This is a genomic window from Deinococcus sp. AB2017081 (assembly GCF_034440735.1).
GTDB lineage: Bacteria > Deinococcota > Deinococci > Deinococcales > Deinococcaceae > Deinococcus > Deinococcus rufus.
In genome coordinates this window covers 983,593-1,025,000 of the sequence record NZ_CP140098.1, presented here as the reverse complement: position 1 = coordinate 1,025,000, position 41,408 = coordinate 983,593, and the positions used below count along the sequence as shown (strand labels likewise).

General features: G+C 69.5%; 44 protein-coding genes and 2 tRNA genes (2 of these 46 only partly in view). 19 read left to right on the top strand and 27 right to left on the bottom strand.

All coding sequences use genetic code 11. The features are described 5' to 3' along the window. On the top strand, positions 1–519 hold the 3' portion of the coding sequence (gene moaD / locus U2P90_RS05020) for a molybdopterin converting factor subunit 1 (protein ID WP_322474046.1). 162 nt of this gene lie to the left of the window's left edge; the window shows 519 of its 681 coding nt (coding positions 163–681); its start codon lies off the left edge, out of view; its stop codon occupies positions 517–519. Positions 520–534: 15 nt separating this feature from the next. Here the strand turns inward: moaD and U2P90_RS05015 are convergent, their stop codons facing one another. From U2P90_RS05015 to U2P90_RS04990, 6 genes are all read right to left on the bottom strand, one after another. Then, a complete protein-coding gene (locus U2P90_RS05015; RefSeq protein WP_295822328.1) occupies positions 535–1,224 on the bottom strand; it encodes a PrsW family intramembrane metalloprotease in 690 nt (229 codons plus the stop codon). A 4-nt stretch (positions 1,225–1,228) separates the two neighbouring features. Next, the gene (gene ruvC, locus U2P90_RS05010; protein ID WP_295822330.1) at positions 1,229–1,726 is read right to left on the bottom strand and encodes a crossover junction endodeoxyribonuclease RuvC; all 498 of its coding nucleotides are present in this window, start codon (positions 1,724–1,726) and stop codon (positions 1,229–1,231) included. Between the two features lie 78 nt (positions 1,727–1,804). After that, complete coding sequence (locus U2P90_RS05005) at positions 1,805–2,737, bottom strand: ABC transporter permease (RefSeq protein WP_295822331.1); 933 nt, start codon at positions 2,735–2,737, stop codon at positions 1,805–1,807. 8 nt (positions 2,738–2,745) lie between these two features. Then, positions 2,746–3,744, bottom strand: coding sequence for an ABC transporter permease (locus tag U2P90_RS05000; RefSeq protein WP_295822333.1), 999 nt, complete (start codon positions 3,742–3,744; stop codon positions 2,746–2,748). Positions 3,745–3,878: 134 nt separating this feature from the next. Next, the gene (locus tag U2P90_RS04995) at positions 3,879–5,639 is read right to left on the bottom strand and encodes a peptide ABC transporter substrate-binding protein (RefSeq protein WP_295822335.1); all 1,761 of its coding nucleotides are present in this window, start codon (positions 5,637–5,639) and stop codon (positions 3,879–3,881) included. Positions 5,640–5,963: 324 nt separating this feature from the next. Further along, a complete protein-coding gene (locus U2P90_RS04990) occupies positions 5,964–6,386 on the bottom strand; it encodes a HesB/IscA family protein (protein ID WP_295822340.1) in 423 nt (140 codons plus the stop codon). A gap of 135 nt (positions 6,387–6,521) precedes the next feature. On the opposite strand from U2P90_RS04990, the gene U2P90_RS04985 reads away from it, so the two are divergent. Further along, on the top strand, positions 6,522–6,788 hold the full coding sequence (locus U2P90_RS04985; RefSeq protein ID WP_295822341.1) for a DdrH: 267 nt from the start codon (positions 6,522–6,524) through the stop codon (positions 6,786–6,788). A 56-nt stretch (positions 6,789–6,844) separates the two neighbouring features. On the opposite strand, the gene U2P90_RS04980 is transcribed toward U2P90_RS04985, so the two are convergent. The 7 genes from U2P90_RS04980 to U2P90_RS04950 form a co-directional block, all read right to left on the bottom strand. Then, positions 6,845–7,039 (bottom strand): hypothetical protein, encoded by a 195-nt coding sequence (locus tag U2P90_RS04980; protein WP_322474045.1) that lies wholly within the window; start codon positions 7,037–7,039, stop codon positions 6,845–6,847. Positions 7,040–7,105: 66 nt separating this feature from the next. Beyond that, a complete protein-coding gene (locus U2P90_RS04975; RefSeq protein WP_295822345.1) occupies positions 7,106–8,437 on the bottom strand; it encodes a cytochrome b in 1,332 nt (443 codons plus the stop codon). Continuing rightward, positions 8,434–9,102 carry a Rieske 2Fe-2S domain-containing protein gene (locus tag U2P90_RS04970; protein ID WP_322474044.1) on the bottom strand — a complete coding sequence of 223 codons (669 nt, stop codon included), beginning with the start codon at positions 9,100–9,102 and terminating at the stop codon, positions 8,434–8,436. Before U2P90_RS04970 ends, U2P90_RS04975 begins: the two co-directional genes overlap by 4 nt. A 31-nt stretch (positions 9,103–9,133) precedes the next feature. Next, entirely contained in the window at positions 9,134–9,991 is an 858-nt protein-coding gene (locus tag U2P90_RS04965) for a c-type cytochrome (RefSeq protein WP_322474043.1), read from the bottom strand. Between the two features lie 186 nt (positions 9,992–10,177). Continuing rightward, positions 10,178–11,038 carry a serine hydrolase gene (locus U2P90_RS04960; RefSeq protein WP_322474042.1) on the bottom strand — a complete coding sequence of 287 codons (861 nt, stop codon included), beginning with the start codon at positions 11,036–11,038 and terminating at the stop codon, positions 10,178–10,180. Between the two features lie 2 nt (positions 11,039–11,040). Next, on the bottom strand, positions 11,041–11,292 hold the full coding sequence (locus U2P90_RS04955) for a hypothetical protein (RefSeq protein ID WP_322474041.1): 252 nt from the start codon (positions 11,290–11,292) through the stop codon (positions 11,041–11,043). After that, positions 11,285–11,929: a response regulator transcription factor gene (locus U2P90_RS04950; RefSeq protein WP_184113694.1), complete on the bottom strand. Its 645-nt coding sequence runs from the start codon at positions 11,927–11,929 to the stop codon at positions 11,285–11,287. The genes U2P90_RS04955 and U2P90_RS04950 overlap by 8 nt, the downstream gene beginning before the upstream one ends. A 110-nt stretch (positions 11,930–12,039) precedes the next feature. Between U2P90_RS04950 and U2P90_RS04945 the strand changes: the two genes are divergently transcribed. Beyond that, positions 12,040–12,525 carry a hypothetical protein gene (locus tag U2P90_RS04945; protein ID WP_295821360.1) on the top strand — a complete coding sequence of 162 codons (486 nt, stop codon included), beginning with the start codon at positions 12,040–12,042 and terminating at the stop codon, positions 12,523–12,525. Here the strand turns inward: U2P90_RS04945 and U2P90_RS04940 are convergent. Continuing rightward, positions 12,485–13,471, bottom strand: a complete 987-nt coding sequence (locus U2P90_RS04940) for a DMT family transporter (protein ID WP_322474040.1) — start codon at positions 13,469–13,471, stop codon at positions 12,485–12,487. The two genes, U2P90_RS04945 and U2P90_RS04940, sit on opposite strands and share 41 nt — an antisense overlap. A gap of 204 nt (positions 13,472–13,675) precedes the next feature. Continuing rightward, entirely contained in the window at positions 13,676–19,858 is a 6,183-nt protein-coding gene (locus tag U2P90_RS04935; protein WP_322474039.1) for a beta strand repeat-containing protein, read from the bottom strand. Between the two features lie 418 nt (positions 19,859–20,276). Between U2P90_RS04935 and U2P90_RS04930 the strand changes: the two genes are divergently transcribed. The 4 genes from U2P90_RS04930 to U2P90_RS04915 all read left to right on the top strand — a co-directional run bounded on the left by U2P90_RS04930 (position 20,277) and on the right by U2P90_RS04915 (position 23,824). Further along, positions 20,277–20,999 carry a phospholipase A2 gene (locus U2P90_RS04930; RefSeq protein ID WP_295821353.1) on the top strand — a complete coding sequence of 241 codons (723 nt, stop codon included), beginning with the start codon at positions 20,277–20,279 and terminating at the stop codon, positions 20,997–20,999. A 101-nt stretch (positions 21,000–21,100) separates the two neighbouring features. Beyond that, entirely contained in the window at positions 21,101–21,763 is a 663-nt protein-coding gene (locus tag U2P90_RS04925) for a hypothetical protein (protein WP_322474038.1), read from the top strand. Between the two features lie 145 nt (positions 21,764–21,908). After that, positions 21,909–23,165, top strand: a complete 1,257-nt coding sequence (locus U2P90_RS04920) for a sensor histidine kinase (RefSeq protein WP_322474037.1) — start codon at positions 21,909–21,911, stop codon at positions 23,163–23,165. Continuing rightward, positions 23,162–23,824 carry a response regulator transcription factor gene (locus U2P90_RS04915; RefSeq protein ID WP_322474036.1) on the top strand — a complete coding sequence of 221 codons (663 nt, stop codon included), beginning with the start codon at positions 23,162–23,164 and terminating at the stop codon, positions 23,822–23,824. The genes U2P90_RS04920 and U2P90_RS04915 overlap by 4 nt, the downstream gene beginning before the upstream one ends. Before the next feature lie 3 nt (positions 23,825–23,827). Here U2P90_RS04915 and U2P90_RS04910 read toward each other — a convergent pair whose 3' ends face one another. After that, positions 23,828–24,157 (bottom strand): four-helix bundle copper-binding protein, encoded by a 330-nt coding sequence (locus U2P90_RS04910; RefSeq protein WP_322474035.1) that lies wholly within the window; start codon positions 24,155–24,157, stop codon positions 23,828–23,830. Between the two features lie 97 nt (positions 24,158–24,254). Then, positions 24,255–24,575, bottom strand: coding sequence for a hypothetical protein (locus U2P90_RS04905; protein ID WP_322474034.1), 321 nt, complete (start codon positions 24,573–24,575; stop codon positions 24,255–24,257). 127 nt (positions 24,576–24,702) lie between these two features. On the opposite strand from U2P90_RS04905, the gene U2P90_RS04900 reads away from it, so the two are divergent. The 4 genes from U2P90_RS04900 (at position 24,703) to U2P90_RS04885 (ending at position 28,838) form a co-directional block, all read left to right on the top strand. Next, the gene (locus U2P90_RS04900; RefSeq protein ID WP_295817004.1) at positions 24,703–25,761 is read left to right on the top strand and encodes a glucose-1-phosphate thymidylyltransferase; all 1,059 of its coding nucleotides are present in this window, start codon (positions 24,703–24,705) and stop codon (positions 25,759–25,761) included. A gap of 77 nt (positions 25,762–25,838) precedes the next feature. Further along, a complete protein-coding gene (locus tag U2P90_RS04895) occupies positions 25,839–26,444 on the top strand; it encodes a YceD family protein (protein WP_322474033.1) in 606 nt (201 codons plus the stop codon). Further along, entirely contained in the window at positions 26,441–26,926 is a 486-nt protein-coding gene (moaC, locus tag U2P90_RS04890) for a cyclic pyranopterin monophosphate synthase MoaC (protein ID WP_295816996.1), read from the top strand. The genes U2P90_RS04895 and moaC overlap by 4 nt, the downstream gene beginning before the upstream one ends. A gap of 241 nt (positions 26,927–27,167) precedes the next feature. Beyond that, positions 27,168–28,838 carry a polymer-forming cytoskeletal protein gene (locus U2P90_RS04885; RefSeq protein ID WP_380101627.1) on the top strand — a complete coding sequence of 557 codons (1,671 nt, stop codon included), beginning with the start codon at positions 27,168–27,170 and terminating at the stop codon, positions 28,836–28,838. 44 nt (positions 28,839–28,882) lie between these two features. Here the strand turns inward: U2P90_RS04885 and U2P90_RS04880 are convergent. The 8 genes from U2P90_RS04880 to U2P90_RS04845 all read right to left on the bottom strand — a co-directional run bounded on the left by U2P90_RS04880 (position 28,883) and on the right by U2P90_RS04845 (position 33,328). Then, a tRNA-Leu gene (locus U2P90_RS04880) sits at positions 28,883–28,968 on the bottom strand. 62 nt (positions 28,969–29,030) lie between these two features. After that, positions 29,031–29,107, bottom strand: a tRNA-His gene (locus tag U2P90_RS04875). Positions 29,108–29,182: 75 nt separating this feature from the next. Next, positions 29,183–29,605 carry a c-type cytochrome gene (locus U2P90_RS04870; protein WP_322474031.1) on the bottom strand — a complete coding sequence of 141 codons (423 nt, stop codon included), beginning with the start codon at positions 29,603–29,605 and terminating at the stop codon, positions 29,183–29,185. Positions 29,606–29,607: 2 nt separating this feature from the next. Next, entirely contained in the window at positions 29,608–31,341 is a 1,734-nt protein-coding gene (locus U2P90_RS04865) for a cbb3-type cytochrome c oxidase subunit I (protein WP_322474030.1), read from the bottom strand. Positions 31,342–31,344: 3 nt separating this feature from the next. After that, positions 31,345–31,881: a cytochrome C oxidase subunit II gene (locus U2P90_RS04860; protein WP_322474029.1), complete on the bottom strand. Its 537-nt coding sequence runs from the start codon at positions 31,879–31,881 to the stop codon at positions 31,345–31,347. 2 nt (positions 31,882–31,883) lie between these two features. Next, complete coding sequence (locus U2P90_RS04855; RefSeq protein ID WP_295816985.1) at positions 31,884–32,021, bottom strand: hypothetical protein; 138 nt, start codon at positions 32,019–32,021, stop codon at positions 31,884–31,886. After that, on the bottom strand, positions 32,018–32,437 hold the full coding sequence (locus U2P90_RS04850) for a CBS domain-containing protein (protein ID WP_295816982.1): 420 nt from the start codon (positions 32,435–32,437) through the stop codon (positions 32,018–32,020). Before U2P90_RS04850 ends, U2P90_RS04855 begins: the two co-directional genes overlap by 4 nt. Positions 32,438–32,506: 69 nt before the next feature. Beyond that, positions 32,507–33,328 (bottom strand): AfsR/SARP family transcriptional regulator, encoded by an 822-nt coding sequence (locus U2P90_RS04845; RefSeq protein WP_295816980.1) that lies wholly within the window; start codon positions 33,326–33,328, stop codon positions 32,507–32,509. Positions 33,329–33,445: 117 nt separating this feature from the next. Between U2P90_RS04845 and U2P90_RS04840 the strand changes: the two genes are divergently transcribed. After that, a complete protein-coding gene (locus U2P90_RS04840; protein ID WP_295816978.1) occupies positions 33,446–34,588 on the top strand; it encodes an acyl-CoA dehydrogenase family protein in 1,143 nt (380 codons plus the stop codon). Positions 34,589–34,604: 16 nt separating this feature from the next. Here U2P90_RS04840 and truA read toward each other — a convergent pair whose 3' ends face one another. Continuing rightward, positions 34,605–35,414, bottom strand: coding sequence for a tRNA pseudouridine(38-40) synthase TruA (truA, locus tag U2P90_RS04835; protein ID WP_322474028.1), 810 nt, complete (start codon positions 35,412–35,414; stop codon positions 34,605–34,607). An 88-nt stretch (positions 35,415–35,502) separates the two neighbouring features. Here truA and U2P90_RS04830 point away from each other — a divergent pair, with 88 nt between their 5' ends. From U2P90_RS04830 to U2P90_RS04800, 7 genes are all read left to right on the top strand, one after another. Beyond that, positions 35,503–36,423, top strand: a complete 921-nt coding sequence (locus tag U2P90_RS04830; RefSeq protein ID WP_322474027.1) for a M23 family metallopeptidase — start codon at positions 35,503–35,505, stop codon at positions 36,421–36,423. A gap of 35 nt (positions 36,424–36,458) precedes the next feature. Further along, positions 36,459–36,692 (top strand): antibiotic biosynthesis monooxygenase family protein, encoded by a 234-nt coding sequence (locus U2P90_RS04825; RefSeq protein WP_295816974.1) that lies wholly within the window; start codon positions 36,459–36,461, stop codon positions 36,690–36,692. 40 nt (positions 36,693–36,732) lie between these two features. After that, positions 36,733–36,969, top strand: a complete 237-nt coding sequence (locus tag U2P90_RS04820; protein ID WP_322474026.1) for a hypothetical protein — start codon at positions 36,733–36,735, stop codon at positions 36,967–36,969. A gap of 108 nt (positions 36,970–37,077) precedes the next feature. After that, positions 37,078–37,407: a PadR family transcriptional regulator gene (locus U2P90_RS04815; protein WP_322474025.1), complete on the top strand. Its 330-nt coding sequence runs from the start codon at positions 37,078–37,080 to the stop codon at positions 37,405–37,407. After that, positions 37,404–38,615 (top strand): permease prefix domain 1-containing protein, encoded by a 1,212-nt coding sequence (locus U2P90_RS04810; RefSeq protein WP_322474024.1) that lies wholly within the window; start codon positions 37,404–37,406, stop codon positions 38,613–38,615. Before U2P90_RS04815 ends, U2P90_RS04810 begins: the two co-directional genes overlap by 4 nt. Beyond that, on the top strand, positions 38,615–39,793 hold the full coding sequence (locus U2P90_RS04805; RefSeq protein ID WP_322474023.1) for a permease prefix domain 1-containing protein: 1,179 nt from the start codon (positions 38,615–38,617) through the stop codon (positions 39,791–39,793). The genes U2P90_RS04810 and U2P90_RS04805 overlap by 1 nt, the downstream gene beginning before the upstream one ends. 58 nt (positions 39,794–39,851) lie before the next feature. Next, positions 39,852–41,078 (top strand): DUF6624 domain-containing protein, encoded by a 1,227-nt coding sequence (locus U2P90_RS04800; RefSeq protein WP_322474022.1) that lies wholly within the window; start codon positions 39,852–39,854, stop codon positions 41,076–41,078. A gap of 15 nt (positions 41,079–41,093) precedes the next feature. Here the strand turns inward: U2P90_RS04800 and surE are convergent, their stop codons facing one another. Then, positions 41,094–41,408, bottom strand: partial view of a 5'/3'-nucleotidase SurE gene (gene surE, locus U2P90_RS04795; protein ID WP_322474021.1) — the 3' end only. It continues 468 nt past the right edge of the window; the window shows 315 of its 783 coding nt (coding positions 469–783); the start codon falls outside the window, past its right edge; the stop codon is at positions 41,094–41,096.

The window sequence follows — 41,408 nt, the reverse complement described above, 5'->3', positions numbered from 1 at the left end:
ACGTACGCCACCCCCGGCCACGTGATCCACGCCGGTGACGAGGTGGCGTTCCTGCCTCCGGTCGCTGGTGGAGCCGGAGCCAGTCCGGACACACACTGCGAGGTCACTGCCGATCCGCTCCGCCTCGAAGCGGCCGACCGTTACCTGGTGAAACCCGAATATGGGGCACAGGCATACTTCGTCGGGACTGTCCGCAGTCCGAATCACGGTCGGGTCGTCGAGAGTATCGAGTACGAGGGATACGCGCCCATGGCCCAGAAGGTCATGCACAGCGCAGCGGACGAGGCCCGCGCCCGCCACGGGGAGCTGCGCGTGTACATCCAGCACCGGGTGGGCCGCCTCCAGCCTGGCGAGGCCAGCATCCTGATCGGCGTGGCCAGTCCTCACCGCCGCGCAGCGCTGGAGGCCTGTGACCAGATCATTGAATACCTGAAGGTACACGTGCCGGTCTGGAAGCACGAGGCTGACGAGGACGGCACACACTGGGTGGATGGACAGACCGGGCATCCGACCCTCTGAACAGCCACGCCGATCTCAGGTGGGTTCGCGGCGACGCGACTCTGGCCTGGGATCGCCGTGCTGCCGGGCGAACGCCTCGAAGGTCAGGTAATACCGGCTGGCCAGAATGACCATCAGGGCGACGACCACTCCCAGGGCCAGCAGCATGGGCCACCCGGCTCCGTTGCCCAGGATGCTGTTGAAGGCGAAATGCAGCATGACGCTCAGGAGGGCACCCTGCACGACCCACCGCCGACCCCGTCGCCAGTGCAGCCCGCCCAGTGCGTATCCCTGGGGCGCACTGAACAGGGCGTGTGCCAGAGTGGTGACCAGCGCATGCCACGTCCCGGCCCTGGCCCCGAATCCCAGCGAGTAGGTCAGGTTCTCCATCAGCGCGAATCCGAGTGCAGCGGTCACGGCATACACTAGGCCATCCATCGGCTCGTCGAACGAGGCTTCCGTGATCGCGGTGCTGGCAGCCAGCAGCTTGCTGCCCTCCTCGATGACGGCGGTCAGGAGCGCCACGAACAGCAGGGCAAGGGGAAGTGTGGAATTCAGAACGCGCCCCAGGCTGGCCTCGAAGGCGGCCGCGATCAGCCACGCGAACATGCCCCACGCGAAGGTGCGGGCCAGCAGCCACGCGGGCTCCGGGTGCCGGTCGCGCCGCACGAAGAACCACAGCCACGCGAAGGTCAGCGCGGTCGAGGCCAGCAGCGGCAGCAGCATGGAGTCAGGTGACCAGCTGGGCGGCGCGGGCCTGCATGGGCGCATGCGCGAGGTGCGTCAGGGCCAGGGCCAGCGCGTCGGCGGCGTGGTTGTTGAACAGCTCGCGCACACCCAGGGTGGCCTTGACCATGTAGATGACCTGTTCCTTCTCCGCGCGGCCTGTGCCCACGAGGGAACGCTTGACCTGCATGGGGCCGTAGGCGTGGACGGGCACGCCGGCCTGGGCACACGCCAGCTGCACCACCCCGAAGGCCTGCCCCACCTTGAAGGCCACATCCGCCTGCTTGCGCAGAATCTGATCCTCGATGGCGACGGCCTCGGGCTGGTACTCGGCCAGGAGGCGACTGACCTCCTCGTGGATGTACTGGAGGCGGCGGGGCATGAGCCACGCGCTCTCGGTGGTCACGCAGACGTGGTGCAGGTGCCGGGCCTTGCGGACATCGCCCTCAATCAGGCCGAGGCCGAGGTTGGCGAGTCCGGGGTCGATACCGAGCACGATCATGCTGTCAGCATACCCGACACCCACGCCCAGCACAGCAAAAACCCCCGCACAGGCGGGGGCGGGCGGGAAAACAGCCGATTACAGGCGGCTTTTCGGGTCGAAGGCGTCCCGCAGACCGTCGCCCAGGAAGTTGAAGGCCAGCACCGTGATCAGGATGGCGAAGCCCGGCCAGAAGGCCACGAAGGGATGCTCCAGCACGACCTCGTTGGCGTTGGACAGCATGTTGCCCCACGTGGACACGGGCGGCTGGATGCCGAAGCCCAGGAACGACAGCGCCGCCTCGCCCAGGATGGCCCCGCCGACGGCCAGGGTGCCGTTGACGATGATGATCGCCAGCAGGTTCGGGACGAGGTGCCGGGCCATGACGCGGGCACTGCTGGCCCCCAGGGCACGGGCGGCATCGACGTATTCCAGATTCTTGAGCTTCAGCACCTCGCCGCGCACCAGGCGGGCGGTACCCATCCAGCCGAAGAAGGTAAAGATCCCGACGATGATGAACACGCTGGCGTTGGGGTTCTCTCGCAGCGCGGTCAGGACGGGCGCGTCGCTGGCGAGCAGCAGGCCACTGAGCGTGAGCAGGAGCGGCAGTTCCGGCACCGACAGCATGATCTCGATGAAGCGGCTGATCACCGTGTCGGTGCGCCCACCGAAGAACCCGGCCAGGACACCCATCAGCGTCCCCAGCAGGATGCTGAACAGCGACACGGAGAAGCCCACCAGCAGACTGATCCGGCTGCCGTAGATGATGCGTGACAGCAGATCGCGGCCCAGGCTGTCCTGGCCCATGACATGCGCGGCGGTGGGTGGCGCGTAGATGCCCGCCAGATCCTGGGCATTGGGATCGTAGGGCGCGATCAGCGGGGCGAAGATCGCCGTCAGGATCAGCAACACGATGACCGCCAGACTGACCATCGCAGCGCGGTGCTTGCGCAGACGACGCATGGCCGTCGCCAGGGTGGAGTTGCTGCGGGCGCGCCGGGGCGCCGGAGAAGCGGGCAGGGTGGTCGTCACAGGAAACCTCAGGTGTACCGGATGCGGGGATCGACGTAGGCGTACGCGATGTCGGTGAGCAGCTGGAACACGACCGTCAGCAGCGCCAGCAGCATCAGCGCGACCATCACCACATTGAAGTCCTTGGTGACCAGCGCGTCGAAGATGGCGCGGCCCATGCCCGGCCACGAGAAGACGGTCTCGGTGATCACGGCTCCACCGAACAGCCCGGGGATGCTCAGGCCCAGCAGGGTCAGGATCGGGGCGACCGCGTTGCGCAGCGCGTGCTTGTACAGCACCACGCGCCCGTTCAGGCCCTTGGCGCGGGCGGTGCGCACGAAGTCCTGGGTCAGCACCTCCAGCATGTTTGCCCGCATGAAGCGCATGGTCACGGCGATCTCGCGCAGCATCAGGATGCCCAGCGGCAGCAGCAGGTAGTGCACTTTATCCATGGTCGTCGCCCAGAACCCGGCGTCCAGCGGCAGGTCGGGACTGCCCAGCCCGCCGGGCGGCAGCGACACCGCGCCCCCGGTCACGCCCGGCAGGTACACCGCGAAGAAATACATGGCCATGGCCGCCACCCAGAACAGGGGCGCACTGAACGCCAGGAAGCTCAGAAAGGTCAGCACGTAGTCCATCCAGGAGTACTGGCGCACCGCGCTGAAGATCCCCAGCGGCACCGCGATCAGGGTACTGACCACCAGGGCGGGGACGGTCAGCAGCAGCGTGTTGGGCATGCGCTGCTGGAACACGAACTCCAGCGCCGGAATATTGAAGTCCTGAGAGTACCCGAAGTTCCCCGTGACGGCCTGTTTGAGCCAGAAGAAGTAGCGCACGTACCACGGCTGATCCAGGCCGTAAGCCTGCTTCAGACGGGCAATGTCCTCGGGCGTGATGTTCGTGTTGCCGAAGGTCAGCTGATCGACCGGGTCGCCGGGCTGCAGGGCGGTCAGCATGAAGATCATCAGACTGATCACCAGCAACAGCGGCACCATCTGAAGGGCACGGCGGAGGATGTAGGTTCCCATGATTCACCTTGTCGGACTGTGGACGACCGGGGCGGGGGCCGTTCCCGGAATGAAGGGAGGGGGAAAGAGCGCGGCGGCTCCCTCCCCCGTCGGGCGGCCGGGACAGGCGCGTGGCCCGCATCCCGTGCCCAGGCTTACTTCTGGGTGTACTCCTCGACCGCGCCACGGGAGGCCCAGCCGATCTTGTAGGCGTTCCAGCTCGGGTACAGGGTGTACGCGCTGAAGGTGTAGTTCACCAGTCCCGGCACCTTGGTGTACACGTTCACGCGGTAGTACAGGGGCAGCGCCGGCACCTCGCTGTTCCAGATGGTCTGCATGCGGTCAAAGAGCTTGATGCGCTGGTTGAGGTCGAATTCGACCTGCGCCTGCTTGTGCAGCTTGTTGAACTCGGCGTTGTTCCAGCCCGAGTTGTTCTGCCCGGCATACCCGTTCGCGGCGGTGGGAATGCCCTCGCCCTTGAAGAGGTTGCCTTCCTCGAAGATGGGGTTGCCGGTCCAGGCGTACATGGCCAGGTCGAACTTGCCGGCCTCGCCCTTGCTCAGGAAGTCCGGCCCGAAGATCACGCTGGCCGGGTAGTTCTGGATGTTCACCTGCACGCCTGCCGCCTTCCACTGGGCCTGCAGGATCTGCTGCACGCGCTCGCGAACCGTGTTGCCGGCTGTGGTGGAGAAGTTCAGGGTGAGCTTGCGGCCCCCCTTCTGGAGGATGCCGTCCGCGCCGGGCGTCCAGCCGACAGCCGCGAACAGCGCCTTGGCCCTGGCCAGGTTGAAGGCGTAGTCGTTGACATCCTTCTTGTACAGCTTGGAGATCGGATTCACCCACGAGTTCGACACGGCCTGACGGCCCTGGAACAGCGCCTTGGTCAGGGCGGTGCGGTCGATGCTCAGCAGCAGCGCCTGGCGCATGCGCGGATCGTCCATGTCGAGATCCTTGGCCTTCTGGCCGCGGGTGTTCACGTCGATGTGTTCCCACACGGCGCCGGGGACGAAGTACGTCTTGTACTTGCCGCGCTCGGTGCGCGACAGATCCACGCCCTGGTCGAAGGTGAGGCCCACGGCGCTGACCGCATCGAGCTGTCCGGACAGCGTGTTGACCTTCAGGGTGTTGGTGTTCGGAATGAAGCGGTACGTGACGGTCTGGATGTAGTTGGACACGTCGCCCTTGGGCTTCATCCAGTAGTTGGCATTGCGGGTCATGGTCAGGCTGTTGCCGGTGCGCCACGCGGTGGGCTTGAACGGCCCCGCGACGACCTTGGGCAGGGCACGGGCGGTGGTGAACGCGGAGATGAACTTCTTCCACTCCTCGTTGACGACCTTGGCGTCCTTCTGATCCTTGGTGGTGGCGTCGAAGGCGTTCCAGGCCGCGCCCATCACGTGCGACGGAGCCATGCCGGGGCTCGTCTGATCGGCGAACAGGTAGGGCGGATCGTAGGTCACGGTGAAGGTGTCGGCATCGACGGCCGTGATCTTGGCCCGATCCCACGGATCCCGGTCGGGCACCGGCACGCGGTCGTCGTTGATGACCTTGAGCCAGAACTGGAAGTCCGCGATCTTGATCGGCGTGCCGTCGCTCCACTTGGCGTCCTTGCGGATCGTGTAGGTCACGGAGTTGCGGATCACGTCGCCGGCCGCGTTCTTCACGACCTTGTAGTCGCCGTTCGCGATGCTGGGCACGCGCGTGGCGATGTCGGCATAGGGCTCGCCGTCGTCGTCCAGACCGATCAGGGCCGCTCCCATGAAGCCGTTGATCTCGCTGGTGATCGCGAGATTGTTGGTGGCCCAGGGATCGTAGATGTTCGGCGGCTCCTGCGACGTCCCGACGACGAGGCTGTTGTTGGCCGGCCCGGCAAGGGCCGCGCCAAGCAGGAAGACGCTCAGGGCAAGGGTCTTGTTCATAGAAGGCCTCCGGTGATGCGGTGGTGACTGAAGATGTGCGTAATGAGGGTCAGTATAAGGTGGCTTCATGGTGTGTCAAGGGTGAATCCCACGTGAATGCCGACCACACCACACCGGCTGATGGAGGGCTTGACAGACGGATCGCACGATCCAGCCGTGGTACGACACGAAGTCGCCGTACCGCTCGGCAGTCGCCGGGCCGCACCAGATCCCGCACGTGATACGCACGGGTCGGCAACAGAACAGAAAAACAGAGCCCCGGAAGACTCTGTCGTGCGTGCTGTTCAGGTTGTACCGATCACCCTGGCCGCAAGGCCAGCGCCGCTAATGGCTGCCGCAGCCGCCGGAGCCCTCGCCGTCGGGGGCCTGGGCACTGTCGGTGCGGAAGGAGTGGCCACAGCCGCACGAGGACGTCGCGTTGGGGTTGTGGACGGTGAAGCCGCCGCCCATCATGTTCTCGACGAAATCCACCTGGCCGCCGCGCAGCAGGGGCAGGCTCATGTGATCGACGAGCAGCTTGACGCCACGGTCGTACACGATGGTATCGCCCTCGAGTTCGCGGTCGTCGATCGCCATGCCGTACTGGTAGCCGCTGCAGCCACCGCTCTTGATGAACACCCGGACACCGGCGTTTTCCTTGCCACTGCTGGCGAGGATACCCAGGGCCTTCTGTGCGCCGAATTCGCTGATGCTGATCTCCGGAGCGACCGCTCCGGCGTTCGATTCAGGATGGGAGATCGCCGTCATGTGTGAAGCGTACTCCTATTCGGGAAACGGAATTGTGCGCGTCTGGGCCTTTGTGCCCTCCAGCCCCTCCGTTTTCTGAACAGAGCCCCACGTTGGGCTTACATTCCTTGAGTGTGGTCATGTTAAGATACGGGCATGACGAACCCTGCGACGAGCAATCCGTACGCCGAATGGTTCGAGCGGCTCCGCGCCGAGTACGGCGAGCAGCTCGGCCAGATGCCCCTGCCCGACGGCCTGCCGGAGCACCTGCGTGTGCTGATGCACAGCGGCGACGAGGAAGCCATCCTGTTCATGCTCAAGCTGGCGTGGCAGTTCGGAGCCCAGGTCGGCTACGCTGCGGGCGCCCGCCAGAGCGAGGAACAGATCAGCGTGATGCGCCCCAGCCGTGGCGTCCAGGCCTGAACACCCTTCAGTCCACATGACCTGAACCGCCCTCCGGGGCGGATTTTTTTGATCACTCACGACATCGGTGAACGCGGCCCTGCCCAGCACTCCAGCTCTGCCGGGCCATCGACCAGACCCCTGGCCGACAGCGCCTCCAGCACCACGGCACTGAACTGCCGCACCACGTCCTCCGGCGCATCGTCGACGGTATGTCCATCCAGCTTCAGCTCGCGGGCGGCGCGGGCGAGGAGTGGGGCAAGATCATCCACCGGGCCACCATAGCAGCCACGAAAACGGCCCCACCACAGGGGCGGGGCCGCGAGGAGAGGTCGGAATCAGTCGTCGGCGGCGCTGTGACCGAGCTGTCCGGAATGAGCGGCGGCGTCGCGCTCGTCCGCTTCGCGCAGGGCACGGATCAGGCGGACGATGCCCAGGGTGGCGAAGTAGGTGAGCGCTGGGATGACCACGACCAGAATCCACAGGATCGCGTTGGCATTCGCGGTGGTCAGGATGCCGCCCTCGATCAGATCCGGCTTGTACCCTGCGACCGACAGCATGATCATGAAGGCCATGAATGCCGTCCCCGCCGCCAGCCGGATCGGGTGGTTGGTCGGGTTCTCGGCGTAGTACATGTTCTCCTTGCTGCGGTCAAGCATGGGCACAGCGAACATCAGGCCCATGACGATGCCGGGGAACACCATGGCGCCCACGAACTCGGCCCCGATGGTGCCGCCGAACAGTTCGAAGTCGAAGCCAGGGATGATCGCCAGGGCACCGAAGACCCACAGCAGATACCAGTCGGGTTTGATGTTGGGGATGGGTTCGGCGCTGGGCGGCCCGAAGTACTCGACCGGGTGCACCGGGATGAACGCACCGAACAGCAGCACCAGACCCGTGAACAGCAGGGCGAGCATCAGCATGATGGGCGTCTGCTGGGTCATGAGCGGTACACCGACGATCTTCTTGTACGCGAGCCTCTTGGCGTACTGCGGCTGCGTGTGCTTCTGCTTGATCATGATCAGCATATGCGCGCCGGTCAGGGCCAGCAGGATGCCCGGCAGCAGCATGATGTGGTAGCCGTAGATGCGCGGTACGATCCCGGCCCCAGGGAACTGGCCGGCGAAGGCCGCCTGCGCCAGCCAGTCACCCACCCACGGTACGGACTTGGTGATCGCGTAGACCACGCCCGCCGTCTGGTACGCGTAGTTGTCGTACGGCAGGATGTAGCCGGTCACGGCGGTCAGCGCCGCGAAGATCAGCAGCAGCATGCCGATCCACCAGTTGATCTCGCGGGGCTTCTTGAACGCGCCCGTGAAGTAGATCCGCATCATGTGGATCACGGCCGCCGCCACCATGATGTTCGCCATCCAGTGGTGCACGCGCCGCAGCATGTCCCCGAAGGGCATGGCGTTGATCTTCAGGGCCGAGTGGAAGGCCGCCGGAATCAGGTTCGGCTTGTCGGCGGTACCGGGATCGAAGGAGTTCACCACCAGCGAGTTGCTGGGCTCGTAGGCCAGCGCCAGCACGATGCCCGTGATGATCAGGACGATCAGGCTGAACAGCGTGATCTCTCCGAGGAAGAAGGAGTGATGCACGGGGAAGGCCTTGCGCAGGAACTTGTCGTTCAGGCGCGAGATGTGCAGACGGTCATCCAGCCACTGGTTCATCCGAGAGCCTCCTTGACCTGTTCGGTGTACTGTTCCCAGTCCTCTTCCTTGTTGAAGCCGTAGGGAACACTGAGAAAGAAGCCGGTCGCAACGATCTGATTCCCCTGGAGCTTGATGGGCAGCTGGGGCAGCGGGTGCGGTGGCGGCCCGCCGATCACCTTGCAGCCCTGCTTGGGATCGTACTGGCCGGAGTGGCACGGGCAGTTCATCAGACCGGGCTGCTGCGCGTTGTCACCAACGTTACAGCCGGCGTGGGTACAGCGGTCACCGTAGGCGACGATCTCGCCGTCGATGGTGGCGTCCAGCTTGGTCGGCTCGACGAGCTGACCCTTGGGAAAGCGGTACAGCGCGAGCACGCTGGTGGGATCCTTGTCGCGGATCACCGTGCCACCGTCGCTGGTCTTGCCCATCGGCCACGCGCGCACCAGTTTGTCGGCGCTGAGATCCGACACCTTGACGGGTTCGCCGTAGCGGCTGGGATCGGCATGGACGATCACGTCGCCGCTCATGGGCGGGGCCAGTTCCGGGGTCAGACGGAAGACGGGCTTCGCGCTGCCCAGGGCACTGACCAGGCTGACGGTGCCGACGGCGGCCGCGCCCCCCATGGCGACATTGATGAACTTGCGGCGGGTGAGTTCGGGATCCTGTCTCTTGTAACGGGTCATGGTTCAAACCTCTCTTGAAGGGCGCGGGGACTCACCACGGGAACTCGCCGCTGGCGTCCTCGACGAGCACCTCGCCGTCCATGAAGTACTTCTTGTACAGGCCGATCGCCAGGGCCAGCGTCAGGACGATCATCGCGGCGTAGAAGCCCTCGGCGGTGACGTTGGGCATGACCGGTTCACGCGCGGCCCAGCCGGCGTAGTCGGTGACCATCTGCCGGACGAACAGCACGCTGAACAGCACGGTCAGACCCAGGGTGGTCAGCATGCCCAGCACGGCCAGCGGCGTCGAGCGCACCTTGTGGATGCCGGGGTGCAGTTCCATGCCCTCGGCCCACACCGAGTACAGCCCGATCAGGCCGTAGGTGAGCAGCACCAGGATGAACGTGACCAGGAAGATCTCGGGAAGCTTGATGTCCTCGGGCACGAAGCGGCTGCGGTTCTTCAGGACGGCCGGATCGACCTTGCTCTGCCCCTCGGCGACCTGAGCCGGGGTCAGGGGTTCCTCGATCTTGTTGCCCCACGAGTTCAGGACATAGTTGGCGACCGCGTAGACCTCGTTATCCTTGAGCTGCGTCTGGGCCGGCATGCCGCCCTTGCCCTTGGTGATGATGGTGTGGACGTAGACCGGATCTTTCAGGATCTTCTCGTCACCGGCGAGCTTCGGCCCGACCACACCCTGACCCTGTGCGCCGTGGCACCCGGAGCAGTTGGCGGTGTACACCTGCTGCCCGACCGTCGGCCACTCCTTGCTGATGTTGGCAACCACGGCCTGATCGACCACCACGGGTTCAGGAGCCGTCTCCTTGTTGAACAGGAACAGCAGGAGGATCCACATGATGGCCGCGCTCACGATGGCGACCCATGGCATGACAGCGTCGTTTCTTTCCACGTTCCCTCTCCCTGATGCTTGGACTGGGTCGTCCGTGACCGGAACCACCCCGGATTGATGCTCAGAAGCCGCTCATGGTGGCCGGATGCGGCGGACAGCATAGCATGGCCCGTCCCAGCCTCCGGCGACGCCTGACACGGTCTTCATGACATCCCGGCAACCTGTATTCTGCGCCTGACCGGGCGGTTAAATGTCCCCTCCAGAGGCGGCCGAAGCGGTCTTGCCCAGGGCGGCCAGCAGCGGCCACAGCCGGTCTGCCAGCAGCGTCACATCCCGGTTGTCTGGGTGCTCACGCGGATCCGTGCCCCCCTCGGAGAGCAGGGCCACCACCAGGGGGCGGGGCGTATAGAGCACGCCGACATCATGATGGACACCCGCAAGTTCACCGCTCTTGGAGCACAGCCGGTACAGGAGCGTGCCGTCCGGCCGCCGGGGCACCCTGCGCCCGATGAGGTCGCGGTACTGCTGGCGCGAGAGGATCTCCAGCGCAGTGGCCGTGTACTCGGCGTCCAGCAGCTCTCCCCGTGCCAGCCGGGTGAGTATCCGGGTCTGCTCGTGGGCCGTGGTTCGGTTGCGTTCGCCCCGCCGCTGGGCCGCGTTGCGCTGCTCGGGCGGCAGCTGGAGTTTACCGACCAGCCGCGTGTGTCCGTAGCCCCCGGCGTCCAGCCACGCATTCACGCGATCCACGCCCAGCGCTCCGATCACGAGGTTGGTGGCCGTGTTGTCGCTCACGACGATCATCAGGGTCAGCACGTCGCGCCACGTCAGGGCCAGCCCGCCGGACAGTTCGTGCAGCACCCCGGCACCGGGCACGCGGTCGGCGTCCTGCATGACCACCCGGCCATCCAGATCGAGGTGCCCGGACTGCGCCCGCTCCAGCGCCAGCACGAGCAGCGGCACCTTGATCGTGCTGGCCGCCGGGAAGACCCGCTCCGCGTTGAGCGCGATCAGTGCCGTGCCGTCCAGTGCCCGCACGCTCAGGCCGACCTCTCCCCCATAGCCGTGGCCCCGCAGGTCTGCCAGGAAGTCGGCCTCCGGTCCCGGCACGTCTATTCCGGCACGTCCAGGCCAGCCAGGGCCGCGAAGGGATGGGCGGTGCCCACCGGCCGCAGGGTGCAGAAGGGGGCGGCCCCCTCGGGCTCCACGCGGTGCGGGCAGGTGGGGCACTCCGGGAAGGCCTGCTCGGTGTACGCCAGATCGGGTTCGGCCGTGGCGACTGTCCACTCGCGGCAGCACCCGGCGCGGAAGGTGACGGCCGTGGGGGCGCGCCCCGGCCGGCTCCCACCGGGCCGCCTACTCAAGGTTGGCGATGCCCTCACGGATCGCGTACAGCGCCGCCTGGGTGCGGTTGTTCAGCTGGAGCTTGGTGAAGATCTCCGACAGGCGGTTCCTGACCGTCTTCTCGCTGATGTCGAGCCGCAACGCGATGTCCTGGTTCGAGAAGCCCTGGGCGAGCAGTTTCAGGATCATGGTCTCGCGCTCGTTGAGGTCGGCGTGCTTCTCGCTGGGAAGTTCCTCGCGCTTGTCGCGGAAGTCGTCCAGCACGTTCTGGGCCATGTCGGCGTCGAGCAGCGCCTCGCCCGCCGCGACCCGCTTGATCGCGTCGAGCAGCGTGGCGGCATCGGCGTCCTTGAGGATGTAGCCGCGGGCTCCGGCCTTGACCGCCTCGAACACGTAGCGATCCTGCCGGTACATGGTGATCATGATGACGCGGGCCTGCGGATCGATCTCCAAGATGCTCTGGGTGGCCTTCACGCCGTCGAGTTCCGGCATCTGGATGTCCATCAGGATCACGTCGGGGTGCGTGTCGGCCGCGTAGCGCAGGGCCTCGCGGCCGTTGGCGGCCTCACCGATCACACGCATGCCCTCGGACTCCAGCAGGCTGCGCAGGCCCTGACGGAAGAGGGCATGGTCGTCCACGAGCAGCACACGGATCATGTCCCCAGTGTACGGCCCGCCTGGCAGGCAGAAGACCCGCCCCGGCACCGCAGCTCCGGCACCGTGGGATCGGCAGGAAACTGTAAGGCGACCGGACTACACTCGGGAACGTGATCACCTGGTTCGATGCGCTGCTCATCACCGTGTGGGCGCTCCTGACCGCCCTGGGCGCCCGGCGGGGCCTGGCCGGGCTCGGCTGGGGCATCGGCGGCATCGCCCTGTGCTTCCTGGCGAACTCGCTGTCGGGCAGTCCGCTGGCCGCCGCCGTGATCGCCCTGCTGCTGAGCGCCGGCTTGGCTGCCGCCCTGGGCCGCCTGATCCCCGAGCCGCTGGAACGGTCGTGGTTCATGGCCCCCGGCGCCCTGGGCGGGTTCCTGCTGGGGGGCATGCTGATCGCCACAGCGGCCCTGAGCTTTCCGCTGGACGTCCACGTCACGACGCGTGGCCCGCAGGGCACGTATCCGTCGGCCAGCCTGCCCCCGGCCATCTACGACGCGGTGCGCCACTCGGCCGTGAAGACCGCGCTGCGCAGCGTGTGGGGATCGAGCCCGAGCCTCAGGACTCTGCTGATCCCGGATCAGGCGCGCGGCCTGTAGGCTGGTCTGCCGCCCGGCCCGGCTGGACGGCCGGCGTCTCGGCATGCGGCGTCCCCGGGCCGCCCCGCTGGCTGAGCACCGTGGCCAGCACGACCAGCGCCCCGCCCAGCGCGCCACGCACCCCGACCCGCTCACCGATCAGCAGGAAGCTGAACAGCGTGGCCGTCACCGGCTCCAGCGCGTAGATCACGCTGGCCTCGGCCGCACTGACGCGCCGCTGCCCCACCGTCTGGAGCAGGGTGGTCACGGCCGTGGCCGCCACGCCCAGGTACAGCAGCGGCCACCAGCTGCCCGCCGGCGGCACGGCCGGCTCACCGCTGAACAGCAGCCACAGCGCTGCCAGCCCGGTCACCGCCAGCAGCTGCGCCATGGTGAAGGGCAGCGCCGCGTGCCGGTGCGCCACGCGCTCCAGGGTCACGATGAAGCCGGCGTAGGTGACCGCGCATGCCAGCGCCCACGCATCGCCGATCACCAGCGCACCGCCCTCCCACGACAGCAGCGCGAGGCCCGCCACCGCCAGCGGCAGCGCCAGCCACACGGGCAGCGGGATGCGGCGGCGCTGGGCAGCCGCGAGCCACAGCGGCACCATCACGACACTCAGGGCCGTGAAGAAGGCGGCGCGGTTCGCGCTGGTCGTCTGCAGGGCGATGGTCTGTGTGCCGTAGCTGGCGATCAGCCATGTTCCCAGCAGCAGGCCGTCGCGCCACAGGGACGCGGCGGGCACCGGCGCTCCAGGGCGGGCGGCGCGGGGCGCCTGCACCCACACGAGCGGGGCCAGCGCCAGCGACGCGATCAGGAAGCGCCACGTGATCAGGGCCGGAGCACTGAGCGTCTCGCCCAGGGTCTTGACCACCGCGAAGGTGCTGCCCCAGATGGCCGTGACCAGCACCAGCAGCAGCACGCCGCGCAGGTGTTCGGAGCCGGAGGTGGGGGAAGACGGAGTCATACCGATTCCGATTGAACCGGTTCAGAGAACCGATTCCATCCGACCAGACTCGCAGAGCTGCGTAGCAGAGGGAGCAGGAACAGCATACCGGCTCTGCGGCATGGAGCCGCGACCGGCGCTGTCCCGGTTGTGGCGCAAGAGTGCGGAGTCGGTATCACGCGCCCGATTGTAGGGGGCACACGGATCTGCTCGGCGAAGATGGGCTCAGCGGATCGACACCTGGAAGCACGCGCTGCCACTCTCCCCCACCGCCAGGGTGCCCAGCGCCGCGCTCATCGTGCCGCGACCGAAACCGCCGCCGCTGGTGCTCAGGGCGCCGACATCGGCGTCGGTGGCGCTGCTCAGGTACGACGTGACGCCTCCGCGCAGCAACTTCACGCCGAAGCCGGTGGCCGGGCCGGGCTCGTCGGCGTCGTAGGCGGTGGCCAGGGCCGTGGTGGTGCCGGGCACGTGATCCGTGATCGTGAAGTTCGGCAGACCCACGCCGCCGTAGTTGGCGTAGGCGATGCAGTATTCGAGCACCTCACCGGGCAGGCCGCCGCCAGAGGTCGTGAAGGCGGAACCGGTGGTGACGTTGCGAACCGTCTTGCCGAGCGTGCCGTAGACCATGGCCGTGACGGCGCTGGCGCTGTTGTTGGCACTCACCGGGTCGGCGGTGGCGCTGCTGACACTGGCCGTGTTCGTGATGCTGCGGGCCGCCGGAGTGCCCTCCAGGATGGCGGTGGTGGGCGCCTTCACCGTGACCGTGGCCGTCCAGGTGCTCCCGCTGGCGAGGGTGGGCACCGTCCAGGTGAGCGTCTGGCCGCTGGTGCCGGCCGCCGGGCTGGAGCTGACGTACGTCAGGGCAGCGGGCAGCACGTCGGTCACGGTGACCGTGGTGGCCGCGTCCGGGCCGGCGTTCGTGACGGTCAGGGTGTAGGTGATGTCCTGGCCGGGCTGGGCGTACGCGGGGCCGGTCTTCGTGATCCCCACGTTCGCCTGCGCCGCACCCACCGTGATGGCGACCGTGGCCGTGTCGCACGCCGTGGCGACCGCGCTGTCGCAGACGCGGTACGTGACGGTGTAGGTGCCGGCGCTGGCGCCTGTGGGCACGACGAGCTGGCCCGCCGCGTTCACGCCCAGGCCGGTCAGCCCGCCGTTCGCGGTGACGGTCACGGTGCTGTTGGAGGTGGTGGCCGCCACGCCGCCCACCGTGTCGTTGCCGAGCACACCGACCGTACCGCCCGCACCGTAGGACAGGTTCACGGCGCTGTCGTTCACAGCGTCGATGATCCGGGTCACGGCAGCGGCACTGGTGTTGTTCGTGCCGGCCTGGTCGGACCGGCCGGCGGGCACCGCCACGCTGGCGGTGGTGCTCAGGCTGCCGCTGGCCGGCGCGGTGCCGGTGACGGTATACGTGACGTAGTTGCCGTCTGGCGTGCCGTTCGCGGGCGCGGTGTCCAGGGTCAGGCTGCCCGTGGTGATGGTCACGCTGCTGGCCGTGAAGCTCTGGGTACCGCAGGTGGCCGTGCCGGTCACGGCGCAGGTGATCCCGGTGACGGTCAGGCCGGCGGGCAGGGTGTCGGTGACCGTGGCCCCGGTCGCGGCCGTGGGGCCGTTGTTCCACACCCGGATGGTGTAGATCACGCTGCCGCCCGAGCCGACGGCGGCCGGGCCGCTCTTGTCGATGGCCAGGTCGGACAGCGGCGTGATCGCCGTGGTGACGGTCGCGCTGGTGTTGTTCGCCGTCGCCGGATCCGTCACGCCCGTGGGCACACTGACGGAGGCGCTGTTGCTCAGGCTGCCGGTGGCCGCCGCAGGAACCGTGCCGGTCACGGTGATCTGCACGCTGCCGCCGCTGGGCAGGGTGCCAACCGTGCCGGTCACAGCGTTGCCTGCGCCGACGCCGACTGTGCAGCCGCTGGCCCCACCGGTCGCGGCCGTGCAGGTGGCCGTCACACCGGTCAGAGTGGTGGGCACGCTGTCGCTGAACGCTGCCCCGTTCGCGCTGGCCGGGCCGGCGTTCGTCACGGTCAGGATGTACGTGACGGTCTGCCCGGCGACCACGCTGGCCGGGCCGGTCTTCGTGATGCCCAGATCGGCCGACAGGGCCGTGATGGTCACGGGCACGGTCGCGGTGTCGCACGCGGTGGTGTCGGTCGTCGAGCACAGCTGGTACGTGACGGTGTACGTGCCGGGCACATTGCCGGCCGATGCCGCCAGGACGAGCTGCCCACTGCCGTTCACGCTGAGCCCCGCCAGGCCGCCGTTCGCGCTGACGGTCACGGCGCTGTTCGAGGTGGTCGCCGCCGCGCCCCCGACCGTGTCGTTGCCGAGCACGCTGATGGTCGCGGCCGTGTTGAAGGGCACGCCGACACTGCTGTCGGTCACGGCGTCCACGACGGCGGTGCTGGCGGTGGCGCTGTTGTTGCCGCCGGTGGCGTCGCTGCCGTGCGCAGCGGTCGCGGTGTTGGCCACGGTACCGGTCGCGGTGCTCGCCAGCGTGCCGGTAATGGTCACGGTCACGTACTGCGTGTCGGCAGTGGTGATCGCGCCCGTATCAACCGGCAGGCCTGCCGTCAGGTTGACGCTGCTCCCGCTGCCGCTGGCGGCCGAGCACGTGGCCGTGCCGGTGGCCGCGCACGTCCACGTGACGCCGGTCAGGGCGGCGGGCACGGGGTCGGTGATGGTCACGCCGGTCGCGGCATTGGGGCCGTTGTTCCACACCCGGATCGTGTACGTGAGCGTCTGGCCGGGGCCAGCCAGGGCACGGTTCACTGCCTTGCTGACCGCCACGTCGGTCACGGGGGTCACGGTGTCGGTGTCGGTCACCGTGCCGACCGGCGTGACATCGACCGTGCCGGCGGGCAGCGCGGCCGTCACGCTGTTGCTGACGGTGCCGGTGGTGACGGTCACGGTGGCGGGCACGGTCAGCGTGACCGAGCCGCCCGCCGGCAGCGTGGCGATGGTCACGCCACCCTCCAGTCCAGCGACCGTGACCGTGGGGCACACGGCACCGCCGGCCGCCGCGCAGCTCACGCCGGTCTTGGTCAGGCCGGCTGCCGCCGGATCGGTCAGCACCGTGCCGTTCGCGCTGCCGGGGCCGGCGTTCGTCAGCGTGATGGTGTAGGTGGTGCTTCCCAGCGCCGGGACGCCGCTCACACCGTCGGTCTTGGTCAGGGTCAGGTCGGCCACGGTGGGCAGAACCACGGGCGTGGGCGTGGGCGTGTCCCCGTTCGCGCTGCCGGGCGGAGTGGTTCCGCTGGTCGAGGTATCCGTGGCGAGCAGGTCCACCGGCGGCAGGCCGCCGACGTAGCCGGCGTTGGGCGCGGTGTCGGTGCTGGTCGCGGTCACGCTGTTGTTCAGGATGGTGGCGCTGGACGGCACGCTGGCCTGATCCGGGTAGGCGACCCGCACGGTAAAGGTCACGGTGGCGCTCGCGCCGGCGGCCAGGGCGGTGGTACCAGACAGCAGCCGGGGGTCGCCGCTGCCGTTGAAACTGCTGTTCACGGTGGCCGCTCCCGCCGTGACGGTGGGGCCAGCCACGATGCTCAGGGTCGGGCCGCCGGCGCTGAAGGTCTGAGCGAGGTTCTCCGTGAGCTGGATGTTGGGATCGCTGACTGTTCCCGTGTTCTTCACGGTCACGGTGTACGGGATGTCGAAGGTGGTCGCGCTCTGCGCGGTGACGGTGCCCACCGACTTCACGACGTCCACGCGGTTGTCGGGAAACACGCACGAGGCCCCGTCGGTCTGTGCGGCGCTGCTGGCCGCGCCCTGGGCCGTGAAGGCCCCGGTGCTCAGGTTCACGGTGCCGAACGTACCGCCGTTCTGCGCAGCGTACAGCGTGCCGGCCACGTCGAAGAACGCGCTGCCCAGCAGGTTCGAGTTGTCGCCGGCGACGGCGGCGGGTGTGCCGGTCAGGGTGGTCGCTCCACTGCTGGCGTTGATGCGGTACACGCCGCCGGGCGTGACGACGCCGTACAGGAATCCGTCGACCGGATTCAGGGCCAGATCGAGGATGTTCACGCCCGTACCGCCGTTGATGGTCAGCGTGCTGGCGGTGCCCGAACCGATCGAATACTTGTAGATCACGGCGTCGTTCGTGAGCTTCTTGAGGTACAGCGTGCCCGCCGCGTCGATGGTGCCGGCCGCAATGGTCGATCCGGCGGGAATGCCGAGATTCGCCCCCACGACCTCGACCGCGCCGCTGGCCCCCAGCCGGTACAGGCGGAAGGGAGTGCCGCTGGTGAAGGGCGTGATGTTCACCGCGTAGAAATAGCCGTCGGCCCTGTTGAAGGCCAGGGCGTTCAGACCGGGGCCGAAACCGCTGGCCCACACGGCCGTGCCGCCGGACGCGAGGCTGCGGCGGTCGAGGCGGTACAGGTTCGAGAGCAGCGTGACGGGATCCTGCCGCAGCTGATAGAAGCGGGCATCGCAGGTGAAGGCCGTGCCCGCGCTGCTGGTCGTGGTGGTCAGGGTCGCGGCGGCGGTCGCGGCGCCCGTGACCGCCTGCCCGCTGATGGTCGCGGTGACGTTCGCCACGGGAATGGTGTTCGTGCGCGTGGCCGCACCGGCATCCGGTACGGTGACCTGCACGGTCACGGTGCACGACCCTCCGGCCGCGATGCTCCCGCCGGCGAGCCGCAGGACGCCGTCACTGCTCTCGCTCGCCGCGCCGCCCGCCGTGAGCGTGACCGGTGTGCTGCCGGTCGTGATGGTGCCGCCACAGGAGTTGGCGGTCAGGCGCAGCGGCAGCGGCCGCGACAGCCCCATGGTGCCCGCGAGATCGTCGGTGACGGCCACGGCGCTGGCCGCGAAGGCACTGGGATTCGTGACCGTGATGCTCAGGGCGCCGATGCTGCCAGCGGCGACGGTCGTCGGCGAGAAGGCCTTGCTGACCGTGAGCGGCTGTACGACCGTCAGGGGGACCGCCGCGTAGTCGTCCTCGGTGGTCACGCCGTTGCCCGGCGTGGAGTCGCTGTCGGGCTGGGGACTGGAGGTGATCTGGGTCGTGTTCGTGATCGTGCCGGTGCCGGTGACGGTCGCGGTGATGTCCAGGGTGGCCGACGTGTTGACCACCGGTTCCGGCACCGACCACTGGCCGGTGGCGGCGTCGTAGCTGCCGGCGCTGGCCGTGGCCGACACGAACGTCAGCCCGGCGGGCAACTGATCCGTGACCACCACGTTCTCCGGTGGCACCACGGCGCTGGACACCGGATCCGGCCCGGCGTTGTTCAGGGTCACGCGGTACGTGACGGTGCTGCCGATCACGGGCGTGGCATTGCTGACCGTCTTGGTCACGGACAGGTCGGCCACCCCGCTGGTGACCAGGATCGGCACGCTGCTCAGATAGAACAGGTCCTGGCTGCCGACGATGTTGATGGTCGCGCTGGTGGCCCCGGTGCTGGTCTTGCTGGTCACGTCGAAGGTGTCGAAGTCCACGCCGTAGGCGTCGTCACGACCGGTCGCGTTGGCGGTCGTGCCGCTGCTCAGGCCGGTGCTGATGGTGCTGTTGAAGATGCCCTGCCGCGCCCCACTGTTGACGCCACCCACGTTGAAGATGTTATTGATCGCCGACGCAGTCTGGCCGGCCCCGAAGCTCAGAGCCTCGGCGACGTTGGTGGACGTGTTGACGTTCAGGGTCTCGTCGCCTTCCCACGTCAGGATGGACGTGCGGGCCTCGAATGTGGTCGGCACGCGCAGACCGGTCATGGTACGGCTGATACTGGTGTTCTGGCTACGCTCGAAACCCTCGTAGATGACCAGGTTCTTGTAGGTCTCGGTGGCGGTCTCGTAGATGATGTACAGCCCCCAGCCGCCCAGCACCGTCTGCGAGCCGCAGTGCGACGAGGCCCGCGTCGCTCTGGCGTTCGCCACGTCGGCCGTCTGAATGTTCAGGCCGGTCATGCTGTAGGTCTTGTTGGGGTTGGCGAGCCCAGCGATATACGGGGTGATGTCCGCGACATTGCTGAAGAAACTGTTGTAGGAGGTCGGGGATGTCGCGTTCGGCACGGGCGCACTGTCGGTGTAGGACGTTGTGGCGTTCACCGTCTGGGTATCGAAGGTGACGGTCGTGTCGTTCGTGATCGTACCGAGCGCCGTGTCGGTGTCACCCGTCCGGGTGGTCGACGCCGCCCAGTACAGCAGCGCCTTGCGGATCGTGGCTCCGGTCGGCACGCCGCTGACCGCCTGTGACGTGGCCGTGGTACCCACCACACACGCGTCAGATGGCGTCGTCGTCGAATTGCGCCTGCTCCGGAAGGTCGCTCCGGTCGTCACGTAGTCGATGCGGCCCTGGAAGCGGTGCGTGGGCGTACTGGACAGCGGCGTGTCGGCCCGCGCCTGTCCGCCCAGGGCCAGGCCGAACACCGCCAGCAGCGCCGGCCACAGCGCACGTACGGAGGTCATGCCGCGTGGCCCGACACGCGATTCCAGCGCGGTGCCCGGGGCGGCACCGCGGACACGCCCCGGCACACGAGGACGCCTCCGGCACGGTCCTGGCACGGTGCGGACTGGACACGGCAGATGGGGGCGGCAGACCACATACGACGAGTCTGCCGCGCCCCCTCTTGCACACGGCTTACACCACGGGCGTGCAACCACCGCCCCGCGCGTGTCCACCGCATCCACAGACATGAGCCGCGAATAAAGAATCCTTCATCTTCTGGACTGACTTCCGGCAGTGGGCAGCGGGCCGCCGCACCACTACGCTTCTGTCAGGCAAGACAGCTCAGCACGCGCACCTGCACGAACCACGTCCCTCCACCCCGGCGGGCCTGCCCGCCCCACGCCCTTCCGGACGGAAGGAGACCCAGGAGGCTCCACCATGACGGCACCTCGACTCGGCCTGCTGCTGCTCGGTACCCTCGCCCTCGCGTCCTGCGGCCAGCAGGTCACCACGGCGGCCCAGGAGGAACCGGCCACCGTGACCACCGGCACCCCGGTGCCCACCACCGTGCTCTCTGACGCCCAGCTCACGGCGCTGCGGTCCCGGATCGCCGAGGTACAGGCGCTGCGTGACGACGTGCAGGCTGGCCGGGCCGCCGCGCCGCTGGACGACGCCGGGCAGGCCATCGACCTGGACGCGCTGCTGCGTGACCTGCAGACCGACCTGACCGAGGGCCTGAAGACGCTGCCGGCCACCAGCACCGGTACCGGCAGCACCCTGGAGGCCCAGGCCGCGCCCTACGCGAGTTCCACGTACAAGATCGTCGCCTCGACCAACACCTTCCGCTCGCGCTACTCGACGCTGAAAAGCGCGTTCCCACGCTTCGTGTGGACGACCGACGGGTGCAGCGGCCCGTCGGGATACACCGGCTGGAGCGACGAGTTCTACTGGCCGTGCCGCCAGCACGACTTCGGTTACCGCAACGTCCGCTTCTATCCCAGCCTGCGCAACGAGACACACCGGCACTGGGTCGATGCCCAGTTCAAGGAGCACATGAACAGCGTGTGCGACACCCTCGGCTGGCGCAAGTACCCGTGCTACGTCGCGGCGCGGGCCTTCTACACGGCCGTGTACTTCGGCGGCAAGGGATCGTTCTACTGAGCCCGCACCGGGCCGGCAATCTCCACTCCGTCCTGCACGCCGGCCCGGACACTCCGGCATCCCTCCTCCCCGTCATCCCCCCACCCCCCCGGAGGCCCGCCATGACCGCACCCCGCCGTTCCGCCGCCGCTGCGTTCCTGTCCGTGATGATCACCCTGAGCGCGTGCGGCCAGACGCCCACCGCCGTCGTGCCCACACCGTCCCCCACGGCCGGCGCCGCGCCGGCCCTGTCCCTGTCGCCGACCGCGCAGGCCAGCGAGGCCCGCACGCTGGCGGTGGCCGCCGCCCGTGGTCTGACGGTCCAGGGCGTGGTGACCGTGGAGGACGCGGGCGTGCCGACCACCTACGTGGACGCCACTGCCGGCCGTGAGGCCGTCACCCTGATCGGCAGCGTGGAGGGCAGCGCGCCGGTCTATGCCGAACTGCGCACCGTGCCCGAGGGCCAGACCGGCACGCGCGGCTCGCCCTTCGTGATCACCCCCCTGACGGCCCAGGGCACCGTGGCCAGCGGACTGGCCGCCCAGGGGGTCGCGGACTGGGTGTACGACCGTCTGGTCTCGCTGATCAAGAAATACAAGTCCGCGCCGGGCTGGCTCAAGGCCGTGCTGCGCGGGCCGCTCAAGGCCGTGATCAAGCTGATCATCGGCGAGGCCATCAACCGGGGCTGCACCTATGCCTACGACACCCTGGTGCGCAAGCTGCGGGCCGACGGGCGCTGGGTACCGCTGGGCAAGGCCCTGCTCTGCGACATCCTGCTCGGGTAGAGGAGGCCCGGACGTCCGGCGCCCGCCCGTGGCCCGGACGTCCTCATCCTGTCGCCTCCGGCGGCCCATACAGTACAACCGTCACCCCTCCCGGCCTCTGTCCATCTGACCTGCTGCCTGCGCCGCCCCCGACGAGGAGCCGAACATGCCTGTGTCCACCGCGCCTGCCGCCGCTGTTCCCTGGCCCGACCGCCTGACCGCCGCGCCGCGTGCCACCCCCGGTGCGCCCGCGGCGTCTGCCCTGTCGCCCGACCACGACGCCGAGCACGAGATCCGCCGGGTGGTGCGCGTGACCGGGGTCGGCCTGTGGCTGGCCCTGTCGGCCCACTCGCTGCTGGTCGAGCCGGTACGTGACCACCTCCAGCGGATCGAGGTCGGCCACTGGGCGGTGAGCGGCGTGGCCTTCGTGATCGCCTTCCTGCTGGCATGTCGGCCGCCGCGCACACCGGCGGCACGCCGGGAGACGCTGCTGCTGCTGGGCCTGCAGACCGTGCTGGCCCTCAGCGCGAACGCGCTGCTGCACGGCAGTTCCATCCAGGCGGGGCTGCTGATCGTGGTGGCCGCCCAGGTGGGGCTGCTGCTGCCGTGGCCGCACGCGACCGCGTGGGTGCTGGTGCAGAGCGGAGCGCTGGCCTGCGTGCTCCTCACACACTGGAAGCACGATCTGGATGCATGGGCCTTTGCCAGCGGCTACCTGGTCTTCCAGCTCTTCGCCGTGACGACCGCCCAGACGGCGGTGCGCGAGGTGCAGGCCCGCCGCGCCCTGGCGCAGGTGGTCGAGGAACTGCACGCGACGCGGGCCCTGCTGGCCGACGCGAGCCGACGCGCCGAGCGCCTGCAGATCTCGCGGGATCTGCATGACCTGCTGGGCCACCACCTGACCGGACTGGGCATGCATCTCCAGGTCGCCCACCACCTGCTGCCCGACAGCCCGGCGCGGGAGCACGTCCACACCGCGCAGGACGTGGCGCGGCAGCTGCTGGGCGACGTGCGGACGGCCGTGCGCGGCATGCGGGACGACGCCGGCTGCGACTTCCCGGTGGAACTGCGCGCCATGACGCAGGGCGCGGCCCTGACGGTGCATGTGGCGTTGCCGCCGGATCTCCGGCTGGAGTGCCCGGTGGTGGCACGGACGCTGCTGCGCTGTGCCCAGGAGATGGTCACGAACGCGGCCCGGCACGCCCACGCCACGCAGGTGTGGCTGGAGCTCCACTGCGAGGCCACGCGGGTACAGCTGCACGCCCGCGACGACGGCCCCGGCGTACCGGGGCTGCACTTCGGCTGCGGCCTGAGCGGCATGCGCGAGCGGCTGGAGGCACTGGGCGGCACGCTGGACGTGCAGACACCCGTGGGGCGCGGTGTGGAGCTGACGGCCGCCCTGCCGCTGCGGAGTGGCGCGTGAGCGGCACACTCAACGCGCAGCCCGGCCTGATCCGGATCTGCATCGCCGAGGATCAGACGCTGGTGCGCCACGGGCTCAAGGCCATGCTGGGCCTGTCCGGCGACATGCAGGTGGTGGCGGAGGCCGAGGACGGTGCCCAGGCGCTGACGGTGGTCGCGGACGTGCGCCCCGACGTGCTGCTGCTCGACTACCGGATGCCCCAGCTGGATGGGCTGGGCGTCCTGCGCGCGCTGGGCGCGTGCGGTACCCTGCCCCCCACCCTGATCCTGACCACCTTCGACGACGACGAGCTGCTGATCCAGGGCGTGCAGGCCGGTGCACGCGGCTACCTGCTCAAGGACGTGTCGCTGGAGATCCTGCTGCGGGCGATCCGCACCGTGGCGGGCGGGGGACGCTGGCTCCAGCCGGTCTGCACGGAGCGCGTGCGCGGCACCGAGACGCCTCCGCCGGTTCGGCCGGAAGACCATGTCGCCCTGACCGAACGCGAGCGCGAGGTGCTGCGCCTGATGGCCGGCGGGTACTCGAACCGGGAGATCGCCGGCCTGATCACCACGACCGAGGGCACCATCAAGTGCTACGTGTCGAACATCCTGTCCAAGATGGGCGTGCGCGACCGCACCCGGGCGGTGCTGCGGGCCATGGAAATCCAGCTGCTGTAGACCTCACGCCGCCAGGACACGGCACGCGGCCTCACAGGCACGGCACGCGGCGGCACAGCGCTGGCAGTGGCCGTGGTCATGCTTCCCGCACTCGGCGGCGCACGCCGCGCACGCCTCGGCGCACAGGGCACACGCCTGGGGGTGCAGGTCGCTGCCCCGCATGAGCAGCCGGGCCGTGGTGGCGCACACGTCCGCGCAGTCCCGATCCAGCCGGATGCACGCGCGCATCATGTCGATATCGGGCTCGTCCAGGCACGCGGTGGCGCAGGTCTCACAGGCCTCCACGCAGGCCAGACAGGCGTCGATACACGCACGGATCTGCTGTTCGTTCATAGGTCACCGTGGCACGCACTCCTGCCGGGTAGGTAAGACGGAGATTCAGCAGGGATTGAGGGTCAGCGGCCTCGCTCCGGTGAGCTCCGGCCGCAGGTCAGGGCCGGGCAGGCAGGGCATACCACTCGTCGTCGCTGGTCTCGTCGTGGGCGTGGGTGCTGGAGGCGGCCTGGCTGCTGAACCGCGACAGCACCACCCGGATGCTGGACGGGCCGGCGAGGTGCAGGACATAGGTGCCGTGGTCGGACGCGCCGGTGACACGCGATCCGCTGTGCTCGAAGGTCACGCTTATACCGGCATCCACGGGAACCTGGGGGTGGGACGACTGCACCACGGTGCCGTGAAAGGTGCGGTCGGGAGCGCCAGGCTGCCCACGCCACGCGCCACGCAGAATGATGTCCGGGCTCGGGTCGTTCATCGGGCCATCTGAGCAGCCGGACACGTGAACCCGGTGAGGAGGCCGCGTCAGACGTTGGGCATTCCTGCACACCGAACGTTGGTAGAGGTTAAGCGCATTGTCATCTCCACTCCACTAGACTCCCGGAGTGAAAGCCATCATTCCTGCGGCTGGTCTGGGAACGCGCCTGCGCCCCCTGACCTATACGCGTCCCAAACCCGTCCTGCGGGTGGCTGGCCAGCCCATCATCCGCCACGCCATCCGGACGCTGCAGACGGCCGGCATCACGGATATCGGTGTGGTCGTCTCGGACATCACACGTGAGGAGATCCAGCACGCGCTGCGCAACGTGACGGGCGTGGAGATCACCCTGATCAACCAGCACGAGCAGCTGGGCCTGGGCCACGCCGTGCTGATCGCCCGCGAGTGGGTCGGCGACTCGGATTTCTGCGTGTACCTGGGGGACAACCTCTTCGAATTCGGGGCCCTCCCCTTCGTGGAGCAGTTCCAGGCCGAGCGCCCGGCCGCGCTGATCGCGCTGGTCGAGGTCGAGGATCCCACGTCCTTCGGCGTGGCCGAGATGAACGGCGACCGGATCACCCGGCTGGTGGAGAAACCCAAGAACCCGCCCAGCAACATGGCAGTCGCGGGCCTGTACTGCTTCACGCCCGAGATCTTCACGGTGCTGGACGGCATGCCGCCCTCGGCACGCGGTGAATACGAGATCACCGACGGGATCCAGGGCCTGATCGAGCGGGGCGCGAACGTGGTCGGACAGGCCGTGAAGGGCTGGTGGAAGGACACGGGCCGCCCGTCGGATCTGCTGGACGCCAACCGCCTGCTGCTGGAGCGGATCGAGACCGACATCCGGGGCACCGTCGAGGATTCCATCCTGACCGGGCGCGTGGTGGTGCCGCCGACCGCCCGCGTGACGCGCAGCAAGATCGTGGGGCCGGTGCTGCTGGCCGAGGGCGTGATCATCGAGGACGCCTACATCGGGCCGTTCACCAGCATTGGCAAGGGCAGCATCATCCGCGCCGCCGAGGTCGAACACTCGGTGCTGGACGAGGGCGCGAGCGTGGAATCGGTGCACCGCCGGCTGCAGGACTGCCTGATCGGCGTGCGGGCGCAGGTGCGGGGCGACCGCACCATGCCGCGGACCCACAAGCTGACCATCTCGGACGCGAGCGTCGTCGAACTGGTGTAGGGCGCGGCGGCGCAGGCACAACGGCCCAGGGCGAGGCCCGCACGGTCACGGGGCCGGGCACGCCCTATCATGGGGGGATGACCGATTCGCCCCGCATTCATCTGGGTTCCCTGCTGCGCGCCGACGAGGACGCGCACGCAGACGGTACCCTGGATCACCTCGAGTACGAACAGGGCGGACAGACCCAGACCCTGACCTTCGCCACGGACGCCGCCTACGACGTGGACGTCAATTCGCTGGGCGGCCACGAGATGTATCTCCAGGGCAGTTTCGAGCCGACCCTGGTCATGGACTGTGCCCGCTGCCTGCGCCCGGTGGAGGTGCCGCTGGAGATCACGCTGGGCACCATGATGCGCTACGAGCCGTCGGCCGACGCCCCGTATCTGGAGGAGGCCGAGTCCGGCGAGGAGGTGCTGGTGTTCGGCGATCCGAATCTGGATCTCAGCGCCTACCTGGCCGAGACCACGCTGCTGGCCGCGCCCCTGAGCGTGCTGCACGATCCCGCGTGCAGGGGGCTGTGTCAGGTGTGTGGCCACGACCTGAACGACGGCCCTTGCGAGCACATGGCGCAGGTGCCGGTCGAGGAGATCGACGACGACCTGGGCATCCCCGAGGGCACCACACATGCCAAGCAGAACCCCTTCGCGGCCCTGGCCGACCTGAAGCTGCCCGAGGACAAGTGAGTACCGACGCCCCACCCGAGCTGACCCACTTCCGGGACGGCCTGCCGCGCATGGTGGACGTGACCGACAAGACCGCCACCACGCGCACCGCCACGGCCGAGGCCTGGGTCGTGCTGCCGCCCGAGGCCAGGGCCGCCCTGCTGGGGGGCACCAATCCCAAGGGTGACCCCCTGGTGGTGGCCCGGCTGGGCGGCCTGGCCGGCAGCAAGCGCACCGCCGACCTGATCCTGCTGTGCCACCCCATTCCCGTGACCGGCGCAGAGGTCGAGGTGACCCTGGAGGACGCCGGGGTGCGCGTCCAGGCGACCGTGCGCACGACCGCCCCGACCGGCGTGGAGATGGAGGCGCTGACCGCCGCCACGGTGGCCGCGCTGAACGTGTATGACATGCTCAAGGCCGCCAGCAAGGCCATCGAGATCACGGGCGTGCGCCTGCTCGCCAAGACCGGCGGCAAGAGCGGCGACTACCGCGCCGCCCCCTGAGCGCAGACCCAGGAACGAGGCGGGACTGTGCTGCCCGGCAACCCTCACCGTGCGCATTCCGGATCGCTGGACACCACGGCTGAACCGGTGCCCGACCCGGCTGTCTGAAAGGTGGCCGTCAGGGGATGGGCCGCACACTGGGAGCCAGGAACCGGCGGCTGACCCCACCGTCTCATCACCCACCCAGACAGGGGCAGCGCCGCCGGGAACTCCGGGGAATCCTTCGACGTAAAGGAACAGTATGGGCGTGGAGCATCGAGACAACCTGAGCGGGCCGGGCGACGACGCCCGCCAGACCCGGGCCCGCCTGGATCTGCTGCACCGTGAGGCCGACGGTGACCTGAACGCCCAGGAGCGCGAGGCGTTGCTGGCCCTGCCGGATCAGGCGCGCCTGGAGCGCCAGCGCCTGGCCCTGGCCCACGCGACGACCCTGCTGCGCGACCTGCCGCCGCCCCACCTTCCCACGGCGCTGGCCCGCACCGTCAGTGCCGAGATCGCCCTGTCCGCCACCCTGACGTCGGCCCCACTCCCGGCACCGGCGCGCCCCGTGGCGGCCACGGTCGCCGCCGACATCGCCCTGGCGGCCCGGATGACGCCGCCTCCCCCGCCCCGCTCGGTGGCCGCCGCTGCCGTGGCGGACATCCGGGCTGCCGCCGTGATCGGCACGCTGTCCAGGCCGGTGCTCCCCGGCAGCGTGGCCGCCGCCGTCGCGTCCGATGTGGCGTGGGCCGTGCGGCTGGAGCGGCCTCCGGTGTCCGTGCCGTCCGTGGCGGCCAGCGTGATCGCCCGCGTGCAGGCCGACCCTGACCTGTCCGCGCGCCCGGATCCGGGCGCGGCAGCCCTGGCCGGCTCCGGCGTCCCCCGGCGCTGGTCGACGCCGCTGCGCCCCCGGCACAATCCCGCTCCACTGGCGCTGGTGATCGCCCTGATGGCCGGGCTGACCCTGCTGGCCGTCACGACCGCGTGGCCGAATCTGGCGGCCGGCGCGCTGGTCATGCAGACCCTGATCGCGCAGGTCTCTCCCCTGGCGGGCCTGGGGCTGGCCCTGCTGCTGCTGACCTCCATCCTGGTGACGTGGCGGCCCTGGCCGTCCATGCAGTGGGCCGGTGCGGGGGCGTTCGCCGTGAGCGCCGTGCTCACCCTGCCTGCGCTGGGCGACGTCATGGCGCGTGGCGACGTGCGCTTCGGGCAGGATGTGACCGTCAGCGGCCCGGTCGAGGGCAACATCATCACCGTGGGCGGCAACATCACCCTGCGGCCGGATGCCCGCGTGAACGGCGAGGTCGTGACGCTGCTGGGCGATGTCCACCGCACGCCCGGTGCCCAGGTCAGCGGGCACGTGAGCGCCCTGCTGGGCCACGTCCCCGGTGATCCGGGTGCCCTGCAGACCGCGCCGCCCGACGGCATCGGCATGGCGACCGCCGCCGCCTTCCGGCCAGTGCTGGGCTGGCTGGGCAGCGCCGCGTGGCCACAGGTGTTCATCACCCTGACCGGTGGAGCCCTGCTGCTGCTGTTCGTGGCGAATCTGGCTCCCCTGCTCGCCCGGCGGCAACGGCACGCCCCGGTGCGCACCCTGGCCCTGGGGGTGCTGGTGCTCGCCGCCCTGCTGCTGCCGGCAGGCCTGCTGGCCGTGGTGGGCCTGCTGGGGCCGGCGCTGATCGCGTGTGCCCTGGCCACGGTCCTGATCGCCATCGGCCTGAGCGTCAGTGCCTACGACGCCGGACGCACCGTGGCCCACCGACTGCACCTGCCCGTCCCGGACGCCGTCGGCGCCCTGCTGGGCCTGAGCGTCGTGGCGGCCACCCTGGGCTCGCCCCCCCTGGCCCTGAGTGTCGCGCTGGTCGGCGGCACGTGGGGCGCGGGTACGCTGCTGCTCACGCGTGGGCAGGGGCGGGTGACCGGGGCCGCCTAAAGGCAGGGACGGTTCCGCCCGTCCGGGAAGAACCGCCCCTGTGCTGGTGCGAGGAAAGGGACTTGAACCCTCACTCCCTCCGGGAACCAGATCCTAAGTCTGGTGCGTCTACCAGTTCCGCCATCCCCGCACGCCTGCGTGTCCAGCTCAAAGAAATCCGGCCCCGGGCGGGTGCCTGAGGCCGGAGTGGTGTGGGGTGGATTATGGGACTTGAACCCACGGCCTCCGCTTCCACAGAGCGGCGCTCTAACCAGCTGAGCTAAACCCACCGCGTGCCCTCTCAGGCCCACACATCCTAGACGCGGATCGGCGGGGTGTCAATGTCCGGGCGGGTGCCGGGCCATTCAGGGCAGCGTCTTCAGGAAGGCATGGAGGGCCGCGACCTGTGCGTCGGTCGGTGGCTGGCCGTCCATCCCGGTGGTGGCAAAGCGCGGCATGACGGTGCCCAGGGTGCGCTCCGGGGCCCGACCGTTCAGCACGGCGTGGGCGAACTGTGCGCTGTTCCAGGCGGCCGCTGCGCGCAGGCCGGGGCCGACCCCACCCTGTGCATGCGGGCCGTGGCAACCGGCGCAGTTGGCCGCATACAGGGCCACGCCGTCCGGGGTGATCCCGGCCGGTGCGGCGCTGACGGTGGCCACGCTGCCGGTGCCCGCCAGACGTCCGCCTGCCCGGTACGCCCCGACGCCCAGGACGACGCCGACCACGAGGAACCCGAGCACGCTGGCGATCTCGCTGACACTGTAACGCTGGTCTGTGTGGCCTGACATGTTCACCACAGCCTGTGGCCCGGCACAGCCTGATACGCGGCGATCATGGGGCCGATCACGGGCAGGTAGACCAGCAGGGTCAGCAGCAGGGCCGCCCCAGCGAGGGCCAGGAGCGGCTCGGTGCGCCGCACCAGGGCGCTCGCCCCCGCCAGGGTGGGACTGGATGGACTGATGGCGTCACTGGTGGGTATGGCGGTCGCCTCCGGGTCGTCCATCCGGGGCGAGAGCAGCGTGCGCAGCAGCACCCAGAAGTACAGCAGCGCGGCAATGAGCAGCACGACCCCGCTGATCCCCGTGAGGGCCCGGGGCACGGCGATCTGCATGGCGTCGTACACGCCCTGCGAGGCGGCGCTCAGGTGACTGCGGCGGGGCACCCCCGCGAGGCCCTGCCAGTGCATGCCGACAGCGAAGAGCATCATGCCGGCGAACCACAGCCACACACTGGGGAGCGCGAGGCGCGGTGACTGGAGCCGCTTGCCCGTCAGGTGCGGCACGAGCCAGAACGTGATCGCCATGAAGCTCAGGGTGGTGGCCGTGCCGACCGTGATGTGGAAGTGCCCGGGGATCCACGCGGTGTTGTGGACGATGGGCGCGAAGGCGTAGCTGGCGTTCACGATGCCACCCGCGCCGCCGAAGATGAAGCTGACCATGGCAAGCACCTGCCCGGTCATGGAGGCGTCGCGCCAGTTCAGGAAACGCACCCAGCCCAGCACGCCCCGGCCGCCACGGGCGTGGGCCGCGTCCTCCAGCGCGGCGGCGACACTGAAGGCCGTGAGCAGGCTGGGCACGGCCACCAGAAAGGTCAGGAACATGTGGATGGTCTTCCACGCGCTGCTGATGTTCGGATCGGCGTACTGGTGGTGCAGGCCCACCGGCACGCTGAAGACCAGGAACAGCGCGAAGGCCAGCCGGGCCAGCCCCTCGGAGGCCAGACGGCCGCCGGCCTGACGCGGCAGGAAGGCGTACCACGACACGTATGCAGGCAGCAGCCAGAAGTACACGATGGGATGGCCCGTCCACCAGAACAGCGTGCGGGCCAGCAGCGGATCGACGCCGGCGGTCAGACCCAGCGACCACGGGATCAGCAGCCCCACGACCTCGGTCACCAGCCCCAGCGCGGCAATCACCCACATCAGCCACGTGGCGACCCCCATGTAGGCCACGACCGGCGTGACCTGCCCGGGATGCGTCCGTTTCCAGCCGATCCAGGCGAGGATCACCTGTCCGGCGACCAGCAGGCTCGCGGCGACCATGACGGCCGCACCGATGTAGAACACCGGACTGGCCTCCATGGGCGGGTAGAAGGTGTACAGCACCGTCGCGTCGTTCCTCAGGAGCGGCACGGCGGCGGTGAGGAGGCCCACGAGCATCATCCAGTACGTGAACCACGCGAAGTTCAGACTGGGGCGCACGTCTAGGGCACGCAGCGGCAGGTACAGCAGCCACCCGGACGTGAAGAAATGCGTGAAGACCAGCGCATTTAGCACGCCGTGCAGCGTGAGGCCCTGGTAGTACGAGCCGATGATGTTGCGCAGCAGCGGAATCCGGGCGACGGCCGGGTACGCGTCGATGCCGGCGTAGTTCAGCGCCTGGAGCGGCCCGATCAGGACGCCGATCAGCAGTGCCAGGAAGGCCGTGACGACGTAGTACTGGGCCACGCGCTTGAGGCCGGTCAGGGACGCCGTGTCCAGGCCGGACGGCGTGCCCGGCGCAGGGAGGGCTGGAAGGGTGGTCACGGTTCAGTTCTCCTTCGGGTCGACGATGAAGCGGGTCATCATGGTGTGGTGGCCGGCCCCGCAGTACTCGTTGCAGATCACGTCCTGCGCGCCGGGATGACGGAAGGTGACGGTGAAGCTGGCGACGTGGCCGGGCAGGATCTCGTCATTGATGGTCGTGCCCGTGACCTGGAAGCCGTGCACGACATCCACCGAGGTGACGTGGACGGTGATGGGCGTGTCGGCGGGCACGTGCACCACGGCCGGCGTGAACGTGAACGACCGCGCGACGATGTACAGCTCCAGGCCCTGGGCGGTTCGCACGAGCCCCGGACGGGCAAACGGCGTGACCTCCAGCTGCGCAGGATCGATGCGGCCGCGACCCACCGCTGCGTGTCCGCCACCGGAAAGCTGCGGGAAGGTGCCGCTGATCATGCTGGCGATCACGCCCACGAACAGCAGCCAGACCAGCACCAGCGACAGCCCGCCCCAGATCGTCTCCCAGGTCTCCAGGGTGCGGTGGTCGAGGCCCGACGCGGCCGGGGAAGGCGGCGGGGCCATGCCTATGCCCGGCCGGCCAGGATGCCGAGCACCAGCAGCCACAGCGTGCTGATGGCCAGCAGCAGGGTTCCCACGACTGCCAGGGTGCCCAGCGGAGCGCGGCCCCGCCCGGCGGCGTGGTCACCGGATCGGGGGCTCACGCGCTCACCTCGGGCGGGCGGGCGTAATCGCGCAGGACGTCCGTCACGCTGAGCACGCCGATCACGTGCCCGCTGTCATCGATGACCGGCAGGGCCCCCACGCGGTGCGAGAGCATGGTGCCGGCCGCGTCGCGGGCGTCTGCCTCGGGAGTCGTGGTCAGCACCGAGCGGCGCATGACGTCCGCCACACTGACCGCCGCGAGCCGCGTGGTCGCCTCCCACGGTGACAGGGTGCTCAGGCGGCTGGGCAGCGCCTCGCGCACGTCCCGGTCGGTCAGGATGCCGACCAGAACGCTGCCGTCGACGACCGGCAGGCGGCGGATCCCGCGCGAGCGCATCAGGTGGGCGGCGTCCGGCAGGGGCAACGAGGGGGGCGCGGTGACCGGTGGAGCCGTCATGAGTTCGTGTACGAGCATGGTGTCCTCCTGCCCGGAGGTTCGGGGACACCTGTTACCGGCGCATTACGGCTCCACGGCCAGACCGGGTCAGCGGCCGGGCGGCGGCGGCGTGCCGGGCTGACCCTCGGGCACGAAGGCCGCGTGCGCGCAGGGCTGCTCGCCGTGCTTGAGCCGCTCGGCGAACGCCACGGTATCGGGCATGGGCGTGTCCCCGAGTTCGTTCGCCAGGTACGCGCGGTAGCGGCGGTAATGCTCGATCGCGGCGTACTTCCCGCGCGTGGTGGCCAGGCAGGCCATCAGCCGCTGGTGCTGATCCTCGCCGATCAGGGGATCGGTCTCGGCGGCCCGCAGCAGGGCCTGGGCGGCCAGGGGACATTCCCGCGCCTCGCAGTGCAGCAGCGAGAGCGTCAGGTTCGCCTCGACCAGGGCGGCGCGGTGGGCACTGCGGGCCGCCTCGACCCAGTCGCCGGTCAGGTGGGGCAGATACTCGCCCCCCGCACTGGCGAGTGCCTGACGCAACAGCGCCTCCCGCTCCTGGATGTTGCCCGATGCCCGCGACGCCGTGAGCGCGCGGTGCAGGGCAGCGGTGTCGCTGGCGGCCACCACGTCCGGGTGCAGGTGGTAGCGGCCCTGGTGCTCGGTGACCGCGTCCGGGCGACCCAGTGTGGTGCGCAGGCGGTGCAGCGCCACCCGGAAGCGGTTGGCGGCGGCCGGGGTGTCCTCCAGACCCCACAGGGCGTCGAGCAGGACGTGGCGGTGTGCGCCCTCCGGGTGGGCGTGCAGGAACCACAGCAGTTCCTCGGCGCTGCGGGCCGGCCAGACGACCCGCCGGCCGTTCACGAGCACATCGGGCTGGCCCAGGGAACGCAGCAGCAGGGCCGGTGGGGGCGGGGTGGGGGTGGTCGTCATGGTGACCTCCTGCCCACAGTGTGCACCCGCCCGGCCGGACAACAGCCCCGGTGTGGCCTGTCCAGCCGCCCGGAACGCCCCCACACGCCGGGGCTGCCGGAGCTAGTCTGGACATCCATGGATTTCCAGCTGCCTGAAGACCTGCGCGACGTGCAGGCGACCATCCGCGACTTCATGCTGGGCCGCGTGGAGCCCCGTGCCCACGAGATCGAGGAGACGAACCGCGTGCCGCCGGAACTGCTCGCCGAGGCCGCCAGCCTGGGCCTGTTCGGCCTGAGCATCCCCGAGGAGTACGGCGGCGTGGGCCTGGGAGCACTGGGCCGCTGCGCCGCCTACGAGGCGCTGGGCATGGGCCACATGGGCTTCGGTGGGGTCATCAGTGCCCACGCGAGCATCGGCACCAGCGGTCTGGTCAAACTCGGGAACGACGAGCAGAAGCGGCGTTTCCTGCCGCGCATGGCCACGGGCGAGTGCGTTGCGGGCTTCGCCATCACCGAGCCCAGTTCCGGCAGCGACGCCGCGAACATCCGCACCAGAGCCGAGAAACGTGGCGACACCTACGTCCTGAACGGCACCAAGCACTACATCAGCAACGCGCCCATCGCCGGACTGCTCACCGTCATCGCCATCACCGACCCCACACGGGGCACGAAGGGCATGAGCGCCTTCCTGGTCGAGCCGCAGACCACGCCCGGCGTGAGCATCGGCAAGATCGACGAGAAGATGGGCCAGAAGGGCGCCCTGAGCGCCGAGGTGATCTTCCAGGACGCCGAGATCCCGGCCGCGAACCTGCTGGGGCCGGAGCACCTGGGCTACCGCGAGGCGCTGGGCATCCTGACCAACGGCCGGGTGGGCATCGCGGCCCGCAGCACCGGGGCCATGCAGCGCCTGCTGGATCTGAGCGTGGCGCATGCCAAGACCCGCGAGCAGTTCGGGCAGCCCATCGCGGAGTTCCAGGCCGTGCAGTTCATGCTGGCCGAGATGGAGATCGCCACAGTGACCAGCCGCGTGCTGTGGCAGAAAGTCGCGTGGATGGTCGATCAGGGCCAGGACGTGCGCCGCATGGCGAGTGTGGCCAAGTACCACGCCACGGAGATGCTCTCGCAGGTCGCCGACAAGGCCGTGCAGGTCGCGGGGGGCATGGGCTACATGAAGGACAGCCCCGTGGAGCGTTACTACCGCGACCAGCGGCTGCTCAGGATCTACGAGGGCACCTCTGAGATCCAGAAGATCATCATCGCGGGCGACCTGCTGCGCTGAGGGATTCCCCGGAGCGCTACGTCGTGCTGGCCGCCCCGGTCTTCCCAAACCCCGCGTACTCCGCCCCCGCGAAGTACAGGCCGTGCGCGGGCACGTTCGCCCCGGCCTGGGCACGGTCGCCGGAGCGCAGGATCGCCCGGACACCGTCTGGCCCCACTCTCCCCTGCCCCACCAGCAGCAGCGTGCCGACCAGCCCACGCACCATGTGGCGCAGGAAGCTCTCGCCGTGCACGTGGATCTCCCAGATCAGGGAACCGGGGACGACGTGCAGGGCGTGCAGTTCCCGCAGGGTGTCCCGCTCCTCCCGGGTGGCGAAGGCGGCGAAGTCGTGCGTGCCGGTCAGGTGCGCGGCGCTGGCGTTCATGGCGGCGGCGTCCAGACGCTGCGGCACGTGCAGGGCGCGACCATGCCACAGCGGGTGGCGCTGCGGGGCCGCCAGCACGCGGTATATGTATCGGCGCTGCGTACAGGAGAACCGGGCGTGGAAGCCGGGCGGCGCGTCGGCGGCGTCCAGCACGGCCACACTGGGCGGCAGGTGCGCGTTCAGGGCGCGGGCGAGCTTCGGGGCCGGCACGCGGAAATCGGCGGGCACGTCCACATGAACCGGCATCGCCTCGGCGTGGACACCCGCATCGGTGCGCCCGGCCGCGACGGCGCGGAACGCGCCGGGGGTCAGGCGCTCGAACGCCGCGTGCAGCGTGTCCTGCACGGTCACAGTGTCCGGCTGGGACTGCCATCCGGCGTAGGGCGTGCCGTCCCACGCCACGGTCAAGCGCAGTCGCCGGTGGCCGTCGGGCGGCGCGTACACGGGGCGGTCGGTGGTCACAGATGAAGGGTAGCGCGGCCGTCTCCACGGGCACTTCTCATGGAACCGCACTCATGGTGCTGCCGGTGGAACCGCTATGCTCTGCGCTGTGAGACCGATTCCGGTGGAAAGCCCACGCACCGGGCTGGACATCCGACCGATGGAACAGAGCTGTCCGCGTGGTGGAGCAAGGAGGAGCCGCCGGGCGTGGGCGGTGCTGGCCGTGGCACTGTGCTGGACGGTCGCGGGGGCGGACAGCACATACCGGGTGCGCCCCGGAGACACCCTGAGTGGCATCGCCGTGCGCAGCGGGGTCAGCGTGGCCGCCATCCGGGCCGCGAATGCCCGGCTGCGCACCTCGACCGTCGTGCAGGCCGGGTGGGTGCTGACCATCCCGGACGGCCGGCTCGAGGCCACCACCCATACGGTCACCGCCGGCCAGAACCTCACGGTGATCGCCCGCAAGTACGGCATCACCGTGACGCAGCTGACCGCCGCCAATCCGCGCTACCGGGGCGGCAGACCCGTGTGGGCGGGTGCCGTGCTGACCATTCCGGCCCGCACGGCGCACGGTGGGAGCACGCCCTCTGCCAGCGCCGCGCCACGCGTGGCAGTCCGCACGGCCAGTACCGCGCGGCCCACCGGCGGCTGGACCTGGCCGGTCAGCGGCTACCACACCGTCAGCAGCGGCTTCGGCGAGCGCACCCTGGAGGGCCAGGACGAGACCCATTACGGCGTGGACATCGTGGCTCCGGTGGGTACGCCGGTGCGGGCCGCCCGATCCGGCCGGGTGCTGGAATCCCGCCCGGACTTCGAACGCGGCTGGGGCTGGACCGTCGTGCTGGAGCATCCGGACGGCTGGATCACGCGCTACGCCCACCTGAGCGCCAATCTGGTGAAAGCGGGCGAGCTGGTCGTCCAGGGGCAGCCGGTGGGGCGGGTCGGCAATACGGGGCGCAGCACGGGGCCGCACCTGCATTTCGGCACCTACCTGCGCTGGGATCCCAGGGATCCGATGACGCTGTACTGATCCAGAATCCCTGCGCCTGCACTAGCCTGCGCGGCATGGCTTCACACGTGCACTACGTCGAGGGACGGGGCGACGACGCCCTGGCGACCCTGCGCCGCTTCCTGACCACCCTGCCCCGCCAGCCGGGCTTCGTGAGCGCCGAACTGCTGTGGTCGGAGGAGCAGCCGGGCCTGTACCTCGTGATGAGCCGCTGGGATCGTCCGGCGTCCGGCCTGGACGTGCCGGACGGTGTGCGCGGCTGGGCCTTCGAGACCGTGGACGAGCGCTGATGCCAGACGCCAGCGCCTCTGAGCCGCAGCGCCGCACCCGGTGACGACTGCCGACCCCGACAGTCCCCGCGACCCGGCAGAACGGCCAGCGGTTCCGGATACCTATGCCGTGCAGGAGCGGAAGATCAGCTGGCGCGTGTGGGGGCTGATCGCGCTGGGCGTGATGGCCGTGCTGCTCCTGCTGGTGCTCAATTCGCCCCGCCTGCATCCCCGGTACACGTTCCCGCCCTGCGACCTGATCCAGCTCCACGCGCCCCGCGCCGTGCTGTGTCCGTGACCTGACCGATCCCGGCATGGCCTTGTAATCCGATGCCCCTTGCTTTACGATGCCTATACCTCGGAAAGCAATGTCGCTGCATTCTGGCGACAGGCAAAGGACGTACGCATGGATGCCCAGCAGCTCAAAGGCCACCTCGACCTCCTCCTCCTCGCCACCCTCGACCAGGGCCCCCGCTACGGCGGCCAGATCATCGCCGACGTGCAGGCCGCCACGGACGGCTACTTCGCCCTGCGCGAGGGCACCCTCTACCCCGCCCTGCACCGCCTGGAGAAACAGGGCTTCATCACCGGCGACTTCCAGGTGCTGCCCCGCGGCGGCAGCCCCGTCAAGGTCTACACCCTGACCCCCAGTGGCAAGCAGGAGCTCAGGGCACAGCGCGAACGCTACGAACGCTTCACCGGCGCGGTGCGCGGCATCCTCGGCGGTGGGGCATGAGCGGGGTCGAGCGGTATCTGAAGCGGGCCACCCGTGGCCTGTGGGGCCAGCAGAAACGCGAAGCCGTGACGGAACTGCGCGGTGCGATCGAGGACAAGATGTACCGCCACCGGCTGTGTGGGCTGAGCGAGGCCGAGGCGGAACAGGCCGCATTGCGTGACCTGGGGAGTCCTGCCGCCATCGCCCGCGAGCTGAGCATGGTGCATAGCGGGCCGCAGGTGATGCGGACGACGCTGCTGCTGGGCGTCGCAGGGCTGCTCGGCTTTCAGGCGCTGGCACAGGTCAACGTGGTGCGGGCGATTCCCGACCCCCGCTGGACGGTCAACTGCCGGTTCGATGACGCGTATCTCGCGAGCCTGCCACCCGACACTGCGGCCGCGACGCGCACGCAGCTCGCCCAGCCGGGCGGACGTGAGCGGCTCGTCGCTCAATGCAAAGCCGACGCGGCCGCCTCTATCGGCAACCAGCTGCTGAGACTCGCGGACGTGTGGGCGGCCTTTCGGGCGAGCGGCGTGACCGTGCAGCAGTTTCCCGGCAGCGCCGGGCTGTACAACATCGCGTTTACCGCGACGGACGCGCCGCGCCTGCTTGACCTGAGCCAGAGCGTGCAGGTCGTTGGCGGCGAGAAGTACGTGGACACCCTGTCGTTCATGACCCTGCTCGCCGACCGGACGGACGTGCCCCTGCAGATCACCGGCACCGTGAACCCCACCTTGACGGTGGGCCCCGCCAGCCTGCGCCTAGGCACGGGGACTGCGCCTGTGCGGGCCAGCGACGTGTACGCAGGCGCACTGTTCAGACAGTTCGAGCTCCAGCTCGGCGGGGAATTGGGCTTTTTGCTCCTGGACTCCAGTCACCTCGCAAAGTCTTCGACATTCCGTGCGGTTCTGCCCGAAGGTACGCACGTCGCAGTGCTCGACAACGAACAGTTCGTGTGTGCCGCCTGCGCCTCAGGAACGCCGCGCCACATGGTCTCCGTACAGGTCGCCCGCGATAGCCGGGTAGCGACCAACGTCTCGCAGGAATCCGGTGTGCCCGGTGGTCGCCCGGTCATGGTAGGCACACTGAAGGAGTTCAAAGCCGTCACAGCTGCCGGCCGCCGCGCCTTGCTGGCATACCGCCTGAACAGCGCCGACCTCCGTCACGTGCTCGGTGATCCGCTGCCCGCCACGCCGCTGGACTTCCCCACAGCCGCAGGAGGCAAGTGATGTCAGCCACCGACCGCTACCTGCACCGCGCCACCCGCGGCCTATGGGGACAGCAAAAGCGCGACGCCGTGACGGAACTGCGCGGCGCAATCGAGGACAAGATCCACCGCCACCGGCTGTGCGGCCTGAGCGAGATCGAAGCCGAGCGGGCGGCGCTCCGTGATCTGGGCAGTCCCGCCGCCATCGCCCGTGAGCTGGGCGTCGTCCACACGGGGCCGCAGGTGATGCGGGTAACGCTGCTCCTCGGGGTGGCGGGCCTGCTGGGCATGCGGGCGGCCGCGCAGCTGCCGACGGTGCAGGCGGTTCCCGTACCGGTGGAAGTGAACTGCATCTTTGACGACGCCAAACTCGCCCGCTTCTCGCCCGCCGACCAGACGATGGTGCTGGAGCGCATCGCGAAGGCCGGCGGACGCGCCGCATACGAGGCGGCGTGCCGTGCCCGTGTGGACGATGGGAGTATGAACGACTTGGTCAGCCTGCCGGACGTGCTGGCCGCCCTGCAATCAGCCGGGGTCGAAACCCGGACGCTCCCGGGCCTGGACTCGTGGGTGCAGTTCCGGCTGCCCGGCGACCAGTGGCAGAGCGTGGATCTCACGGGGGCGACGGTGCCCGTCCCGGCGGCGGCTGGCCCGTTCGTGTTCGCGGCGGGGCTGGTGAACCTGCTGCGCGGTTCGTTCGTGGGGACGTTGAAACTGACGGGGATCGTGAACCCCATCCTGCACCTCGGCCCGGCGCGGATGCAGTTGGGTACGGCGGCGCGCCCGGTGCGGGCCACGAACGTCGTGTCACTGGCCGTGGCCGATGAGTTCGAACACCAGCTGGCGCGCGTGTCTGGTTCGGGTGAGGTGCCCACCGTGCATTCCAGTGCAGACGATGGCCCGCATGCCTCACGTACGCGGCTGGCCGTGCCGGGCCCGGACGGCACGCTGTATGCCCTGGTCGGGACGGAGGACCGCCAGTTCGGACTGGCTGTACGGGCCGCGCAGCGCGGCACCGTGGAACTGCCGTGCGACTGCGGAACGGTTGCATTCGGGCAGACAGGCGATCTGAAGATGCTGCTGGATTGGAACCGCCAGGGACGCACCGGGCTTCTGGTGTACGCCGTGAACGCCACCGACCTGCACGACGTAAAGCTCACGCCCGTGCCGGCCGCGCAGGTCACCCGCGAGGAACCGTGAACCCGATCCCGCCGCACATGAGGCAGCGACGCAACGCGGAATGCGGGAGAGTCGGGCCATGACCGGGCGAGAAGGCACACGACGATGGACACGGGGCGCAGCGCTGACCCTCCTGACCGCGCTGGGCGTGGCGTCCGCCCAGGGTGGGGGCCTGCCGGACGCGGCGGGGTGCGCGAGGCTCGTGCCCCCGCAGGCCACGCCCATGACGCCGGCCTTCACGGCGGCGGTGCGGGCAACCGTGGGGGCCTACGCGGCGCGAGCCGGAGCGCTGACGGCCCGGATGACGACGGGTCGGCTGGATGCCGCCACCTTCCGGGAGATCACCGCGCTCGCGGCGGAGACCGACGCCTACCTGGGGCGGCTGCTGCCGGTGACGGGCTGGCCGGCCGATCCGGCGCTGCGGGCCGGGATCACGGCCGGCTTCTTCGGCGATCCGGCCCTGCGCTCCTGCGTGGGGCAGGCGGCGCTGGGCACCGCGGCCACGCCGCAGGAGCGCTGGCGGGCGGCGACGCTGGTGGATTCCGCCCTGAACGAGGTGGGCGCAGGGCAACGTTACGGCACGCTCCTGCTGCGCCGCGCGTCCCGACTGACGCCGCTGCCCATCGAGGACGAGGCGGGCGTGGATGCCCGGCGCGCGGCGGTCGGCCTGCCCCCGCTGGCGCAGACGCTGGCCGAGATGAACGCCACGCCCCGGCCGCAGCCGACACCCGCCGGCCTGAAACGCCCCGTGGTGCTGAACGAGGTCTGCCGCAGGTTCACGAGCGTGCGGGCGCTGAACACGCCCCTGACGCCCGGGCAGGTCACGGCGCTGGAGGAGCGGGCGGCCGTGCTGGTCGAGCAGGATCAGGCGAGCCGCAGTGGGCAGTCCGGAGCACGTTCTGTGACAGACGTGGACGCGGAATCGACCATCTGGCTCAAGGAAGTGCTGCGCCAGCGCGGCTGGCCGAGTACGAACCGCAGCAACCCGGATCTGGCATTCAACGCGTGGCTGCTCGCCCAGCACGCCGACGCGCGGCCGGCCGTGCAGGAATGCGTCCTCGACCTCATGACCCAGCAGAGCAGCACTCCGGAGGAAGCGACGAACCTCGCGTACCTGACCGACCGGGTGCGGCTGGCAAACGGGCAGCCGCAGGTGTACGGCACCCAGGTGTCCTTCGACGACGTGCAGGGGAAAGCCTCGCCGGCTCTGCTGGCCGACCCGGCCCACGTGAACGAGCGGCGCGCGGGGGTCGGCCTGGAACCCATCGAGGAATACCTGAAACAGTTCGAGCGGCCCCGGCCGTGATGCCCCGGCCCTGAATCACACCCCCGGCACGTAGCCCTGAACCTCACCGATCAGGTCGCGGGCGGTCAGGTCGAGGCGCACCGGGGTCACGCTGATCATGCCGGCGTCCACGGCCCCGTAGTCGGTGTCCTGATCGTGGCGATCCGGGGCGGTGCTGGTGCCGGCGACCCAGTGGTACTCCCGGCCCTCGGGGTCGTGGCGGGTGACGATGGTGTCCTCCCAGCGGTGCTCACCCACGCGGGTCACGCGCACGCCGGCGGGGCGGGTGCGGGGGAAGTTCACGTTCAGCAGGGTGCGGGGCGGCAGGCCGCGCTGCATGACCTGGGCAGC

Excerpts from the sequence above, each read along its gene's own strand:
- U2P90_RS05015 (WP_295822328.1), bottom strand. The coding sequence starts at position 1,224 with ATGCTGCTGCCGCTGCTGGCCTCGACCGCGCTGACCTTCGCGTGGCTG.
- ruvC (WP_295822330.1), bottom strand. The coding sequence starts at position 1,726 with ATGATCGTGCTCGGTATCGACCCCGGACTCGCCAACCTCGGCCTCGGC.
- U2P90_RS05000 (WP_295822333.1), bottom strand. The coding sequence starts at position 3,744 with ATGGGAACCTACATCCTCCGCCGTGCCCTTCAGATGGTGCCGCTGTTG.
- U2P90_RS04995 (WP_295822335.1), bottom strand. The coding sequence starts at position 5,639 with ATGAACAAGACCCTTGCCCTGAGCGTCTTCCTGCTTGGCGCGGCCCTT.
- U2P90_RS04990 (WP_295822340.1), bottom strand. The coding sequence starts at position 6,386 with ATGACGGCGATCTCCCATCCTGAATCGAACGCCGGAGCGGTCGCTCCG.
- U2P90_RS04985 (WP_295822341.1), top strand. The coding sequence starts at position 6,522 with ATGACGAACCCTGCGACGAGCAATCCGTACGCCGAATGGTTCGAGCGG.
- U2P90_RS04975 (WP_295822345.1), bottom strand. The coding sequence starts at position 8,437 with ATGAACCAGTGGCTGGATGACCGTCTGCACATCTCGCGCCTGAACGAC.
- U2P90_RS04970 (WP_322474044.1), bottom strand. The coding sequence starts at position 9,102 with ATGACCCGTTACAAGAGACAGGATCCCGAACTCACCCGCCGCAAGTTC.
- U2P90_RS04950 (WP_184113694.1), bottom strand. The coding sequence starts at position 11,929 with ATGATCCGTGTGCTGCTCGTGGACGACCATGCCCTCTTCCGTCAGGGC.
- U2P90_RS04940 (WP_322474040.1), bottom strand. The coding sequence starts at position 13,471 with ATGACTCCGTCTTCCCCCACCTCCGGCTCCGAACACCTGCGCGGCGTG.
- U2P90_RS04935 (WP_322474039.1), bottom strand. The coding sequence starts at position 19,858 with ATGACCTCCGTACGTGCGCTGTGGCCGGCGCTGCTGGCGGTGTTCGGC.
- U2P90_RS04930 (WP_295821353.1), top strand. The coding sequence starts at position 20,277 with ATGACGGCACCTCGACTCGGCCTGCTGCTGCTCGGTACCCTCGCCCTC.
- U2P90_RS04925 (WP_322474038.1), top strand. The coding sequence starts at position 21,101 with ATGACCGCACCCCGCCGTTCCGCCGCCGCTGCGTTCCTGTCCGTGATG.
- U2P90_RS04920 (WP_322474037.1), top strand. The coding sequence starts at position 21,909 with ATGCCTGTGTCCACCGCGCCTGCCGCCGCTGTTCCCTGGCCCGACCGC.
- U2P90_RS04910 (WP_322474035.1), bottom strand. The coding sequence starts at position 24,157 with ATGAACGAACAGCAGATCCGTGCGTGTATCGACGCCTGTCTGGCCTGC.
- U2P90_RS04905 (WP_322474034.1), bottom strand. The coding sequence starts at position 24,575 with ATGAACGACCCGAGCCCGGACATCATTCTGCGTGGCGCGTGGCGTGGG.
- U2P90_RS04895 (WP_322474033.1), top strand. The coding sequence starts at position 25,839 with ATGACCGATTCGCCCCGCATTCATCTGGGTTCCCTGCTGCGCGCCGAC.
- U2P90_RS04885 (WP_380101627.1), top strand. The coding sequence starts at position 27,168 with ATGGGCGTGGAGCATCGAGACAACCTGAGCGGGCCGGGCGACGACGCC.
- U2P90_RS04870 (WP_322474031.1), bottom strand. The coding sequence starts at position 29,605 with ATGTCAGGCCACACAGACCAGCGTTACAGTGTCAGCGAGATCGCCAGC.
- U2P90_RS04860 (WP_322474029.1), bottom strand. The coding sequence starts at position 31,881 with ATGGCCCCGCCGCCTTCCCCGGCCGCGTCGGGCCTCGACCACCGCACC.
- U2P90_RS04850 (WP_295816982.1), bottom strand. The coding sequence starts at position 32,437 with ATGCTCGTACACGAACTCATGACGGCTCCACCGGTCACCGCGCCCCCC.
- U2P90_RS04845 (WP_295816980.1), bottom strand. The coding sequence starts at position 33,328 with ATGACGACCACCCCCACCCCGCCCCCACCGGCCCTGCTGCTGCGTTCC.
- U2P90_RS04840 (WP_295816978.1), top strand. The coding sequence starts at position 33,446 with ATGGATTTCCAGCTGCCTGAAGACCTGCGCGACGTGCAGGCGACCATC.
- U2P90_RS04825 (WP_295816974.1), top strand. The coding sequence starts at position 36,459 with ATGGCTTCACACGTGCACTACGTCGAGGGACGGGGCGACGACGCCCTG.
- U2P90_RS04815 (WP_322474025.1), top strand. The coding sequence starts at position 37,078 with ATGGATGCCCAGCAGCTCAAAGGCCACCTCGACCTCCTCCTCCTCGCC.
- U2P90_RS04810 (WP_322474024.1), top strand. The coding sequence starts at position 37,404 with ATGAGCGGGGTCGAGCGGTATCTGAAGCGGGCCACCCGTGGCCTGTGG.
- U2P90_RS04805 (WP_322474023.1), top strand. The coding sequence starts at position 38,615 with ATGTCAGCCACCGACCGCTACCTGCACCGCGCCACCCGCGGCCTATGG.
- U2P90_RS04800 (WP_322474022.1), top strand. The coding sequence starts at position 39,852 with ATGACCGGGCGAGAAGGCACACGACGATGGACACGGGGCGCAGCGCTG.